41 protein-coding genes and 2 pseudogenes (1 of these 43 running past the window's edge) are annotated in these 57,671 nt (G+C 60.8%); 23 read left to right on the top strand and 20 right to left on the bottom strand.

All coding sequences use genetic code 11. From position 1 onward, the window contains the following. On the top strand, positions 1-108 hold the 3' portion of the coding sequence (locus tag EI969_RS19780; protein ID WP_160389279.1) for a DUF721 domain-containing protein. It extends 348 nt beyond the left edge of the window; only the last 108 of its 456 coding nucleotides appear in the window; its start codon lies off the left edge, out of view; it ends in the stop codon at positions 106-108. A gap of 121 nt (positions 109-229) precedes the next feature. On the opposite strand, the gene EI969_RS19775 is transcribed toward EI969_RS19780, so the two are convergent. Next, the gene (locus EI969_RS19775; protein ID WP_160389278.1) at positions 230-1,708 is read right to left on the bottom strand and encodes a helicase HerA-like domain-containing protein; all 1,479 of its coding nucleotides are present in this window, start codon (positions 1,706-1,708) and stop codon (positions 230-232) included. 190 nt (positions 1,709-1,898) lie between these two features. Here EI969_RS19775 and EI969_RS19770 point away from each other — a divergent pair, with 190 nt between their 5' ends. The 4 genes from EI969_RS19770 (at position 1,899) to EI969_RS19755 (ending at position 6,872) form a co-directional block, all read left to right on the top strand. Then, the gene (locus tag EI969_RS19770) at positions 1,899-3,788 is read left to right on the top strand and encodes a methyl-accepting chemotaxis protein (protein WP_160389277.1); all 1,890 of its coding nucleotides are present in this window, start codon (positions 1,899-1,901) and stop codon (positions 3,786-3,788) included. A 210-nt stretch (positions 3,789-3,998) separates the two neighbouring features. Next, entirely contained in the window at positions 3,999-5,111 is a 1,113-nt protein-coding gene (locus EI969_RS19765; RefSeq protein ID WP_160389276.1) for a glycosyltransferase family 1 protein, read from the top strand. Further along, positions 5,104-5,880, top strand: coding sequence for a DUF2334 domain-containing protein (locus tag EI969_RS19760; protein ID WP_160389275.1), 777 nt, complete (start codon positions 5,104-5,106; stop codon positions 5,878-5,880). Before EI969_RS19765 ends, EI969_RS19760 begins: the two co-directional genes overlap by 8 nt. Continuing rightward, the gene (locus EI969_RS19755; RefSeq protein ID WP_160389274.1) at positions 5,877-6,872 is read left to right on the top strand and encodes a lysylphosphatidylglycerol synthase transmembrane domain-containing protein; all 996 of its coding nucleotides are present in this window, start codon (positions 5,877-5,879) and stop codon (positions 6,870-6,872) included. The genes EI969_RS19760 and EI969_RS19755 overlap by 4 nt, the downstream gene beginning before the upstream one ends. On the opposite strand, the gene EI969_RS30285 is transcribed toward EI969_RS19755, so the two are convergent. Both EI969_RS30285 and purU read right to left on the bottom strand, forming a co-directional pair. Next, positions 6,859-7,035, bottom strand: a complete 177-nt coding sequence (locus EI969_RS30285; protein WP_178120747.1) for a hypothetical protein — start codon at positions 7,033-7,035, stop codon at positions 6,859-6,861. The genes EI969_RS19755 and EI969_RS30285 overlap by 14 nt on opposite strands. Before the next feature lie 85 nt (positions 7,036-7,120). After that, complete coding sequence (purU, locus tag EI969_RS19750; RefSeq protein ID WP_150718748.1) at positions 7,121-7,969, bottom strand: formyltetrahydrofolate deformylase; 849 nt, start codon at positions 7,967-7,969, stop codon at positions 7,121-7,123. 323 nt (positions 7,970-8,292) lie between these two features. Here purU and mvaT point away from each other — a divergent pair, with 323 nt between their 5' ends. After that, positions 8,293-8,670: a histone-like nucleoid-structuring protein MvaT gene (gene mvaT / locus EI969_RS19745; RefSeq protein ID WP_007945872.1), complete on the top strand. Its 378-nt coding sequence runs from the start codon at positions 8,293-8,295 to the stop codon at positions 8,668-8,670. Positions 8,671-8,770: 100 nt separating this feature from the next. Here mvaT and sbcB read toward each other — a convergent pair whose 3' ends face one another. Then, the gene (gene sbcB, locus EI969_RS19740; RefSeq protein ID WP_160389273.1) at positions 8,771-10,201 is read right to left on the bottom strand and encodes an exodeoxyribonuclease I; all 1,431 of its coding nucleotides are present in this window, start codon (positions 10,199-10,201) and stop codon (positions 8,771-8,773) included. A 175-nt stretch (positions 10,202-10,376) separates the two neighbouring features. On the opposite strand from sbcB, the gene EI969_RS19735 reads away from it, so the two are divergent. Genes EI969_RS19735 through EI969_RS19710 form a run of 6 tightly spaced genes read left to right on the top strand, consistent with a single transcriptional unit; the run spans position 10,377 to position 17,078 of the window. Continuing rightward, positions 10,377-11,102 carry an RDD family protein gene (locus EI969_RS19735; RefSeq protein ID WP_160389272.1) on the top strand — a complete coding sequence of 242 codons (726 nt, stop codon included), beginning with the start codon at positions 10,377-10,379 and terminating at the stop codon, positions 11,100-11,102. After that, complete coding sequence (locus EI969_RS19730) at positions 11,099-12,076, top strand: stage II sporulation protein M (RefSeq protein ID WP_160389271.1); 978 nt, start codon at positions 11,099-11,101, stop codon at positions 12,074-12,076. Before EI969_RS19735 ends, EI969_RS19730 begins: the two co-directional genes overlap by 4 nt. Next, a complete protein-coding gene (locus tag EI969_RS19725; protein WP_160389270.1) occupies positions 12,063-13,592 on the top strand; it encodes a DUF4129 domain-containing protein in 1,530 nt (509 codons plus the stop codon). The genes EI969_RS19730 and EI969_RS19725 overlap by 14 nt, the downstream gene beginning before the upstream one ends. Then, positions 13,589-14,752: a DUF4350 domain-containing protein gene (locus tag EI969_RS19720; RefSeq protein WP_160389269.1), complete on the top strand. Its 1,164-nt coding sequence runs from the start codon at positions 13,589-13,591 to the stop codon at positions 14,750-14,752. The genes EI969_RS19725 and EI969_RS19720 overlap by 4 nt, the downstream gene beginning before the upstream one ends. Next, on the top strand, positions 14,749-15,750 hold the full coding sequence (locus EI969_RS19715) for a MoxR family ATPase (protein ID WP_160389268.1): 1,002 nt from the start codon (positions 14,749-14,751) through the stop codon (positions 15,748-15,750). The genes EI969_RS19720 and EI969_RS19715 overlap by 4 nt, the downstream gene beginning before the upstream one ends. Then, positions 15,747-17,078, top strand: a complete 1,332-nt coding sequence (locus EI969_RS19710) for a DUF58 domain-containing protein (RefSeq protein ID WP_160389267.1) — start codon at positions 15,747-15,749, stop codon at positions 17,076-17,078. Before EI969_RS19715 ends, EI969_RS19710 begins: the two co-directional genes overlap by 4 nt. A gap of 34 nt (positions 17,079-17,112) precedes the next feature. On the opposite strand, the gene EI969_RS19705 is transcribed toward EI969_RS19710, so the two are convergent. The 5 genes from EI969_RS19705 to EI969_RS19685 all read right to left on the bottom strand — a co-directional run bounded on the left by EI969_RS19705 (position 17,113) and on the right by EI969_RS19685 (position 29,492). Further along, positions 17,113-17,643, bottom strand: coding sequence for a hypothetical protein (locus tag EI969_RS19705; RefSeq protein WP_160389266.1), 531 nt, complete (start codon positions 17,641-17,643; stop codon positions 17,113-17,115). 96 nt (positions 17,644-17,739) lie between these two features. Continuing rightward, positions 17,740-22,362 (bottom strand): neuraminidase-like domain-containing protein, encoded by a 4,623-nt coding sequence (locus EI969_RS19700; RefSeq protein WP_160389265.1) that lies wholly within the window; start codon positions 22,360-22,362, stop codon positions 17,740-17,742. Positions 22,363-22,511: 149 nt separating this feature from the next. Beyond that, positions 22,512-27,671 (bottom strand): Tc toxin subunit A, encoded by a 5,160-nt coding sequence (locus EI969_RS19695; RefSeq protein ID WP_160389264.1) that lies wholly within the window; start codon positions 27,669-27,671, stop codon positions 22,512-22,514. A gap of 846 nt (positions 27,672-28,517) precedes the next feature. Next, positions 28,518-28,877, bottom strand: a complete 360-nt coding sequence (locus EI969_RS19690; RefSeq protein ID WP_160389263.1) for a PilZ domain-containing protein — start codon at positions 28,875-28,877, stop codon at positions 28,518-28,520. 231 nt (positions 28,878-29,108) lie between these two features. Then, on the bottom strand, positions 29,109-29,492 hold the full coding sequence (locus EI969_RS19685) for a tol-pal system YbgF family protein (RefSeq protein ID WP_160389262.1): 384 nt from the start codon (positions 29,490-29,492) through the stop codon (positions 29,109-29,111). Positions 29,493-29,665: 173 nt separating this feature from the next. Here EI969_RS19685 and pyk point away from each other — a divergent pair, with 173 nt between their 5' ends. Further along, positions 29,666-31,117: a pyruvate kinase gene (gene pyk / locus EI969_RS19680; RefSeq protein ID WP_150718762.1), complete on the top strand. Its 1,452-nt coding sequence runs from the start codon at positions 29,666-29,668 to the stop codon at positions 31,115-31,117. A 208-nt stretch (positions 31,118-31,325) separates the two neighbouring features. Here the strand turns inward: pyk and EI969_RS19675 are convergent, their stop codons facing one another. The 3 genes from EI969_RS19675 to EI969_RS19665 are packed head-to-tail and all read right to left on the bottom strand — an operon-like array spanning position 31,326 to position 34,139. Further along, positions 31,326-32,075, bottom strand: coding sequence for an enoyl-CoA hydratase-related protein (locus tag EI969_RS19675; protein ID WP_160389261.1), 750 nt, complete (start codon positions 32,073-32,075; stop codon positions 31,326-31,328). Positions 32,076-32,104: 29 nt separating this feature from the next. Further along, positions 32,105-33,040 carry an iron-sulfur-binding ferredoxin reductase gene (locus EI969_RS19670; RefSeq protein WP_160389260.1) on the bottom strand — a complete coding sequence of 312 codons (936 nt, stop codon included), beginning with the start codon at positions 33,038-33,040 and terminating at the stop codon, positions 32,105-32,107. After that, complete coding sequence (locus EI969_RS19665) at positions 33,033-34,139, bottom strand: GGDEF domain-containing protein (RefSeq protein ID WP_160389259.1); 1,107 nt, start codon at positions 34,137-34,139, stop codon at positions 33,033-33,035. The genes EI969_RS19670 and EI969_RS19665 overlap by 8 nt, the downstream gene beginning before the upstream one ends. A gap of 290 nt (positions 34,140-34,429) precedes the next feature. Here EI969_RS19665 and EI969_RS19660 point away from each other — a divergent pair, with 290 nt between their 5' ends. From EI969_RS19660 to EI969_RS19630, 8 genes and pseudogenes are all read left to right on the top strand, one after another. After that, the gene (locus EI969_RS19660; RefSeq protein ID WP_160389258.1) at positions 34,430-35,953 is read left to right on the top strand and encodes a fumarate hydratase; all 1,524 of its coding nucleotides are present in this window, start codon (positions 34,430-34,432) and stop codon (positions 35,951-35,953) included. Positions 35,954-36,161: 208 nt separating this feature from the next. Then, entirely contained in the window at positions 36,162-40,796 is a 4,635-nt protein-coding gene (locus tag EI969_RS19655) for a SpvB/TcaC N-terminal domain-containing protein (RefSeq protein ID WP_160389257.1), read from the top strand. A 152-nt stretch (positions 40,797-40,948) separates the two neighbouring features. Next, positions 40,949-42,715 (top strand): ATP-binding protein, encoded by a 1,767-nt coding sequence (locus EI969_RS19650; RefSeq protein ID WP_160389256.1) that lies wholly within the window; start codon positions 40,949-40,951, stop codon positions 42,713-42,715. Continuing rightward, positions 42,709-44,078, top strand: a pseudogene (locus EI969_RS19645) (sigma-54-dependent transcriptional regulator). Before EI969_RS19650 ends, EI969_RS19645 begins: the two are co-directional and overlap by 7 nt. A 265-nt stretch (positions 44,079-44,343) precedes the next feature. Continuing rightward, on the top strand, positions 44,344-45,663 hold the full coding sequence (locus tag EI969_RS19640; RefSeq protein WP_160389254.1) for an MFS transporter: 1,320 nt from the start codon (positions 44,344-44,346) through the stop codon (positions 45,661-45,663). A gap of 223 nt (positions 45,664-45,886) precedes the next feature. Beyond that, positions 45,887-46,078 (top strand): hypothetical protein, encoded by a 192-nt coding sequence (locus EI969_RS19635; protein ID WP_160389253.1) that lies wholly within the window; start codon positions 45,887-45,889, stop codon positions 46,076-46,078. A gap of 36 nt (positions 46,079-46,114) precedes the next feature. Then, positions 46,115-46,222: pseudogene (locus EI969_RS30630) on the top strand (outer membrane lipoprotein carrier protein LolA); the annotation flags it as partial. A 46-nt stretch (positions 46,223-46,268) separates the two neighbouring features. Next, a complete protein-coding gene (locus tag EI969_RS19630; protein ID WP_160389252.1) occupies positions 46,269-46,898 on the top strand; it encodes a flavin reductase family protein in 630 nt (209 codons plus the stop codon). On the opposite strand, the gene EI969_RS19625 is transcribed toward EI969_RS19630, so the two are convergent. Further along, positions 46,899-47,129, bottom strand: coding sequence for a hypothetical protein (locus tag EI969_RS19625; RefSeq protein ID WP_160389251.1), 231 nt, complete (start codon positions 47,127-47,129; stop codon positions 46,899-46,901). A 41-nt stretch (positions 47,130-47,170) separates the two neighbouring features. Beyond that, entirely contained in the window at positions 47,171-47,524 is a 354-nt protein-coding gene (locus tag EI969_RS19620; protein WP_160389250.1) for a putative quinol monooxygenase, read from the bottom strand. A gap of 339 nt (positions 47,525-47,863) precedes the next feature. Here EI969_RS19620 and EI969_RS19615 point away from each other — a divergent pair, with 339 nt between their 5' ends. Further along, a complete protein-coding gene (locus EI969_RS19615) occupies positions 47,864-48,793 on the top strand; it encodes an AraC family transcriptional regulator (RefSeq protein WP_160389249.1) in 930 nt (309 codons plus the stop codon). A gap of 132 nt (positions 48,794-48,925) precedes the next feature. Here EI969_RS19615 and EI969_RS19610 read toward each other — a convergent pair whose 3' ends face one another. The 6 genes from EI969_RS19610 to EI969_RS19585 all read right to left on the bottom strand — a co-directional run bounded on the left by EI969_RS19610 (position 48,926) and on the right by EI969_RS19585 (position 56,441). Continuing rightward, positions 48,926-49,981: an ABC transporter ATP-binding protein gene (locus tag EI969_RS19610; RefSeq protein ID WP_160389248.1), complete on the bottom strand. Its 1,056-nt coding sequence runs from the start codon at positions 49,979-49,981 to the stop codon at positions 48,926-48,928. Positions 49,982-49,999: 18 nt separating this feature from the next. Continuing rightward, the gene (locus EI969_RS19605) at positions 50,000-50,848 is read right to left on the bottom strand and encodes an ABC transporter permease (protein WP_150719244.1); all 849 of its coding nucleotides are present in this window, start codon (positions 50,846-50,848) and stop codon (positions 50,000-50,002) included. Then, positions 50,845-51,753: an ABC transporter permease gene (locus tag EI969_RS19600; RefSeq protein WP_160389247.1), complete on the bottom strand. Its 909-nt coding sequence runs from the start codon at positions 51,751-51,753 to the stop codon at positions 50,845-50,847. Before EI969_RS19600 ends, EI969_RS19605 begins: the two co-directional genes overlap by 4 nt. 191 nt (positions 51,754-51,944) lie before the next feature. Further along, positions 51,945-53,048: an extracellular solute-binding protein gene (locus tag EI969_RS19595; protein WP_160389246.1), complete on the bottom strand. Its 1,104-nt coding sequence runs from the start codon at positions 53,046-53,048 to the stop codon at positions 51,945-51,947. Between the two features lie 310 nt (positions 53,049-53,358). Beyond that, complete coding sequence (locus tag EI969_RS19590; RefSeq protein ID WP_160389245.1) at positions 53,359-54,807, bottom strand: aldehyde dehydrogenase family protein; 1,449 nt, start codon at positions 54,805-54,807, stop codon at positions 53,359-53,361. Next, a complete protein-coding gene (locus tag EI969_RS19585; protein ID WP_160389244.1) occupies positions 54,804-56,441 on the bottom strand; it encodes a 5-guanidino-2-oxopentanoate decarboxylase in 1,638 nt (545 codons plus the stop codon). The genes EI969_RS19590 and EI969_RS19585 overlap by 4 nt, the downstream gene beginning before the upstream one ends. A 159-nt stretch (positions 56,442-56,600) precedes the next feature. Here EI969_RS19585 and EI969_RS19580 point away from each other — a divergent pair, with 159 nt between their 5' ends. Further along, positions 56,601-57,482 (top strand): LysR substrate-binding domain-containing protein, encoded by an 882-nt coding sequence (locus tag EI969_RS19580; RefSeq protein ID WP_160389243.1) that lies wholly within the window; start codon positions 56,601-56,603, stop codon positions 57,480-57,482. Positions 57,483-57,671 lie beyond the last annotated feature (189 nt).

The raw sequence follows: 57,671 nt of genomic DNA, 5'->3' as shown, positions 1-57,671 counted from the left end.
TCGGACGACGCGGCCGCAACCATTCAGGCCACGGCCGACGGGATCAGCGACCCGAACCTGCGGGCGGCGCTGGAACGATTGGCCGCGCACGCCAAATCCAAAACCTGATAGGCGCCCCCCTGTGGGAGCGAGCCTGCTCGCGAAGTCGGCGTAACATTCAACAATGATGCTGCCTGACACACCGATTCGCGAGCAGGCTCGCTCCCACATTTACCTGTGTTCGCTCAAGCTAGCGGCGTTTTTTCCCACCCAGCAGCGAGCCCATCAAGCCGCGCACCAACTGCCGGCCAATCTGGTTCGCCGCCTGTTGCATCGCCGATTTCAGCGCCTTCCCTGCCGCAGTGCCGAGGAACTCTCCCGCCTGTTCGGTGAAGCTCGGTTCCTGCTTGCCCTGCTCCGCTTCGGGCTCGGGCGCCAGGCCCTTGCGTCCCATCAGCACCTCATAGGCCGATTCACGGTCAATCGGCTTGTCATAACGACCTTGCAACGGTGAACCGGCAATCAGCGCCGTGCGCTCGGCAGCGGTCAAAGGCCCGATCCGCGATTGCGGTGGCGCCACCAGCACACGCTGGACCATTTCCGGCGTGCCTTTTTCCTGCAGGGTGCCGACCAGCGCCTCGCCGATCCCGAGTTCGGTCAACACCGCCAACGCATCGAACGCCGGATTCGGCCGAAAACCTTCGGCCACCGCGCGCAGGGACTTCTGTTCCTTGGCGGTGAACGCACGCAAACCGTGCTGGACGCGCAGGCCCAACTGCGCCAGCACATCATCGGGCAGGTCACCCGGCGACTGGGTGACGAAATACACGCCCACGCCTTTGGAACGAATCAGCCTCACGACTTGCTCCAGACGGTCGCGCAATGCCTGCGGCGTGCCGTTGAACAGCAAGTGCGCCTCGTCGAAGAATAGCGCCAGCAAGGGTTTGTCGGCATCGCCACGCTCGGGCAACTGTTCGAACAACTCGGCCAGCAGCCACAGCAGGAACGTCGCGTAGACCTTCGGCGCTTCATGCACCAGGCGGCTGGCATCGAGCAAATGAATGCTCCCGCGACCATCGGCCGCAGGTTGGAGGATGTCTTCGAGTTGCAGCGCCGGCTCGCCGAACAAGGCTTCGGCGCCCTGTTGCTCCAGGATCGCCAGACGCCGCAGCAACGCCTGGCTGGAGCCGGTGGTCATCAATGCCGCATCGTCGCCCAGCAACTCAGGATTGTCCCGCAGGTGATTGAGTAACGCCTTCAGGTCCTTGAGATCGAGCAACAACAGGCCTTCGCGGTCCGCCACCTTGAACGCGGCGTACAGCGCCGACTGCTGGCTGTCGGTCAGTTCGAGCAGGCTGCCCAGCAGCAGCGGCCCCATTTCACTCAAGGTTGTGCGTAAAGGATGACCGGACTGACCCTGTATGTCCCACAGCGTCACCGGATAAGCCTGAGGCTTGTGGTTGAGCCACGGCATCCCGGCGATCCGTTCAGCGATCTTGCCCTGGGGGTTGCCGGCGGCGCCGAGGCCGCACAGGTCTCCCTTGATGTCAGCGGCGAACACCGCCACGCCGGCATCGCTGAAGGCTTCGGCCATTCGTTGCAAAGTGACGGTTTTACCGGTGCCGGTCGCGCCCGCGATCAATCCGTGGCGGTTCGCCAGGCGCATGGCCTGGGCAATCGGTTGCCCTTGGAGGTCGGCGCCGATAACGAGTTGCAGTGAATCAGGCATTTGGTCACCCATGATTAATCTTTGGTCCTACACGGCCGATAGAGATAACGACAAAGCAGTCAGACACGATCTGGTCGGAAATTTCCCTAAGGAGAGTCGGAAAATTCACTTTGCTTTCAACCTTGCCCGTAACGCGCCTCTTTATAAAAGCACGCGCTGGACATTAAGACCTTAGCGGACCCCCCAAGCCATGAACAAAAATCTGCGTTTCAGCCATAAAATCCTGCTTGCCGCCGCTCTCATTGTTATTGCCGCCTTCGCCTCATTCACGCTGTACAACGACTATCTACAGCGCAACGCCATCCGCGAAGACCTCGATAACTATCTCAACGAGATGGGCGACGTCACGGCCAACAACATCCAGACCTGGCTGACCGGGCGTATCCTGTTGATCGAGAACCTCTCGCAAAACATCGCCATCAACCCGGAACAAGCCAACGTCGCCAGCCTGCTCGAGCAGAAAACCCTGACGTCGACCTTCATGGCGACCTACCTGGGCGATGCCACCGGGCACTTCACCATTCGTCCCGACGCGAAGATGCCGGACGGTTTCGATCCGCGCGTTCGTCCCTGGTACAAAGGCGCCGAAAGCAGCAGCACGCCGACCCTGACCGAACCCTACATCGATGCGGCAACCGGCCAGTTGATCATCTCCATGGCCACGGCTTCGAAAAAGGCCGGACAGAGCGTCGGTGTGGTGGGCGGCGACCTGAGCCTGCAGACGTTGATCGAAACCCTCAGCGCCCGCGACTTCGATGGCATGGGCTACGCGTTTCTGGTCAGCGCCGACGGCAAGATCCTGGTTCACCCGGACAAGGCGCTGGTGATGAAGACCCTGAGCGAGGCGTATCCCAAAGATACCCCGCGCATCGGCAACGGCTTCAGCGAAGTGGACGTCGATGGCAAGACCCGCATCGTCAGCTTCACTGCGATCAAGGGCCTGCCTTCGGTCAACTGGTACATCGGTCTGTCGGTCGACAAGGAAAAAGCCTTCTCGATGCTCAGCGAATTCCGCACCTCTGCGGTCGTTGCGACCCTCATTGCCGTGGCCATCATCATCGCCCTGCTCGGCATGCTGATCCGCATCCTGATCCAGCCGTTGCACGTCATGACCCGCGCCATGGCCGACATCGCCGATGGCGAAGGCGACCTGACCAAGCGCCTGACCATCCAGAACAATGACGAGTTCGGCACCCTGGGCACCGCGTTCAACCGCTTCGTGGAGCGCGTTCACGGCTCGATCCGCGAAGTGTCCTCGGCCACCGGCCAGGTCAACGAAGTGGCATTGCGGGTAGTGGCCGCTTCCAACTCGTCGATGTACAACTCCGACCAACAAGCCTCGCGCACCAGCAGCGTCGCCGCGGCGATCAACCAGCTCGGCGCCGCCGCCCAGGAAATCGCCCGCAACGCCGCCCAGGCCTCAAGCCAGGCCAGCGATGCCCGCAGCCTGGCCGAAGACGGCCAGCAAGTGGTGGACCGCAGCATCGTGGCGATGAATCAACTGTCGAGCATGCTCAGCGCATCGAGCACCAACATCGAATCGCTGAACAGCAAAACGGTGAACATCGGGCAGATTCTCGAAGTGATCACCAGCATTTCCCAGCAGACCAACCTGCTGGCACTGAACGCTGCCATCGAAGCGGCACGTGCTGGCGAAGCCGGTCGTGGTTTTGCCGTAGTGGCGGACGAGGTACGCAACCTGGCTCACCGCACGCAAGAGTCGGCGCAACAGGTACAGACCATGATCGAGGAGCTGCAAGTCGGCGCCCGGGAATCGGTCAGCACCATGAGCGACAGTCAGCGCCACAGTCAGGACAGCGTGGAAATCGCCAACCTCGCGGGCGAACGCCTGAACAGCGTGACCCTGCGTATCGGTGAAATCGACGGCATGAACCAGTCGGTGGCCACCGCGACCGAAGAACAGACCGCCGTGGTGGAGTCGATCAACGTCGACATCACCGAGATCAACACGCTGAACCAGGAGGGCGTGGAAAACCTGCAATCGACCTTGCGCGCGTGCTCGGACCTTGAGCAGCAGGCGGCGCGGTTGAAGCAGTTGGTGGGTAGCTTCCGAATCTAAGGTGCTGCCACTGGCACAATCGCTAGCAGGCTAGCTCCCACAGGGAACTGTGAACGCCACAGATCAAATGTGGGAGCTAGCCTGCTAGCGATAGCGGCCTGCCAAACACTACAAAACCCTGCTGACATCCCCTCCCGTACAACCCCAACCGAACATCTATCCTTCATAAAGGTCAACCAAGGGAGTACCGGGACCGGAGGATCGTTCATCGTGCATATCGCTGACATCACCATGTTCTACGCCCCTGCCAGCGGTGGCGTACGCACTTATCTGGATGCAAAGCATCGTCGCCTGGGCATCAAGCCGGGCATTCGCCACAGTTTGCTGATCCCCGGATCATCTTTTAGCGAGCAGGATGGCATCTTTACCGTCCCGGCGCCTGCCCTGCCCTTCGGCAAGGGCTATCGCTTCCCGCTGCGCCTCGCCCCCTGGCGCAATGTCCTGCAGGATTTGCAACCCGACCTGATTGAAGTCGGCGACCCCTATCTCACCGCATGGGCGGCACTGGACGCGCGGCGCCAACTCGACGTGCCCGTCATCGGTTTCTATCACTCGGACCTGCCCCTGTTGGTCAGCAACCGCATGGGCAACTGGGTGACCACCAACGTCGAGGCCTATGTCAGCAAGCTCTACGGCAACTTCGACCGGGTCCTGGCGCCCAGTCGGGTCATGGCCGACAAACTCACCGGGCTGGGGGTCAGGAACGTGTTCGTGCAGCCGCTCGGTGTCGACCTGCACACCTTCAATCCCACTGCCAGGGATCCCGGTTTGCGCGCCGAATTGGGCCTGGATGACAACACCCGGTTGCTGATCTTCGCCGGGCGCGGCTCGAAGGAAAAAAACCTGCCGGTGCTGCTCGACTGCATGCAGCGCCTGGGTCGACGCTATCACCTGATTCTGGTGGGTTCGTCGATGCCCACGGCCGTGCCGTCCAACGTGACGGTGATCGACGAGTTCTGCCCCGCCGCGCAGGTGGCCCGCCTGATGGCCAGCGCCGATGCATTGCTGCACGCCGGCGATCAGGAAACCTTCGGCCTGGTCATTCTGGAGGCCATGGCCAGTGGCATCCCGGTTGTCGCCGTGGCGGCCGGGGCTTTCGAGGAAATCGTCGGCGAGGACTGCGGCCTGCTCTGCGCACCGAACAATCCCGCCGCGATGGCCGCCGCTGTTCGAGAATTGTTTGGCTCGGGCCACACAACGCTGGGCAAGCAGGCACGGTTGCATGTCGAACAGCATTACGCCTGGGACACGGTGGTCAACAGTTTGCTGCGCCACTATCACGCCGTGCTTGGCAGCCAATGGCCGCTGACCGCCAATGGTTGAGCCCATGAACAGACCCGCGTTGCTACTGGTACTGCACGACGTGGCGCCGCCGACCTGGGCCGATTACCAGCCGTTCGTCAAAGCCGTCGACGCCCTGGGTGTCGTGCCGATCACCTGGCTGGTGGTGCCGGACTTCCACAAGCACAACCCTCTGGACGCCGATCCGCAATTTTGCCGCCAGCTCGGCGCACGGGTCGCCCGGGGCGACGAACTGGCACTGCATGGTTACTTCCACTGCGACGATGAGCCTGTGACGGTCAATCCGCGAGACTGGTTCATGCGTCGGGTCTATACCCACGAAGGCGAGTTCTACCGTTTATCGCCAGAAGCCGCCCTCGCCCGCCTGCGTTCGGGCATCGAGATGTTCCACCGCCATGACTGGCCTCTGCAGGGGTTCGTCGCCCCTGCCTGGCTGATGAGCCAAGGCACCCGCCAGGCATTGCGCCAATTGCCGCTGAGTTACACCAGCGACTCACAGCATTTGTACCGGTTGCCGGACTTCACCGCGATCGAGGCACCGGGGCTGGTCTGGAGTGCCCGCAGTGCCTGGCGCCGGGGTGTCTCGAAACTCGTCAGCGACCGCCGTGAACAACGCTGGCAGCAGGCTCCGGTGATTCGCCTGGGCCTGCACCCGGTGGACATGCGTCATGAATTTTCGCGTCGATACTGGCTGCAAACCCTGGAACGCCTGCTCGCCAACGGACGTGTTCCATTGACCAAGGCCCGCTGGATGGCGCTGCAAAACGACCGACAGGATCGCGCCGCATGAGTCGCGGCCTGCTGTTGTTCGGCGGCCTGCTCGCGGCGGTGCTGGTTCCGTTGGTGTTGGGCGGCAGCGAGACCTGGTCCAGGCTGAGCGGTTTTCCGCTGCCGTGGCTGTTGATCATGTTCGGCATGATCCTGCTGTGCTGGGTGGTGAACACCCTGCGTCTACGCCTGTTGCTGGGTGATCAATCGCGCAAGATTGGCCGGCTCGGCAGCCTCGGCGTGGTGATGGCCGCCGAATTTGCCTACTGCGCCACGCCCGGCGGCAGCGGCGGGCCTCTGACGATCATGGCGTTGCTGGCGCGTCACGGTGTGCGCCCGGCCAGGGGCAGCGCAGTGTTTGCCATGGATCAGTTGAGCGACTTGCTGTTTTTCCTCTGCGCCCTGAGCGGGATCCTGATTTACGCCCTGTTCCAGCACCTGAGCCAGCGCATGGAATGGATGCTGACGGTCAGCGCCGTTTCGCTGTGCGGCGGCCTGATAAGTTGCGTGCTGGTGGCGCGCTATCACCGCTCATTGATTCGCCTGAGCGGCCGCTGGCTCGCCCGGGCCAATGTGCAGACCGCCACGCGAATGCGCTGGGCGCGCAAGCTCCTGCAGTTTCTGGCGGCGTTTACCGACACGCTGAAATTGCCCGTGCAAACCTTGATCAAGGTATTCGCCCTGACCTGCGTGCATTGGCTGTTGCGCTACAGCGTTCTCTATCTGGCATTGCGCGGGCTCGGCGCGGATTTGCAGTGGGCCTGGAGTTTTCTGATCCAGATGCTGGCGCTGAGCGCCGGGCAATTCAGCCTGCTGCCGGGCGGAGCCGGGGCAGCCGAACTGACGTCGGCGGCGCTGCTGGCGCCCATGGTCGGGAAATCCACGGCGGCCGCGGCGATTCTGATCTGGCGGGCGGTGACGTATTACTTCTACTTGCTGGTCGGTGGGCCGGTGTTTTTGCTGATGCTCGGCCGGCCGCTGCTGATGAAGCTGATGAAACTCAGACAGGCTTAGGTTTGTCTTCGGGCGCTTGCTGCAACTGTTCCCACAACTGCGCGGCATCAGGAAACTCCGTACCCGTTTCAGGCCCCATGTCATCCGGGTCGTAGCGACTCAAGCAGCCCTCGCCCAGTGTGCCGGGAGCCTTGGATGTAGCTTTGTCCAGTGGATCGGTCATGGTCGTTTCCTCGGTGCAGAACGGCGAAGGGCCTGAAGCGATTGAACGCCCAGGCCCTTCGAATTTCAACTGTGCCGACGGTCTGTCAGAAGACCACGGTTTTGTTGCCGTGCACCAGCACCCGGTCTTCCAGGTGATAGCGCAGGCCGCGGGCCAGCACCATCTTCTCGACATCACGGCCGAAACGCACCATGTCTTCGATGCTGTCGCTGTGGCTGACGCGCACCACGTCCTGCTCGATGATCGGGCCGGCGTCCAGCTCCTCGGTCACATAGTGGCAGGTCGCACCGATCAGCTTCACGCCGCGCAGGGAAGCCTGGTGATACGGCTTGGCACCCACGAAGGACGGCAAGAAGCTGTGGTGAATGTTGATCACCTTGTGCGCGTATTCACTGCACAGCTCGGGCGGCAGGATTTGCATGTAACGGGCAAGCACCACCACTTCGGCATCGTGCTGCTTGACCAGGCGCGAAACCTCGGCGAAAGCAGGTTGCTTGTCCTGCGGATTGACCGGGACGTGGTAGTACGGAATGCCGTGCCACTCCACCATGCTGCGCAAGTCATCATGGTTGGAGATCACGCAGGAGATTTCGCAGTCCAGTTCATCGCTGTGCCAGCGGTGCAGCAAGTCAGCCAGGCAGTGCGACTCGCGGCTGGCCATCAGCACGACACGCTTCTTTTGCTCGGTATCGGTGATGCGCCAGTCCATCGAGAACTCTTCGGCGATCGGCGCAAAGGCTTCGCGAAACGCTTCGAGACCAAATGGCAGGGAGTCGGCACGGATTTCGTGACGCATGAAGAACCAGCCACTGAGATTGTCCGAGTGATGGCTCGCTTCAGTGATCCAGCCGTTGTGTGATGCCAGAAAGTTACTGACTTTGGCAACGATGCCAACACGGTCCGGGCAAGAAATCACCAGACGAAAAGTGCGCATGAGGGGGAAACTCCAGAACTTCGCAAAGGCCGCCATTCTAGCGATTGCGCAGCAAAACTGCAGTATTGTTGACGTTTCGCCCTGCCGGAAGGTCGGTGCGGCGGGTCGGGCAACACCCTGGTTTGTTCGCAGGGGGCTCTAGCGGTGCCGCTCATTTGTTAATTTATGTATATCTGGCGGACAATAACTGCACTACCAAAGCGCACAAAGACACAGCAACTAAATTAAATAAAGTTGGCTTAAATGTTTACTTGATGAAACACCGTGACTATTATTGCGGCACTGTCACCCTGCCATCCAGCGAACAACATAAGGTAGTCCTCATGTCCTTGATCAACGAATATCGCGCCACCGAAGAAGCTATCAAAGAGCTGCAAGCCCGTTTGAAGAACCTGTCCCAAGACGACAAACTGCAAACCGAGCTGGAATTCGAAGGCAAACTGCGCACCCTGATGGGCGAATACTCCAAGTCCCTGCGTGACATCATCGCGCTGTTGGATCCAGAATCCAAATCCAAGGCGCCACGCGGCGGTGCAGTGAAAACTACCGGCACCAAGCGTGCTCGCAAAGTTAAACAATACAAAAACCCGCATAACGGCGAAGTCATCGAAACCAAAGGTGGCAACCACAAAACTCTGAAAGAGTGGAAAGCCAAGTGGGGCGGTGATGTGGTGGAAGGCTGGGCTACCCTGCTGGGCTAAGCCTCAGAGCTTGTCGCAGATGGATCCGTGACAAAAAAAGAACGCCAGCAAATGCTGGCGTTTTTTTATGCGTGGCGTTTAAGCCCCGGCATGTTCGGATTCAAAGACGAAAACGCTGACGCAGTCCCTGCACATAATCCTGCCACTCACTGAGCACCCCCTGCTGAAACGCAGTAGCACTAACGCTCAACTGCGCCGCGGCCTCTACAAAACTTTCCAGGGTATTGGGCGCCCCCCACTCGGGGTCTGACAGACGTTTCTGACAGAATATTCGCCAGCGTTCTTGTTCCTCGGAATTCAACGTATCGGGAAAGTTGCGTGCGCGATATCGAAACAACAATTCAGGCAAACGTTCGTCATCGAAAGGCCACTGCTCTTGTGCCAACTGCATCGGGTCAACGGTCCGGACTTGTTCACACAATCGCCGATCCCGATCACCGATGAATCCATCGTATAACTGTTGCTCGGGATCCTGGCTCTGGGAAAAGTCTTCGCGGGCATAAATCGCGAGGACTTTATCCTGCCAAACTTTGTGCGCGTCATTTAGCCGCAACACCCGCTGCTGATACAGCGCCATATCCAGACCCAGACGCTGCTGATCCTCCTGGCGAAGTACCGACAACGGTGCCACCACCGGGCACTTGTTGATGTGAATCAACTTCAATGGCACCGGCAGCTCACCTTCGACCAGCTCATCGCGACGGGTATACAGGCGCTGGCGCAAGGTTTCAGCATCCAGATCAAGCAGGCCCTGCGGATCGAGGTGCAAGTCACAGACAATCAGGGCGTTCTTGTTGCGCGGGTGCCACGCCAGCGGCAACACCACACCCACATAGCTGCGCGCGGCGGAAAAACGGCCGGACACATGCACCAGCGGTTGCAGCAGGCGTATCTGGTCCATGACTTTCTGCTTGCTGCGCAGTTGAAACAACCAGTCGTAGAGTTTTGGCTGTTTTTCCCGTATCAGGCGCGCCAGGGCGATCGTCGCGCGAACGTCCGACAGCGCTTCGTGGGCATTGCCATGATCGATGCCATTGGCGGCGGTCAGGCGTTCGAGCTTGAGTGTGACCCGACCCTCGTCATCCGTTGGCCAGACCAGGCCATCGGGGCGCAAGGCATAGGCGGCGCGCACCACATCGATCAGGTCCCAGCGGCTGTTGCCGCCCTGCCATTCCCGCGCATAAGGGTCGAAAAAGTTTCGGTACAGGCTGTAGCGGGTCATCTCGTCGTCGAAACGCAGGGTGTTATACCCCGCGCCACAGGTGCCCGGTGCCGCGAGCTGGGCATGCACCCGGGTCATGAAATCAGCCTCGCTCAAACCCTGCGCCTGCAGTTGCCCGGGGGTGATGCCCGTGATCGCACAGGCGGCAGGATGCGGCAGGATGTCGTCACTGGGCCGGCAGTAAAGATTGACCGGCTCGTCGATTTCATTGAGATCGAAGTCGGTGCGCAGGCCGGCCATTTGCAACGGACGGTCGCAACGGGGATTGATGCCAGTGGTTTCGTAGTCGTACCAGAAGATGGAGGTCACGGGCGATTCCTGAACTGAAGATCGGCAAAGTCTAGGCGTTCCTCTCCCGCCTCGGCCAGCAGTCTTGTCATTCCAGCGTGTTGCGGCAAAACACAGCGATGTCGTTTCCCCCCGCATAGGCTGCTAGCATCGGATGGACAGAGAATCCCGATCCAGGCCACACATCAGGTAGCCCATGCTCGAGACCACAGCACTGCCAGGGAATGCGCCGCTGTCACCGCCACTGGATACGCGCTATCAAGTCGAAACGCCGGAGGGCGTCGACCTGCCACTGCGCCCGGCCGGCTTGATGGTCCGTGCGCTGGCGTTTTCCATCGATCTGGGTTTGCGCGGCCTGGCCCTGGGGGTGCTGTTCATTGTGCTGGCGATGCTCGGCAAGCTGGGCGCGGGACTCGCGTCGATACTGCTGTTCGTGGCGAGTTGGTGGTACATGGTGCTGTTCGAGGTGCTGAACCAAGGCCGCTCGCCGGGCAAGCAATGGATGGGATTGCGGGTGGTGCACGACGATGGCACGCCGGTCGGCTGGTCTGCTTCGCTGTTGCGCAACCTGCTGCGCGTTGTCGACCTGCTGCCGTTCGGTTATTTCCTCGGCGCCATCAGTTGCCTGCAACACCCCCACTTCAAGCGCCTCGGCGATATCGCCGCCGGCACCCTGGTGATCTACCGCGAACAATCGCACACCCGTCCCGAACTCCCGCAAGCACAGCCCCGTCGTCCGCCCTTTGCCCTGACCCTCACCGAGCAACGGGCGATTCTCGGGTTTGCCGAGCGCCAGGCTGAACTCTCCCCGGCGCGGGCCGATGAACTGGCCGCGATACTCGCGCAACCCTTGCAAGTCCAGCCCGCGCAAGCGGTCACCGAACTCAACGGCATCGCCCGCGGCCTGTTGGGGCCGACATGAAGCAAAGTCTTTTTGAAAGCCGGCACAAGGCAGAATGGGAGCGTTTTTCCCATCTGCTCGATCAGTTGGAACGAGACGACAAAAACACCGACGCCGGCAATTTCCCGAAGGACTACCGACGCCTCTGCCAACACCTGGCACTGGCCCGGGAGCGTGGCTACAGCAGCTTTCTGATCGATGCCTTGCAGCAACAGGTGCTGCGCGGGCATCAACAGCTTTACCGTCACCGCAGCCGTTTGGGCGCCAACGTGCTGGCATTCATCCTGGCCGACTTCCCGCGGCTGGTGCGCGAACAGTGGCGTTTCGTCCTCGCCGCCAGCCTGATGTTCTTTGCCAGCCTGGGCGGTTTTGCGCTGCTGGTGTACCTGTACCCGGACCTGGTCTACAACCTGATCCCCGCCGAGCAGGTCAGTGAAATGCAAAGCATGTACGACCCCGTGGCCGGTCACCTCGGGCGCACGGTGGACCGAGCGGCCAGTGAGGACTGGGCGATGTTCGGCTACTACATCATGCACAACATCGGCATCGCCTTTCAGACCTTCGCCAGCGGTTTGCTGTTTGGTTTGGGCAGCGTGTTTTTCCTGATTTTCAACGGCCTGATGATCGGTGCGGTGGCCGGGCACCTGACCTACGTCGGCTACGGGCCGACCTTCTGGACATTCGTGATCGGCCATGGCGCCTTCGAACTCAGCGCCATCGCCCTGGCTGGCGCCGCCGGCCTGAAGCTGGGCTGGGCGTTGGTCGCCCCCGGGCGCCTGCCACGGGCCGAGGCCATGCGATTGGCAGCACGCAAGAGTGTGCTGTTGATCTGCGGGGTCATGCTGTTTCTGTTGATCGCTGCGTTTATCGAAGCCTACTGGTCATCCATGACGGGCCCGTCGCACCAGACCAAGTACCTGGTTGGCGCATCGCTCTGGTTACTGGTGGCGGTCTATCTCGTGTTCGCCGGACGTCGTCGCCATGCGCCTGAATGACGTCACGGTGGTGATTCGCCCGCGCTCGACCTGGGAGGCCATGGACCTCGGCGTGCTCCTGAGCCAGCGCCATCGACGCCTGTTGATGACCAGTTGGGCCATGGTCACCTTGCCCATTTTCGTGCTGCTCAGTTGGGGGCTTTGGGATTCCCCTTCCCTCGCCGTGTTTATTTTCTGGTGGCTGAAGCCGGCGTTCGAACGCCTGCCCTTGTACATCCTGTCCAAAGCCATGTTCGGTGAGACGCCCACACTAAAACAGGCCCTGCAGCAATGGCCACGACTGCTCAAACCGCAATTGCTGGCCAGCCTGACCTGGCGACGCCTGAGCCTGGAGCGCAGCTTCGTGATGCCAGTGGTGCAACTCGAAGGCCTCGACGGCGCGCAACGCCAGCAGCGCCTGCGGGTGCTGTTGCAGCGCGACGCCGGTGCCGCCCGCTGGCTGACGATCATCGGCGCGCACCTGGAAGGCGCGTTGTGGATCGGTTTGATGGTGCTGTTCTATCTGCTCCTGCCACAACAGGTCGCGCTCGACTGGAGCTGGCAGTCGCTGATCTCGGAAGCCACCCAGGACTGGCGCTGGCTGGAACACCTGACCAACGCCTTTTATGCACTGGTGCTGGTGGTCTGGGAACCGATCTATGTCGCCTGCGGTTTCAACCTCTACCTGAACCGGCGCACCGTGCTGGAGGCCTGGGATATCGAACTGGTGTTCCGCCGGTTGCGCCAACGCCTCACCGGCGCAGGCGCTGCCTTGCTGATCGCGGTGACATTGCTGATGCCGCCCACCCACGGCGTGTGGGCCGCCGAACCGGCCATGACACCCGACAGCCCACGCCTGCTGAACCAGCCCCTGAACAGCCAGGCCTCCAGGGACAGCATCAAGACGATCCTCGAACAACCACCGTTCAAGAACCGGGAAACGCTGACGCGCTATCGCTTCGGCGAAGACCAGCCGGACGTTGATGCCTCGCAAGACAGCAAGACACCGCAATGGTTGAAGGCGCTGTTGAAGCTGTTTGAGGGCTTGGCGAGCCTGATTGAAGCCGCGCTGTGGGGCATTGTCATCGCAAGCATCGGCCTGTTGATCTGGCACTATCGCGACGGGTTGCAGGCCTTTGTCGGCCGCCGCCCAACGCTTCGCGTCAAAGCCACCCGGCCTGTACCGCAGCAGGCATTCGGCCTGGACCTCAAGCCCGAGTCCCTGCCCACCGACATCGCCGCCAGCGCTGAAAACCTCTGGCAAACCGATCCACGCGAAGCCCTCGGCTTGCTCTATCGCGCCCTGCTCAGCCGCCTGTTGCACGACTTCGACATCGCACTCAAAGCCGCCGACACCGAAGGCCAGGTGCTGCGGCGCATCGAGCAACTGCAACAACCGGCGTTGCTGGCCTACAGCCAGAGCCTGACCGGGCACTGGCAAAACATGGCCTACGGTCACCGCCTGCCACCCGAACAGGTGCAACAGGAACTGTGTGATGGCTGGCGTGTGTTGTTTGACGCGGGAGCGGTTCGTTGAGTCGGCGCCGGGGGGCGTTTGCCATTGCGTTGATCGCCGTGCTGGTGGCTGCGCTGAGTGTTTATCTGTACCTCAAGGCAACGCCTTATCAGGCCGAAATCGACCACGGTCCCTCTCCAGAAGCCAGGGCCAACCCTTATCTGGCGGCGGAACTGTTCCTGCGTAAACAAGGCCTGAGCGTCGACCACGCCAACAGCCTCGACATCCTGCCCAGCCTCGACCCGCACCAACACAGCCTGCTGTTACTCGGGGACCGCTACAACATGACGCCACGGCAGATCGACCAGCTGATGAACTGGACCCGGGCCGGCGGGCGCCTGCTGTTCGTCGCCGAGTCGTTGTGGGATGAAAAACTCGGCCACAGCAATGACCTGCTGCTCGATCGGGTGCAACTGCGCCAGTCCCTGAGCAAAGACCTCAAGGCGCCGCCACCCAAAGTCGGCGAAGATCCCTACCCGCAATTGACCAGGCTTTATCTGAAAGACGAAGACGCCCCGGCCTATGCCGATTTCGATATCACGTTCCACCTCAAAGACCCGAAACACCTCGCCCGGGCCTGGGCCAACAGCGCCAGGGCCACGCACATGATGCAGCTCGATCACGTCCTCGGTTCGATCATCGTGGTCACCGACGCCGACTTGTGGAAAACCCCGGCCATCGACCGGTACGACAATGCCTGGCTGCTTTGGTACCTGACCGCCGACACCCGTGTGACACTGATCTTCAACACCGATCACGACAGCCTGCCGACCTTGCTGCTGCGTTACTTCCCCCAGGCACTGGTCGCATTGTTCGCCTTGATCGGCCTGGGTTTCTGGCACTTCGGCATGCGTCAGGGCCCATTGCTGGAACCGCCGTCGAAGGCGCGTCGGCAACTGCAGGAGCACCTGCGCGCCAGTGCCGGTTTCCTGTTGCGCCGCAACGGTCAGGCCGGCCTGCTGCAAGCCTTGCAGCAAGACATCCTGCGCCGTGTACGGCGTCGCCATCCCGGCTTTGAAGAACTCGACGTCTATGAACAATGGCGAGTACTTGCACGCCTGAGCGGCCAACCCGCAGGCGCTATCAGCCAGGCCATGATCCCGCGACCCAGGCAACGGCTTTCCAGCGTTGAATTCAGCCGTCTGGTCGCCCACCTGCAATCTTTGAGGAACGCCCTATGAGTGAACCACTCGAGCCCGACGCCCAGAGCCATACGGCTCAACAGCGCCAGCGTGCAAGCCAGCTGGCTCAGGCCGTATGCAAGGAATTGCAGAAAGCCGTGATTGGCCAGGACAGCGTGATCGACGACGTCCTGACCGCGCTGATCGCCGGCGGCCACGTATTGCTCGAAGGTGTGCCCGGGCTGGGCAAGACCCTGTTGGTACGCGCCCTCGCCCATTGCTTCGGCGGTGAGTTCGCGCGCATCCAGTTCACCCCGGACCTGATGCCCAGCGACGTCACCGGGCATGCCGTATATGACTTGCAAACCGAGCAATTCAAACTGCGCAAGGGGCCGTTGTTCACCAACCTGCTTCTGGCCGACGAGATCAACCGGGCCCCGGCGAAAACCCAGGCCGCGCTGCTCGAAGCCATGCAGGAACGGCAAGTCACCCTCGAAGGCCAGGCATTGCCGATTGCGCAACCGTTCATGGTGCTCGCCACGCAAAACCCGATCGAACAGGAAGGCACTTACCCGCTGCCGGAGGCCGAACTGGATCGCTTCATGCTCAAGGTGCGCATGGATTACCCCGACGCCGAGCAGGAGCTGAACATGGTGCGTCAGGTCAGCCGCTCGACCCGGGCCGACATGCTCGACGTTCAACCGATGCGTACGTTGTTACAGGCCAGGGATGTGCTGGCCCTGCAACGCATCGCCAGCGACCTGGCGCTGGACGATCAGGTGCTCGATTACGCCGTGCGCCTGGCCCGCTCCACGCGCAGCTGGCCTGGCCTGATCCTCGGCGCCGGCCCGCGTGCTTCCATCGCGCTGGTGCGTTGTGCCCGGGCTCGTGCGCTGTTGCGCGGCGGTGAGTTCGTGATCCCGGATGACATCAAGGGTTGTGCCCTGGCCGTGCTGCGCCATCGCGTGCGCATCGCACCGGAGCTGGATATCGAAGGGCTGGATGTCGATCAAGTGCTCCTGCAGATGCTCGACCAGGTTGCGGCGCCGCGCCTGTGAAGCCCTCGCGCCTGATGCTCGCCTGGCTGTTGATCCTGCTGGCTTGCGGCATTGTGTCGGGTACGTTGCGGGCGCTGGAGTTCGCGATTGCAGCCAGGTTCATGGCGATCAACTGGGGCTTGCTCCTGGCGCTGCTGGCCCTGGCCCTGCTGGATGCTGTTCGCGTAAAGCGCCTGCCGTCGCCCCGGCTGAAACGCCAGATACCCGGCAGCCTCGCGCTGGGTCGATGGAGCGAGGCGCAACTGACCCTCGAACACGACTTTACGCAACCGCTGAAGGTACAAGTCTTCGATCATGTGCCGGCGGGCCTGAGCTTCGAACACCTGCCCCTGACGGTCGAGCTGCAACCCGGCCGGCACAGCCTGGCCGGTTATCGCCTGCGCCCGCTCCAGCGCGGTCACTTCAGCTTTGAACGCTGCGAAATCAACCTGCCAAGTCCCTTGGGGCTCTGGACGCACAGACGCTTGCTCGACCTGCCCGACGCCACCCGCGTCTACCCCGATTTCGCCCGCCTCTATGAAGGGCAATTGCTGGCTGTGGACAACTGGCTCAGCCAGCTTGGCGTACGCCAGAAACAACGACGCGGCCTGGGCCTGGAATTCCATCAATTGCGCGAGTTTCGCGAGGGCGACAGCCTGCGCCAGATCGACTGGAAAGCCACCGCCCGCCAGCGCACGCCGATTGCCCGGGAGTACCAGGACGAACGCGATCAGCAGATCATCTTCATGCTCGACTGCGGCCGGCACATGCGCAGCCAGGATGATGAGCTGTCGCACTTCGATCACGCCCTCAACGCCTGTCTGTTGCTCAGCTACGTGGCGCTGCGCCAGGGCGACGCGGTGGGCCTGAGTACCTTTGCCAGCGAACAACCGCGCTACCTCGCGCCGGTCAAAGGCACCAGCCATCTCAACACCCTGCTCAACAGCGTCTATGACTTGAACAGCAGCCAACGCAGTGCCGACTATCAAGCCGCCGTCACGCAACTGCTGGCACGGCAAAAACGCCGGGCACTGGTGGTGCTGGTGACCAACCTGCGCGAAGAGAATGACGATGAGCTGCTCCCGGCCGTTAAACGCCTCAGCCGGCAGCATCAGGTGCTGGTCGCGAGCCTGCGCGAAGACGTGCTCGACACCCTGCGCCAGTCCCCGGTGCAGACCTTGCCCGAAGCACTGGCCTATTGCGGGACAGTGGACTATCTGAATGCACGCGCCGAACTCCATGAACGCCTGAACGCTCATGGCGTGCTGGTAATGGATGCGCTACCCGGCGAGTTGGGGGCAGCGTTGGTGACGCGGTATCTGGGCTGGAAACGCACCGGCATTGCCTAGGCATCTACCGGTACGCCTCTCGCGCTGCGATGGACTAAGGCTCATAACTCCGTTCGTCGAGCGTCACGGATTTCAACACCAGGGCGCCGAGATGCAATTGGACGTCGATGTCGGTAATGCGTAAACCACTCGATCCGCCCAAGGCGGACCCATGCAGTTCGATGTCTACATCCTGGTCAGCCGCCACAACCGTGAACTGATAAGGCTCAAAGGGATTCCACTCAGCCTGGGGGTGCTCGGGAATCTTGCCACTCAGATCAATCGGGTCCTCCACTCCGGTGCTGGTCCTGACGATCACCTTGGAGTTTGCGCCATCACCGTAATTCTCATATAGGAATCTCAGCCTGTAGCTCGCCTTGGTCAGTTGTGCGGCTGTAAGCGGGGCCGTGTCGAAAGTCTGTTTAACAGCCGCCTCCCCGTTCATCATCAGATAAAAACCATAAACCGGATCTGAAAATGTCCGCGCTAGCCCCTTCCCGTTAAAGTGCGACCAGTGTTCTTTCCAGCTTGAGGGAAACCTGCCATCCACAATAAGGTTGCGACCCCTGATTTCGTCTTCGTTCATGATTTGCGTCTCTCAATTAATTCATGACACCTGAACTGACATAACGTCGCTCAGGCATTTGCCCATCAACGTCTTCCTGACCAAGGCGAACTCGCCTCAATCACCCAACTTGTCCAATACCGCCTCGGTGTAAGCCGTGCCGCCGGCCTTGGCCAGATAACGCACGTGCACAATGATGTCCGTCAGGCTTTCGATCATGTCGCTCTGTTGCGCCGAAGCATGCCGGGGGAAATGCAATTGCCATCTCGATACAGCCCCCGTGCCTTCAAACGGCAGGTAGCGTTCATCACCGAACATCAACTGGTGCAGGCCGGCATCGTCCAGGCCGCTGCTGATGCCCACTTGCTGATGGCTGCGCAGGTTGAGCAGGATGTCGAACGGCGGCATCTGGTTGCCGTCCCCATACAGGTAGTCAAGCGAGCTCACATTGGCCTTGACCACCGTGGTACTGCCGGTTTGCATCAACATGGCGCGCACGTCCTGGTAAGGCCCCAGCACTACGGGCAAGGACAGGGCCACGCTGATGATCTGCCGGCAGTAGTGCCCCGGGTAATCGCTGTCGAACAACTTCTGGGACAACTCGAAATCGAGTTTCCCCTTGCGCAGGTCGTCCAGCACCTGGACCCAGGTTTTAGCCGGCGTGAATTGCCCTTTCTCGAACAGATCGCGCAGGGAAATGGTCTTGGTGAGTTCCAGTCGCCGCTCGTTGCGGTTGAGGAAGTCCCGTTCCAGACGCATCAGGTCGAGCAGCATCGACTCACCGGCGCTCAGGCCGTGACGGTTGTCCATCCAGACATTGGGGCGGATGACGCGCGTGTCGAAATCGCCCATTTCGTACTGCCAGCTGGCTTCGGCGCTCAGGCACAACCCGACCACGGCGTCATAGGCCTGGAAGTACAGCGTGGCCATCTGGCTCAACAACCAGCGATAGAGTTCGACGTTGGTGGCGCGGGTCTTGTAGAACGAATAAAGCTCCTGGGCCTGGTCGTTGGCTTTCAGGGTTTGCGCGAGGCTGGCCCTGGCGGCCTTGAGGGTGTGGTCGTGGGCTTCGAGTTGCTGCTCGATGACCTGCAACTCACTCTTGGCCTGGGCTTCGGCGAAGCTCCATTCCTCGCCTCGGCGCAGGTAAAAAGATGCTCGTTGGAAGGCTTCGCCTGTTGCATACGTGCCCGCACCCGTGATCGAAAAAACAGTACCCACTGCATTTACGGGTTCGCCACGATCTCCACCCTGAGTACCTCCCAACGCAGCAGGGCCAATAGCTGCAAAACCAGTTAAAGTTTGCTCTTTCATGCTCGCATTGATTAGCGATCCAGCCGTGAAGGGAACAACGGCTGCTGCGCCCGTTAGCTTGCCTGTCAAGCTGAGAGCGTCCCCGGTTATTTCCGGCAAAAGCAGCGGGTTTGCATTGAGTTCCCCATAATGTGTGGCCCGCTCCTGAATCATCTTTTGACTTTCTTTCAAAGCCGCTTCCGAGGCCTCGAGTTGCTTGATTGTCTCCTCCTGAATGGTCTTGGCATGCCCGCCCAAAGCAATCACATGACTTTGCTGCAACTCCTCCAGCTGTCCACGATCGCGCAACTCCATCAACTGACGGACTTCACGCCCAAAGCCGATGAGCGTCTGCACCGCATTCTGCGCGGTAGCCAGCATGGTGCGGAATCGATAGTGCGGAATGTTCAGCCAGCCACCAGCACTGCGCGCAGCCCCCGAAGAACCGCCCGCCTGGGCGCGCAGCAGATCCAGCGGATTGGTCGGTGGGGCATACAGCGCCAGCGACATCGGCTTGCCATCGATGGTCAGGTTATGCCGCATGTTCCACAGGCATTCCTCGACGTACTTCCAGATGTCGAGCAACTGGTCGTTGGTGGGCGGGCGGAACTCCTCCAGTCCAAGGATTTCAAAATCGGGCGCTCCCTCTACCCGCGCCGGCAAATTGGCCACATTGACCTCCAGCGACCGGGCAAACGTGGTCAGTGACGAGGGTCCGGATAGCGACTTGGACTTGATAATCGTATCCGCGGATTTAGGCTTCCAATGGCTCATCGCCTTGGCCGTCGGCGCATTGCCCATCAGCGACAAGGCTCGCACGTATTGCAGCTTCGCCGCAGTGAGGCTATCCCGGGTCAAGCGCCGATAGAGTGAGTCGGCATGGGCGATGATGCAGCGCACATAGCTGACAAAAATGGTCTTGCGATAGTGAATGCGGTTGGAAAAGGCGATCGCATCAGGGTCGACCAGCCCCAGCGCTTCATAGCCGATATCCCCCTTTTCCAGCAGTGGCCGACACAGCCAGTAGCGATCGGCGGGATTGGCTGCCCCCGGCCGCGCCTCTCGAATGTGCGGGTTGAAGATGTATTGAAACCAGCGCTGCGACTCATGGTACTCGCGCGCCTCGCACAGGCGATGCGCGATCAGGAACGGCAGGTGGAAGAACAAATCCCAGTAGAAGGTGCCGTGGGCGCTGTTGAAATCAATCGGTGCCGTCGCAGGAGAGACGCCCGTTGGCTGAGGTTCAAGGGTGTGCTGCGTATTCCACGACAGCAGCTCGTCGATGGAAATGGCGGCTTTGGCCACCAGTTCAGGACCAAACAGAGAGTTGAGGCGTATCCACTTGAGCGTTGCCAGATTCAGCGGCTGAACATCGAGGAACTGTGCACCGCTTGCCTGCTTGCTGATCAGAGGAACGTTGCTCACATTGGGAGCTTGCTGGATCGTGATGTCATAGCGATCTCGACCGAACTTACCGTCTGGGTTCTCGCCCCATACAACACTCAGTTTTTTACCGATGGGGTTACCCGTCCAGCGATATTCGACCCATGGGGTTTGGAACCAGCCGTTTAATGTACTCTGTGACTCCCAGTGGCCTGGGTGGACGGTATTACCATCCATAACCTTAAGAGCCATTTCTGCCGTTTCATTATACCTCGATACAACAACTCTATTGTTAAAACTACCGAATGGGTAATACACCCCATTATTCAATGCTGAAAAGCCCGCCCCATCCGCTACAGAGGAGCGCATTCTTAACCACAGTGCCTCAGCTTGCTCATTTGAAATATCCAACGTCCTATCAATCACAATGTGATCACTATCCTCTGGAAAGTCATCCCTCGTAAATGACACGATCACAACGGGGCTACCACCTGCATCATCCAAGCATATTGTGAGCCCATCTATACGCGCCAGAAGCGTCCTAACCTCAACACTAACCTTAATACGCCTTGCACCTTCTTTTTTCACTTTAAAAACGCAACTTGCACCAAAGAAAGGAAAATCAGTAAAAACCTCTGGGACAATAGATAGTTCTTCCAACGAAAAAGCATTAAACGAAAAATCATAGACACCCTGCACTTGTAAAACATTAACCGACTCAAGCACATCCCCAACCAACTGTCGTTGACTGCCAAGATTTATATTCAACGAAATAAACTTGCTTATTTCCCCATCACGTGTCTGGTCAATTGCAGCAACGACAGAAGGAGGTAACCGCTCCTGACTCAAGACCGCGCGTTCAGTGGATAGAAGTTTGTGCTGCAACCCGTACTGATTGGCAAAACGCCCATTGGCCAGCACTTTAAGCGAGGCGATGTTGGGCGGCTGCGGTTCGAACAAGGCATTGCACGTGGCGAAAATCCACCCGAGCTCCTGCTCGTCCTCCGCTGCCGCCTGCGCCGTGGGCAAATCCGTAGTGGTGAAACACACCGCCAGCAGGTCATCGACATCCTGTTTAACGCCGGCGTAAGTCACCACCACCAAACGAGCCGACTCCACGGAGGCCTTGGCGAACTGCTTTTTCCCCAGGGTCGAGGGTGTCGACCAGATCCCGTTCACGGCAAGGTAAGAGAGCTTGACCTCGATCTGCCAGGTCCCTTCAATGACCACGTCGTTACCGTCATTGTCCTTTTCAGTGGTGTCCTGGGATTTGATCCCTTCGACCTGAACCACCATCAGGCGACCGGCAAAAAACACCGGGCGGATCGCCAGGACCGTCGGCGCGCCGGGAATACCGACGGGTTTCCATTCGGTCCACGCGGCCGGGTTGAGGAACTCGCTCGCGGTCGTTAATTCAACATGGGCCTTGCGCCAGAAATAACCAAAGGGTTGGACCCGTTGCCGGCCAATGAAGTAGTAATCGGCGTTCTTGAAACTGGTGCCCTTTTCAGTGCCGCTGCCGTCGGTACTGTTGATATACGCCGAGATCAGGTCGAGATTGCAGACTTCTTCGAACTGCTTCAGATGTTCATTAAGCGCAATTTGCACCGAGGCATCTTTCAGGCTGGCCTGTCCGAGGTTGTTTTCCAGCTCCTGGAACGATTCGGATTTTTTCAGGCGCAAGGTCGGGTTGATATAGTTTTCCGGATAATCCACCAGCATCTGATAACCGGCCCAATCACTGATACTGCAATAACGCTGATGCCAGGCTTGCAGTTCTTCCTTTGAAAACAGCTCGGTATGACCGGGTTCCATGCCGCCGTAAATCGCACCGATGTACTGTTGCGCCGCCGCGATAGCCTCTGCCAGGCGCGCTGTTTCCAGCTCCTGCCCGACCTGGCTGTCCATCAACAGGTAGCGATACAAGTCATCGTGCGAAGTCAGTTTCAACTTTTTATCTTCGGGGCGACCTTCGTCTTCTTCTACCGCTACTTGCCCCAGATAAAAGTCTGCCAAGGCCGCACATCGACTTTCTTCCAGCGCGCCAATAATTGATTTGTTCATTATTTTCTCCACTGCGTGGCCGAACGAAACTATCTCGGGGATAAAATTCGCCAAAAAGGTAAGACACACATCAGCAGGCACATCACTTCGACATGAGTGATAACCCACCTTTAAAAATCAAGCTTCAATAAAATGCATTGAACTATCGACTAACTTCTACTGACGACTTCCACGCGATAGTAAGGCGCAGCCAGCCAGTCTGATTTTTCTACACCGTCCACGAAAAACGCAGCATCCAACGTGTGCTTGCCTACTGTAAGATTTGGCTTGAATTGAACACGCCAGCGACCGTCCTTACCCACTATTCCTTGCGCGCAAGTCACAGTGCCCCCAGGTTCCACTACGATTCGGATCTCGACACCAGGCAGTCCAAGCCCTTCAACCCAGGACTCACTTCTGATTTTGACAAATCCAAACGGGTCAGGAGCGGGGTTCGTAATCTGCACCTTGGCAACAAAGTCCGTCACCGTTACCCGCACTTCCTCTGCCCACGCCTCGGTCGTATCGATATGCCGTTGCTTGACCGAAAACACATGCGGCCCCATCGACAGCGGTTCGGGAATTCGTACCGACCACTTACCGTCATCACTGATACTGGTACGCGCCAGTAGCGCACCATCTCGGCCTTCGAATACATAGATCTGTGCTGACGGGCTGCCGGTTCCGGTGAGTAAAGGCTGTACTTCTACGCTATTGCCAGCAACGGGGTACGACAACACCGGCGGCGGTGCATCCAGCCGCCCCGGCAACACCAGCCGCTGATCCAGTCGATTGCAATAGAAGGTCAGGTCGAAAGCACCGTTGCGCAGGTCCTTGCAATCGATGTCCCAGCTGAGTGTTTTATTCTCGCCAATGCTGACGTATGCCCCGGTAGGCGGGCTGAAGAGCATCCCCAGGCCTTTGGCCGAGAACTCGCCGCTCCAGGCCAGCATCGCCCGGGCATCCGTGAGGTCCACCGATGCGGGCAGGTCAATCTCAAACGTGTAGGCATGCCCGCGGATGAAGGCCAAAGGCGCCTGAGTGAAAACCTTGTTGGCGGTGGTATCGGTCAACTTGTAAGCCCACTCGATGGCCGGCACGACTTTGAGATCGAATTTCCGTGTGTAGGTCGGGGTGCCCTTGAGCACGGCGGTCACCTCATAATCGCCCGCCTCATCCGCTTCGAAAGGAAAGGTCGAACGCCCCAGTGCATCGCTGGAAATTTCGACAGTCGCCATCGAGCTACCCTCGATTTTTTGCACTGTCCACTCAATCGGGCAATTGGCAATCAGCCGCGACTGGTTGTTTGCCTCCTCCCGCACGGTGACCCACAACAAGGTCGGCGTACCAGAGTCGGCCACGGGGTACAGGTAGTCGGTGGACTCGCCGTGAATCACTGCGTCTTGCGCCACGTACAGGTCCAGCCGTTGCTCGCCCATCTCGACCTTCGCCCTGAACTTCTGGTCTCCGGCTGCTGGTGCGTCGACAGTGACCTGTGCAATACCCTCGACCGAAGTCGTACGCTCCCCGAGGCTTGTTTCCCCTTGGAAGAATTCGACTTTCACGTTCGGGAAAGGCTTTTTATCCAGCCCTACAACAAGACAATTGAGGACCAATGGTCGCCCGACAACAGCCATCGAGGCTGCCTCCAGGTGCTTGATGGAGGGCTTGTCGACAAACGTGATGTTGTTGATGACCAGTGAATCCTTGGTGCTGTAACTCGCCACCAGACTCGCTTTCTCCACGGGCTCCATGCTTCTGACCCTGGTGCGGGCAAAGCCCTGTTCATCGGTCATCACCACCAGCGGATCAGCAACCACACCTTTGCCGGCGAAGGTCACGGCACGGTCACGCCCTGGGTTGTTCCGCGAATCGACAAGCTGTACATACACAGGAAAAAACGCTTGTCCGCCGGCCAGGAACTCATCCCCGTCTGCAGGATCTTCAGTGGCGTCAAGGCCGAAGCCCAAAGTGAACTCTTCGCAATCGATCAGGATCTTCGGTGCATACACCGTTTGCGCCAGACCATAGGTACCCGTTACCTGCACGGCACCCATCCATGGCCCTTTCTCCGGTTTGAAACGGATCACCGCGCGGCCCTCATGATCGGTGACGGACACCGAATCCATCAGGCCCGGGCGATCACTGCGCCAGGTCACGGTGATGTTCGGCAGGACTTTGTTGGTCAGGTCGCGCAACGTCAGCTCAATCAGTGCGACCTGATTCGGCGCGTTGGCAATCAAGGTATCGTTGATGCACCGGATGTCGTGGGTCGCACTCTGGCCGATTTCACCGACCACCTGCGACTCACCCTGTACCGCCGATTCGGACAGGCACTCCACGACATGCTCGGCCGCACTGCGGCAGGCCGACTTGTCACTGTCCGGGGTCAACGCGCCCAAGCCGATAATGGCCTTGGCATCCAGCCCGCTGCTGGCGGCCAGCCCGCGGATGCGGATCACCGTGTCCAGCGTGACCAGATCCCGCACCACCGGCATCGATGGGTTGAGATAAAGGATGCACTCCAGCACCTCCCGTACCCCCCACTTCACCACTTCAGCCAATTTGCTTGCAGCCGAATCACGAATCAGGCGCAGATCTTCCGGGGTCAGATAGGTGGGTAACGCATTCACCAGCTCGAGGTAATGCAGCAGCTTTTCAGCAGGCTGGCCGGTGTAGGTCACCACTCGCTGGAACAAGGTCAGGTAATACAAGGACGTCAGGGAAAGTTCTTGCGGGTGCTTGAAGCCCAGCCACCGCCAGTTCTGTCGGGTGGTCAGGGCGACCAGCATCGCCGAGCTGAGTCCCAGTGTTTGCACGACGTCCGCACGTCGCACCAGATGCGCCAACAGGCTCAACACCTCATCACCGACATTGACCTTGTCTGCCCCTGAGGTCACCGCCTCCAGCGCTCGCGTGGTCTCAAGCAGCAATAGATAAACACCGCCGCTGTTGACCCATTTCAACAATGGCAGCACCAGGTCCTGGGCAAGGCTCAGGTACACCGACAAGCTTTCCTGTACCACCGCATTCTGGGCGTCCCTGGCCTGTAGCAGCAGCGCCAGAATCACCTCACTTGCGCGTGCGGCATCCGCTTGCGGCACCTCTGCCAAAGTCACCGCGGCTTCGATTTCCGCACGCGCCAGGCGCTCGTATTCTTGCGTATCGTCGGTGAGGCTCAACACCAGACCATCCGCATCAACGACCTCTTCGAGCAGTTCCAGCCATCCCGAAAAATTCTGATTGTTGTTGGCCGGCACACCCGCTGCCCGTAGCGCCTCTTCAGAGAGCCGTACCGGCTGCAGGCGCTTGTGCAATTCCTGTAACAAGGTTGTGTCCGCTTCGGTGGCCAAGGGTGGCGCAATCACGGGCGCTACGTGTTGTACCAACCAGGACACGCTCAATTCATTTTCCTGACACCATTGAACACAGGCTTGCACGGCATGCATCACACTCAACAGATCGCCGCTGCTGGCGGCACCGCTGACCCGCACGCGCGACTCGCCCAGCACCCGTTGCAGCAGTTCACTGCCGCCCTTGTCACTCAAGGCCTCGAGCAAAGCGGCCAATTCAATAGGGCTGATACGCAGAAAAGAAGCCAGCAATACGTGCCGATACAAGGAGGAAAGCACAGGCAAGCTGCACGTCAGCTCCTCTGTCAGGTTGTGACTCTTGGCCACAAACCGCGCCAGGTACCGCCAGGCTTCCTGGTTGAGGCCCAGGCTGCTGCAGATATGGTCGATCGTGCGCTTGTCGGCACGGGTCTGCGGGTCGATGGAAAAGGGGGCGTTATCCACCTGCAAAGGCGTGTCGAACAATGCCTGGGCATTGAAGATCCGGTCGAACTGCGAAGCCTCTTCTCCTCGCCCGTACGGCGAGATCTCGTCAATCAACGCCGCAAATTGCTCGGCAGAGCACTTGAACCGCAGGCGAAACTCCTGGAACAGGCCGATGACACGCAAGGTGTTGTTGGTGATCCTCAAGGGTTTTTCCGCAAAAGGCTGCCCCGACACTTTCGAGTCAATGAGGTCAGACCTTTGCTCTGCCCGGATCGCGGCGATCACCAGGCGATCGCATTGATCGGGGGGCAATTTCAACCAGCGGTTGAGCCGCAACATCCGGCTCATGCGCTCAAAACGGTTATTGGTACTGTTCTCAAATTCTCGCGTACCACTGGCCGGCGGTGTCAGGTCCATCGCTTCGTCAGTTCCATCGTTGATGAACACCGAGCCAAATACTTTGGGGGACGCTGCTGGCATTGAGTCCGGCGCAATGTTGTCCGTAAGACTGGGCAAACAATCTTCGATCGACAAAAAGGAGGTGAGCGTTTGTGCGTCGATGGAGGTCTGGGCACAGAAGTGCACCGAATCCTTCAATGCATCGCCGGTTGAGCCAAAATCTCTTTTATAAAAAGCCGTGAGATCGTTGGGGTCTGGGGCGGGTTCGATTTTGGTAAACAAAAAGTTTTCGAGTAAAATCCGCTGCCCCTGCGGCCCGATGTTGCAGGATTGGCGAAGCGCAATGTCCGACAGGTTTCCGTGAACGCCTGTCTGCTTGAAATAAGGCGCCGTCAGGTCAATGGCCCGCACGACTTCACCCAGCGACAGCTTGTTTTCCTCCAGTACCTGCTTCCATTGCTCGGCGTACCACTCGAACGGCATGCTGCGCAGTGGAAAGCGTGTTTCCAGCAAACGGTCATCGACCACTTTGTCGTCCGTATTTGCAGGGGCAGGGTTCTTCTTTATGAAATCTTTGATGATGCTTTCCAGCACCTCGTTGACCAGGGTCACCGTTGGCTTGATCTGGAACATGCTCACAGAATCGATAAGAAGATCGTCAAGGTCCGGCCGCCGCGTGTTCAGCGTGATGAGATCGTTTTTGCTCCCCGCGCGATTCTCCAGGTCCCGGGCCATGATGATCAGCCTCACAAAATAAGCCGCTGGCGAGATGCTTGAGTCCGGGCTTTGAGAGGGACTGGCTCCCTCCCAGTCAGGGTCGAACAAATCGTCAAACGTAGGCGCATCCGCCACTAGCGCCTGCACGCCGGTGCGATGCAGGGGGTTGGGCGGTGCCTGTGTCACCAGACGCTGTTCACGAAACTCTCGAGCGGTATACACCGCAAGGCTCTGAGCCCTGTCCATCAACAATTGCGCAGTGCGACTATGCAGCCCGAAAGTCTCGACCACTTGTTGACGCCCCAGTTTCAGCAGGTCGAAAACGGAGCCTCCCTTGGCGACAAAATGCTCGAAATTGCTTTGAACGGTAGGCTCATATGCGCCGGGCGTCAGCTCCAGAAGCTGCTTTAGAGGCGTGGTCGAGTCATTGCTCATCGTGGATCTCCTGCAAAACAAAAGAGTGGCGCCAGCTGCGGCACGAAAGGCAGTAAGTGATTGGCGATTGCCCTTTGGTGATTTTGTACGCTGACCACGACCTCGCCGACACCTGTCAGTATTGACAGTCCAGACGAACGGTAAATCTGGTCGATCAGCTCGGATTTGAATAGAGTGGTTTTATCGAAGAACCGGGTGCCGACCGGCGGGTTGCCGGGTTGCGGGAGACAGGGCTTGATATCAGGCTCTCACCCATGAGAATTCACAGGCCGGACCTCATTGCTTCGATTTTTGTTCGATATTGCTAGCCTACTCGGGCGGGGTTCTCACATAGAACCAGGCGGTGTCGAACCAGGGCGTAGAATCTCCGTCTGATGCATCCTCCAAGACCCAATAAAATCGATAATGCAAGGCATTCGGACCTGTAGGTAAAACCTGCGAAGTCGAATATCTGTAATTGGGCGTCGGTTGTAGAGTTTCTGGCCCATGGGGCTTGAAATGAAGCTGTACATAAGCTTTGCCGTCAAAGGCACCATGTCCGTTGACCGGAACGGGCGATGAATAGCTTCCACCCTGCCTGGGCGAATCCGGTAGCCATTCCGCCTGCGGAGTAACCGGATCGCTCGAATGGTTTGTAGTTACATTTGACTCGGCAGTAGTTGCCATTAAAACGCTCCTATTCGGCTACAGCGTCCGGGACTGGGCGGCTGTGAATCCTATTTAGCGTTCGAAAGCAAAACCTGGCTACTGTCAGAAATTACAGGTAGCACGTAACACGGCCAGATTCAGGGTGCCATTCGTCTATTTGCGGCTGCGGATTGCTCACGAATCTTAGAGAGCATTTATTCACGCCGAAGCCGGCAACGACTGAAAACTGAAGTACTGCTTCAACGCCCTCACCAATTGCCCATACTCCGGCGGTGCCCGTTGCAGGCTGAAACCGGCGTCGTAATGGTGGGGAGTCGCGTCTTCGTGGCACCACAGGCAACAGGCCTGCAGATCGATGATCCGCTGGCCGCCTTCGGTCGCGGGAATTTTCAGGCGCAGGTCGAATTCGGCGCCGATCAACATCGGCAGCTGGCTGATCAGCATCAGCCCGTCTTCAGAGACATTGCCCAGGTAGCCGATGGGTTTGCCGGTGATGCCGTTGAACACTTTCAGGAAGTACGGCAGCTGATGCCGCTCGATTCGGCGGTCGGTGAACATGTGCGTTTTCGCTATGCCAGGCTCTTAAGCAGAGCCGCACTACTGCTTCGGAACGGGTGCGCATTGAGACGTGGCCCGCTCTCCCCGGTCCCGGTGCGCCAACGTTAGCAGCGCATGATCTTGCTTGTGCCGGTCACAGGTGTTGCCCCGATAGAGGCGAGGCTCTAAAACCGGGTTCTTCAACTATAGCTCAGCACCGCCGGTGGGCCAGCGACCGCATGCCAACCGTCATCAGAACTGCGTCGGTTTTACCGCTGCCGCGCTGCGCAACGGGTAGTGGCCCAGGCTCTGCAAGGTTTCCAGGCGGGCACGGGCGCGATAGGCGTATTCGCTTTGCGGATACGCGGCGATGATGAACTGATAGGTCTGGGCCGCGTCAATGAACATCTTCTGCCGCTCCAGGCACTGGCCGCGCATCATCGACACTTCCGGCCACACGTATGGCCGCGCGCGGCTGTCGCGTTCGACCTTGGACAATTCGAGCATCACCTGCTCGCAATTGCCCCGGTCATAGGCGCTGTAGGCGTTATTCAAATGGTGGTTCATCGCCCAACGGGTACAACCGGTGACGCTGAGGGCGCTGATGGCAAGGGCGGCAATGAGAACGAAACGCATGGGAAAATCTCCTGTCTTGAACGCTGTATCGACCCACGGTCGGAAATCTTCAGGCTGCCGGGACGCAAAGTTGCAGGGTTCAATAAAGAAAGAAATAAGTAGTGCAAACGAACAATGACTACAACATCGGAGCATAGTAGCCTCACTCAGCGCTTGAACTCAGGAGTCTTTGCATGTCCGTCCGTCGTACCAAAATCGTCGCCACCCTTGGCCCGGCCAGTAACTCGCCGGAAGTTCTCGAACAGCTGATCCTGGCTGGCCTTGACGTCGCCCGCCTGAACTTCTCCCACGGCACCCCCGACGAGCACAAGGCTCGCGCGAAGCTGGTGCGTGACCTGGCTGCCAAGCACGGTCGCTTCGTCGCCCTGCTGGGTGACCTGCAAGGCCCGAAAATCCGTATCGCCAAATTCGCCAACAAGAAGATCGAGCTGAAGATCGGTGATCAATTCACCTTCTCCACCAGCCATCCTCTGACCGAAGGCAACCAGCAAGTGGTCGGCATCGACTACCCGGACCTGGTCAAGGACTGCGGCGTGGGCGACGAACTGCTGCTCGACGACGGTCGCGTGGTGATGCGCGTCGATACCGCCACGGCCACCGAACTGCACTGCACCGTGACCATCGGCGGTCCGCTGTCGGACCACAAAGGCATCAACCGTCGCGGTGGCGGCCTGACCGCTCCGGCCCTGACTGAAAAAGACAAGGCCGACATCAAGCTCGCTGCGGAAATGGAAGTCGACTACCTCGCGGTGTCCTTCCCGCGTGACGCCGCCGACATGGAATACGCCCGTCAACTGCGCGACGAAGCCGGCGGCACCGCCTGGCTGGTGGCGAAGATCGAACGCGCCGAAGCCGTGGCCGACGACGAAACCCTCGACGGCCTGATCAAGGCCTCCGACGCGGTGATGGTTGCCCGTGGTGACCTCGGTGTGGAAATCGGCGACGCCGAGCTGGTGGGCATCCAGAAGAAAATCATTCTGCACGCACGCCGCCACAACAAGGCCGTGATCGTCGCGACCCAGATGATGGAGTCGATGATCCAGAACCCGATGCCGACCCGCGCCGAAGTGTCCGACGTAGCCAACGCCGTGCTCGACTACACCGACGCCGTGATGCTCTCGGCCGAAAGTGCTGCTGGTTTGTACCCGCTGGAAGCCGTTCAGGCCATGGCGCGTATCTGCGTCGGCGCCGAAAAGCACCCGACCAGCAAGACCTCCAGCCACCGCATCGGCAAAGAGTTCGAGCGCTGCGACGAGAGCATCGCGCTGGCGACCATGTACACCGCCAACCACTTCCCGGGCGTGAAGGCGATCATCGCGTTGACCGAAAGCGGCTACACCCCGCTGATCATGTCGCGCATCCGTTCCTCGGTGCCGATCTACGCATTCACCCCACACCGCGAAGCCCAGGCTCGCGCGGCAATGTTCCGTGGCGTGTACACCATCCCGTTCGACCCGGCTTCGCTGGCACCGAACGAAGTCAGCCAGAAGGCGATCGACGAGCTGGTCAAGCGCGGCGTCGTTGAGAAAGGCGACTGGGTCATCCTGACCAAGGGCGACAGCTACCACACCACCGGCGGCACCAACGGCATGAAGATCCTGCACGTTGGCGATGCGATGGTCTGAGAGACCGCTTGCTGAAAAACCAAAGCCCCGCCATGTGAATGGCGGGGCTTTTTGTTTTCTGATCCAACCGGTGTGTTGTCTGATCGGGCCTCATCGCGGGCAAGCCCGCTCCCACACTCGCCCGGGTTGTTCACAAATCATGCGACCAACGCAAAACCCTGTGGGAGCGGGCTTGCCCGCGATGAGGCCGGTACAGTCAGCGAAAGATTCAATGCCGTTTGATGAACCCCGTCAACGCCGCCAGCGCCTCCGGCGATCTCAGCCGCTGGGTAAACAACGCCCCCTCCTCTTCAATCACCTTGCGCAACAACTCTCGATCCGGCGCCTTCATCAATTGCTTGCTGATCCGAACCGCTTCCGGTGGCAGCGACTCGAAGCGCAGCGCCATCTCCCGCGCCCTGGCCAAGGCTTCTTCGCCACTGCCCAGCGCTTCGGACGCAATGCCCCACGCCGCAGCCTGTTCACCATTGAAACCCTCACCGAGCAGCAACAACTCCGCCGCTTTCGCCTGCCCGAGCAAGCGCGGCAGGATCAGGCTGGAGCCGAACTCCGGACACAGGCCAAGGTTGACGAACGGCATGCGCAAGCGCGCATCGCGGCTGACGTAGACCAGGTCGCAATGCAGCAACATCGTTGTGCCAATCCCCACCGCCGCACCGGCCACGGCGGCGATTACCGGTTTGCGGCATTCGAGCAGATTGAGCATGAACCGGAACACCGGGCTGTCGAGGCCGGTCGGCGGTTGCTGGATGAAATCGGCGATGTCGTTGCCGGCGGTAAAGCATTCGGCGGAACCGCTGATCAGCACGGCATTGATTTCGGGGTCGCTGTCGGCCTGTTTCAACGCCTCGGCCAGGTGGCTGTACATGGCGCGGGTCAGGGCGTTTTTCTTGTCCGGGCGATTCAGGCGCAGGGTCAACAGGCCGCGTTCGCGTTCAACTTGGATGGCATCGGTCATGGCAGGTCTCGCGTCTGAAAAGTCAGCGCTCAACCACGGGGCAGGAACACATCGGCCAGCAGTTGATTGCGCGGCAATCCCGCCAGGTACAGGCGCCGGGCAAAGGCGTCGACACTGTCGGGGGCTCCGCAGAGTAAGGCCAGGGTTTGCCGCGAAACAAGGCGCAGTTGCGCCAAAGCCGCTGGCAACTCGGCCGGGGTCCACAGTTCGACGCTCAGGTTCGGACGGCTGGCGACCATGGCCTGCAGGGGTTTGTCCAAATAGTGTTCATCGGCATCATGGGCCAGGTGAATGACGCGGATCGCGCCCTGGTGATCCTGGCGCAGCGCTTCGCGCAATACGCCAAACAATGGCCCCAGCCCGGAGCCGGCGGCCATCAACCACAACGGCCGGGCGTGCCAGTCCGGATCGTAATGCAAGGCGCCGCCGCGCAGTTCTCCGAGGCGGATCGGATCGCCGATGCGCAATTGCCGGGCGGCATCGCTGAATTCCCCGGGCTTGCGGCAATCGAGATGAAACTCCAGAAAACGGTCTTCCTGCGGCAGGCTGGCGAGTGAATACGGCCGCGCCACGCTGCCCGCCCACAACACCAGGTGCTGACCAGCGCTGTAGCGCAAGGGTCGCTGGGGGATTACGCGTAGACGCAGGACCGTGGCACTCAACCAATCGACGGCAGCGACTTCGGCCGGACGGCCATCGGTTTGCGGGTCGAAGGCGTGCACCTGCAAATCCTCGACCACCTGGCACTGGCACGCCAGGCGCCAGCCTTGCTCACGCTGCTGCGCGCTCAAGGCATCCGGGCGACTGTCACTCGGCAGCCCCCGCACACACTGCACCAGGCACGCATGGCAACTGCCGGCGCGGCAGCTGTAAGGCACCGGCACGCCGTTCTGATTCAGCGCGTCGAGCAGATTGCTGCCCGCCGCCACCGACCAGTGGCGCTCGCCGACCCGCAGTTCAGGCATCGACGATCTCCCACGCCGCCGCGCAGCGGTTGCGGCCGTCACGCTTGGCGCGATAGAGCGCCTGATCCGCCCGATGCAGGGCGTCATCGAGGTCGTCGCCGCGCGCCAGCAAGGTCATGCCGGCAGACAGGCTGAGGTTGCGCACATTCAGACCGATCAACTCGACATCAGTAAACGCGATGCGCAGCCGTTCGCAGCACGAGGTCAAACTGTCGGCATCGCAGTCGGGCAACAACACCACGAACTCTTCACCGCCGTAGCGGGCCAGAACGTCACCGTCGCGCAGGCAGGCGGTGGCGACGCCGGCAAAGGCTTGCAGGACCTGATCGCCCGCGGCATGACCGTGCAGGTCGTTGATGCGTTTGAAATGGTCGAGATCGATCAGCGCCAGGCCGTGCACGACATCGGCGTCCATGGCGTTCAATTCGCGCGACGCCAGGCGCAGGAAGTGCCGGCGATTGAACAGACCGGTGAGCTCGTCGGTGGCCACCAGGTCTTCGAGCTGGCGCATCATCCCGCGCAACGTGTCCTGGTGCGCCTGCAAGGCAAAACGCCGCTGGCGCATACGCTGCCGCGAGGCCTGGACGTAACGTGCATACAACACCAGCCACACCAGCACGATGAACAGCACACAGACCTGCAACACCGCCATGGCCGGGTCGGGCAACCGGAAGTGGTAGCCCTCCCACAGCGTGATCGCACTGAAACTGAATAACACCAGCAGCGCGCAACGCACAAAGGACCGGCGGGACAGGTGAAACAGGCCGAACAGCAGGATCAGCACGTAAAACACCAGGAACGCGCCCCGGGCTTCGTCCAGGTGGGCGATCAGCCAGGTTTGCCAGCCCAGCCCCAGCAACACTTGTGCCTCGGTCAGGCTGGGGTCGGCGAAACGCAGATTGCAGCCGCTGTAGAACACGGCAAACAGGATGACCTGACTGGTCACTACCAAGGCGCTGCCGATGGCGACACTGGACAGCGGCGCATCGTAGTGACCGGTAAAAAACGCCAGCCACAACAACAGCAATGCCAGGGCATAGGTGCCGGCCGCGAGGGCGAAACGTTTGAGCAACAGGCGCTGGATGGCGTTATGGGTCAATCGTTGACTCACCAGATGAAAGGAGACTGACAGAGCGTCCTACTCTACAGACCGCATGTCACTTTAGTGGCGTGGCCGATAAATGACCATTCAATTTTCGGGATGGCCTTATGCGACCAACGATTGACTGCCGGCGCGTGTGCCGGCCCGGAAGGCGCGGTATACTGCCGCGCCTTTTTAGCGTCGCGCCAGCTTGCCCGGCGTGCCTTGAAAGGTGCTTGCAACCGACCGATGCACCCAAGCTGCAAGCACCTTATTGAATGTTCCCGTCTTTTAGAGGAGCGCGACTCATGACCGTGATCAAGCAAGACGACCTGATTCAGAGCGTTGCCGACGCCCTGCAGTTCATTTCCTATTACCACCCCGTGGATTTCATCCAGGCGATGCACGAAGCCTACCTGCGCGAAGAATCGCCAGCGGCCCGTGACTCGATGGCACAGATCCTGATCAACTCGCGCATGTGCGCCACCGGCCACCGCCCGATCTGCCAGGACACCGGCATCGTCACCGTGTTTGTCCGCGTGGGCATGGACGTGCGCTGGGATGGCGCCACCATGGGCCTGGACGACATGATCAACGAAGGCGTTCGTCGCGCCTACAACCTGCCGGAAAACGTCCTGCGTGCTTCGATCCTCGCCGACCCGGCGGGCGCTCGCAAGAACACCAAGGACAACACCCCGGCCGTGATCCACTACTCCATCGTTCCGGGTAACACCGTGGAAGTGGACGTGGCGGCCAAGGGCGGCGGTTCCGAGAACAAGTCGAAAATGGCCATGCTCAACCCGTCCGACTCGATCGTCGACTGGGTTCTGAAGACCGTTCCGACCATGGGCGCCGGCTGGTGCCCACCGGGCATGCTCGGCATCGGCATCGGCGGCACCGCCGAGAAAGCCGCGGTCATGGCCAAGGAAGTGTTGATGGAGTCCATCGACATTCACGAGCTCAAGGCTCGCGGCCCACAGAACCGCATCGAAGAAATGCGCCTGGAGCTGTTCGAGAAGGTCAACCAGCTGGGCATCGGCGCCCAGGGCCTGGGTGGCCTGACCACCGTGCTCGACGTGAAGATCATGGACTACCCGACCCACGCCGCGTCCCTGCCGGTGTGCATGATCCCGAACTGCGCCGCCACCCGTCACGCGCACTTCGTGCTCGACGGTTCCGGCCCGGCTTCGCTGGAAGCGCCACCGCTGGACGCCTACCCGGAAATCGTCTGGGAAGCCGGCCCGTCGGCCCGTCGCGTCAACCTCGACACCCTGACCCCGGAAGACGTGCAAAGCTGGAAGCCGGGCGAAACCGTCCTGCTCAACGGCAAGATGCTCACCGGCCGCGACGCTGCGCACAAGCGCATGGTCGAGATGCTGAACAAGGGCGAAACCCTGCCGGTGGACCTCAAGGGTCGCTTCATCTACTACGTCGGCCCGGTCGATCCGGTCGGTGACGAAGTGGTCGGCCCGGCCGGTCCTACCACCGCCACGCGGATGGACAAGTTCACCCGCCAGATCCTCGAGCAGACCGGTTTGCTGGGCATGATCGGCAAATCCGAGCGTGGCCCGACCGCGATCGAAGCGATCAAGGACAACAAGGCCGTGTACCTGATGGCCGTCGGCGGCGCCGCTTACCTGGTCGCCCAGGCGATCAAGAAGTCCAAGGTGCTGGCGTTTGCCGAACTGGGCATGGAAGCGATCTACGAGTTCGAGGTCAAGGACATGCCGGTCACCGTTGCGGTCGACAGCAAGGGCGAGTCCGTACACATCACCGGTCCTGCCATCTGGCAGAAAAAGATCAGTGAAAGCCTGGCGGTGGAAGTGCAGTAAACGCTGACAGGGCTCCATGAGAACCGGTCTGCCAGCAACGGCAGACCGGTTTTTTTACGCCTGATAAAAAGTGATCGAAGGCTCGAACCTGCGCATCTTTTGATCTGAAAACACCGGGGTGACCTGTCAGATCTGACAGGTTACAGCCATCAGTGTCGCTGATAGCTTGAATGCACTCGATGCACTCTCTGTCACGGCGGACACTTCCATGGCAACTGAACAGCAAGGCACCATTGAAATCAACGCCCCCGCCCTCCCCAAGGGCGGAGGTGCCATCCAGAGCATCGGCAAGGGCTCGGGTGGTGTCGGTAGCAAAGGAACCGCATCACAGGAACTGCCGCTGCCAATCAGCAAGGCACCCAATCGTGGGCTGGTTCCGCCCCTGAGCCTGGGTTACAGCAGCGACGTCGGCAACAGTCCGTTCGGCATCGGCTGGCACCTGACCACCAATGCCATCACCCTGCGCACCGTCAAGGGTGTGCCGAAGTATGACGGCAACGATCAGGTGGTCGGCCCCGGTGGTGATGTGTGGATGCCCGAGAAGAATGACGATGGCAAAGTCATTTCAAAATCGGTATCCGAATACAACGGCGTTCAGTTAGGTGCTCACCAGATCGTGCGCTACTGGCCGCGGGTCGAAGGCGCTTTCGATTTGATCGAACACTGGACCAAAGAGGGTGATGCCGACAATCCAGCGGGCTTCTGGCTGATCCACGGTGCGGACGGCAGCTTGCACTGCTACGGCAAAACCGAAGCGTCACGCCGGGCCGATCCGATCGAAAAGTCCCACGTCGGTGTTTGGCTGATCGATGAAAGCCTGAACCTGCGCGGTGAACATGTGGTGTACCTGTACCAGGCGGAAGTCGAAGCGCCGACCGCCCCGCAGTTCCGCGACTTCCGCAGCCAGCGTTACCTGCGTCGGGTTCTGTACGGTAATGCCCAGGCCAACGCCAACCTGTATGCATGGAAAGCCGATGGCTGGAAAGACGCGACCTGGCATTTCCACCTGCTGTTTGACTACGGCGAACGCAGTGCCGACCTGACGCAAGTGCCGGTTTACGACTTGCCCGGCATAGAACGTGGCGAGTGGGGCGCACCGCGCAAGGACCCCTTCTGGAACTACGCCTACGGGTTCGAACTGGGCTCCCGGCGCCTGTGTCGCCAGGTCCTGATGTTTCACCAGTTCACCGAAGAACTGGGTAACGACCCGGTGCTGGTCCAGCGCCTGCTGCTCGAACATCGCCCGAGCGCGCTGGGTTACAACCATCTGACCGCCGCGCACATCCAGGCCTATGACAACCAGGGGCAGATGGAAAGTCGCCCGCCCATGGAGTTTTTCTACAACCCGTTTGAACTTGACCCCACGCGCGAAGGTTACAGCGAGTTCCCCGAGATGCCGGGGCTCAATGACGGTCAGCGCTATCAACTGGTGGACTTGTATGGCGAGGGCATGCCCGGCGTGCTGTTCAGCAGCGACAAGGCCTGGTACTACCGAGAACCGCTGCGCGCCGACAGTGGTGGCAACGACGTGAGTTATGGCGACTGGGAGTTATTGCCCGGTATTCCCGTGGCCGATAGCAGCAAGCCCATTCGCCAGTCCCTCAGCGACCTGACTGGCGACGGCAAGCTCGACTGGGTAATCGCCCGCCCCGGCCTGTCCGGCTTTTTCACCCTGAATCCCGACCGAAGCTGGTCGAACTTCGTGGCCTACCTGGCGTGTCCCAATGAGTTTTTTCATCCCATGGCGCAATTGGCGGACCTGGTGGGTGACGGCCTGACCGACCTGGCCTTGATCGGCCCGCGTAGCGTGCGCCTGTATTCAAGCCGTCGCGCCGTCGGGTTCAGCCATGGGGCCAACGTCCCTCATGACGACGACTCGCTGCCCCTGTTGAGCAGTACCCAGACCGAACTGGTGGCATTCAGCGATCCGCTGGGCAGCGCGACACAACACTTGATCCGCATCCGCCACAACGAAGTCAAAGTCTGGCCGAATCTGGGCCATGGAAAATTCGGCAAGGGTTTCATCCTTTGCCAGCTGGATTTCAAGTATGCAGAGTTCGATTCGTCGCGGGTGCGGCTGGCGGACCTGGACGGCTCGGGCGCGGTAGACCTCATCTACCTGGAGTCCGACGGTTTCCGGGTATACATGAATCATGGCGGCAAAGGCTTCGAAAAGGACCATGTGAAAATGCCATGGCCGCAAGGCGTCCGCTACGATCGCTTCTGCCAAGTGAGCATCGCAGACGTGCAGGGGCTGGGTTGTTCCAGCCTGATTCTGACCGTCCCCCACATGAAACCCCAGCACTGGCGCTATGACTTCGTCAGCGCCAAACCCTATCTGGTGAGTGCCAGCCACAACAACATGGGCGCCGTGACGGGTGTGAATTACCGCAGTTCGGCCCAGGAATGGCTGGACGAAAAAGCCGATCTGATCGCGGCCGGCAAAGCCCCGGTTTGTCATCTGCCATTTGCCATGCACCTGGTCAGCCAGCAGACTCAACTCGATGAAATCACCGGCAATCGACTGACCCAGTGCTTCACCTATCGCGAGGGTTTTTACGACAGTTACGAGCGCGAGTTCAGGGGGTTCGGCCTGCTGCTGCAGACCGATACCGAAGCTTCGGCGGCTGAACGCTCAAGCCTGGGTTTCACCGCGCCGATCCTGAGCAAAACCTGGTTTCACACCGGCCGCGCCATCGACATGCGCGACGACGGTTACTACGCCGGCGACGCAAAGGCAGTGCCACTGCGCCCGACGCTTGTGCACGAGTACCACCTCAACGACGCAGCGGGTCGTGTGATCGATCCCGACGAAGACCTCGCCCGCGAAATAGCTCGTACCCTCAGCGGCTCGGTGTTGCGCGCGGAGGTGTTTGCCGCCGACGACGATCCCGAAACGGCCGTGCCCTACTCCGTGCAGGAAAACCGCGCGCTCATTCGCCAGTTGCGCCCCAAGGGCAAACATCATCCCTATGCCGTGCTGCAATCATTGGCGCTGGAAAGCATCGCTTACCAATACGAGCCGCAGGTGGCCGACGACCCATTGGTCCAGCACACACTCAACCTGCAGTGGGACAAGTTCGGCAGCCTCACCCACGGTTTTGTCGTGCACTACGCCCGGCGCAAGACCGACAAGGACAGCCCGCCCTTCGCCGTCGAAACGCCTGGCGACGAAAGCGATGAAGACTACGAAAACAGATGGTGGCTGGACGCCCATGACGAAGCACAACAATGCTGGTACCTGACCGAAGCCAAGGCCGAGTACCGCCATCTGGAAGACCCTGACGGTTGGCGTCTGGGCCTCCCCTATCGTCAGCGCGGCAATGCACTGGTGCTGGAAAAGGACGAACTCAAGCCTGCCGACATCCACCACGAAAACTTCCTTGAACGGGCCGTCGACGGCGGAGCCTGGGCAACCAGCGCGGTGCTGACCGGTTTGTCGCTGCAGCGCTATCAGGATCCGGCCACAGGCCAATTGCTGGAACCGGACAAACTGATACCCACCGCCCTGCCCGACTACGCGGAAACCGCCGAGCTGGACGCCACCGCCCTGAGCGCCTACGACAAGCTCAAGGACGAAAATGGCAACATGCCGTTCAATCTCAAGAAAAAGCTCGAATCCCCTGAAGTCGGTTACCACATCATGGATCTGTTCTTGCCCGACGCTCCTGCTGGTGAACCCGAAGACCCGACCGATGCCAAGAGCTACCTGTGGTCCGTGCGCAAAAGCTTCCCCACGTACCATGGCCTGGACAGCTTTTTTAACGTCGAGAAATTCCAGCAGACCAAGAGCCATGGCATCACCACGGTCGCCTATGACAAGCACTGGTGCCTGAGCACCGCCGTAACCCTGCCGGATGGCTGCACGACACGGATTCTCGATGTCGACTACCGATCGTTCCTGCCCGCAGGCATCATCGACCCCAATCAGAACACCCAGGAGGCGCGCTACAACGCGTTCGGCGAAGCGCTGGTGACCAGCTTCCACGGCACGGAACTGGGTGTCGAGGTCGGTTTCGACCCGCTCAGCGGCTACCAGCCACCGGAGGACCGCACGCCAGCGGGCGCTATTGCCGACAAGCACAAAGCCATCGGCAACTACGCCACCGCCACGTTCTCTGCGCCCTTCAGCTGGATGGGGAAAATTCCCCCGAGCGATCCTTCTCAATGGCTGCATTGGGCCCGCAACGAAGGTTTTGTATTGCCCGACGGCCATATCTGTAGCCGGGCTCGTGTGCATCTCGAGGGCTTGCAAAACCCTTCCGCCGACGAGCAGCGGCTTCAGCGCCACATCGAAAATGCTCATCGCGAACCCGTACATGTCGTCACCTTGCAGGCCGACCGCTATCCCGGCGATCCGGAGCTGCAAATCCGCGCGGCCATCGCCTGCTGGGACGGTTTCGGCCGTTCCCTGCAAACCAAGCAAGAGGTCGAACCAGGCCTGGCGTGGTGGGTGGACGAAAAAGGCGAACTGACACCCGACAAATACGGCCGCCCCAAGGAGGCAGAAGCAGCCCGGCGCTGGCGGGTCAGCGAGCGGGTCGAATACAACAACAAAGGCGAGAAAGTGCGGATCTATCGCCCGTACTTTGCCAGCGCCTACCGCTACATCAACGACGCCTCGATTCGCGAGACGGGCTACCACGACCAGCAGTTCTACGACGCCGCCGGCCGGCCGACACACACCGTGCTGGCGAAAAAAATGTTGCAGGGCGACCCGCCGCAAGAGAAACCGTTGCGCCGCGAACAACGCTATCGCACCTGGTACACCATTGCCTTTGATGAGAACGACTTGTTTGATCCGCCGCACGCAAAACGGCAGACGAACTGGACAATCCATTGAACGCCTGACAAGTCGTTGAGCAATGGGATGGCCGAGGTTGTCAAACACAGCCTTGGCTGATGCGGGGCGGCGGATCTCCTGCAACCCTTGTCTCTCCAAGCGGGTGCACCATGCTATCGTGCCCGCCCGACTTTCTACCTGTTTGTGCCAGCATGCTGCCGATTTCCCGTAACGTGCGTTTGTCGCTATACATCCTGCTGATCATCGCTGGCGCAGGCATCGCCGCCACCCTGGCCATGCGCCACGCCGTACGCCAATCCATGGTCGAAGACGCGGCCCGCGCCAATCAGCAACTGGCGCTGTACGCCACGTCCCTGCATACCCTGATCGAACGTTACCGCGCCCTGCCCGCCGTGCTGGCGCTGGACCCGGAGTTGCGCTCGGCGCTCAAGGGAGCGGTGAGCCCCGAGCAGCAGGATGCGCTGAACCGCAAACTGGAAAAGATCAACGGCGCGGCCGAATCCTCGACCCTGGAACTGCTCGACCGCACCGGCCTCGCCGTGGCGGCGAGCAACTGGCGATTGCCCAGCAGTTATGTCGGCCACAACTACGGTTTCCGTCCCTATTTCAACCAGACCCGCACCCAGGGCACCGGGCGTTTTTACGCGGTGGGCGTAACCAGTGGAATCCCCGGCTACTTCCTCTCCAGCGCGGTCACCGATGACGACGGCCAGTTTCTCGGCGCCATGGTGGTGAAACTGGAATTCCCCGAACTGGAACGTGAGTGGCGTCAGGGCAACGACACGCTTTTGGTCAGCGATGCCCGCGGGATCATCTTCATCGCCAACCAGCCGGGCTGGCGCTATCGCCTGCTCAAGCCGCTGAGCGACAGCGATCACGCCGAACTCAAGAGCACCCGCCAGTACGATAAGCAGCCGCTGACGCCGCTCGGGTTTCAATCGTTGCGGCGCTTCGACGACAACAGTGATCTGGCTCGGGTCGATGGCCCCGACGGCAAGGCGGATTACCTGTGGGAATCCCTGCCGTTGACTACTGAAGGCTGGACCTTGCACCTGCTGCGTCGACCGCAAGTCGCTTTCGAAGACAGCCGCAACGCAGCGCTTGCCGCGGCCGGGCTGTGGCTGACCCTGGTGTTCCTGTTGCTGTTTCTCAACCAGCGCTGGCGCCTGGCCAAACTGCGCCAGCGCAGTCGCGAAGAACTCGAACAGCTTGTAGAAGAGCGAACCCGCGACCTGCGCACCGCCCAGGAGGGCCTGGTGCAATCGGCCAAGCTCGCGGCGCTGGGGCAGATGTCCGCCGCCCTCGCCCATGAGATCAACCAGCCGCTCACCGCCCAGCGCATGCAGCTGGCGACCTTGCGCCTGCTGCTCGACCACGGTCGTGTCGACGACGCCTACAAGGCGCTCAAACCGGTGGACGAAATGCTCACGCGCATGGCCGCCCTCACCGGTCACCTGAAAACCTTCGCGCGCAAAAGCCCCAGCGGTTTGCGCGAACGCCTGGACCTGGCGGCGGTGGTGGACCAGTCGCTGCAACTGCTCGACACCAGGTTGCGTGACGAACAGGTCAGCACCGTGCTGCACCTGACCCGTCCGGCCTGGGTGCGCGGCGATGCGATACGCCTGGAGCAGGTGCTGATCAATCTGCTGCGCAACGCCCTCGACGCGATGCAGGACAAACCCTGCAAACGCCTGGAAATCCGCCTCGAAGCCGACGAACAATTGTGGCGCCTGAGCGTGATCGACAACGGTGGCGGTATCGCCGAAGAGAACCTGCCCAAGGTCTTCGATCCGTTCTTCACCACCAAACCGGTGGGCGATGGCCTGGGGATCGGTCTGGCCGTATCGTTTGCCATCGTTCACGAGTCTGGCGGGCGCCTGAGCGCCGACAATCATGACAAAGGTGCCGTGTTTACCATGACCTTGCCCATCGACCTGGAGGTGCATGCACCATGCTGAACTCAGTGATGGTGGTCGATGACGAAAGCAGCATTCGCAGTGCCGTCGAGCAATGGTTGACCCTGTCGGGTTTCGAGGTGCAGCTGTTCAGCCGCGCCGATGAGTGCCTGGCGCAGTTGCCCAGGCACTTTGCCGGGGTGATTCTCAGCGACGTGCGCATGCCCGGCATGACCGGCCTGGAACTGCTGGCCGAAGTACAACGCCGGGATGCCGATTTGCCGGTGATCCTGTTGACCGGCCACGGCGATGTACCGATGGCCGTCGAGGCCATGCGCGACGGCGCCTACGATTTCCTCGAAAAACCCTTCAGCCCGGAAACCCTGCTCGGCAGCCTGCGCCGCGCCCTCGACAAGCGCCGGCTGGTGCTGGAAAACCGCGCCCTGCACGAGCAGGCGGACAACCGCGCCAAGCTGGATGCGACGCTGCTCGGCGTGTCCCGGGGTTTACAGACTCTGCGCCGGCAGGTGCTCGATCTTGCAACCCTGCCGGTCAACGTACTGATTCGCGGGGAAACCGGTAGCGGCAAGGAGCTGGTCGCGCGTTGCCTGCACGACTTCGGGCCGCGGGCCGACAAGCCGTTTGTCGCGCTCAACTGCGCGGCCATCCCCGAACAACTGTTCGAGGCCGAGCTGTTCGGGCACGAGAGCGGCGCGTTCACCGGGGCGTCCGGCAAGCGCATCGGCAAACTCGAGTACGCCGACGGCGGCACGCTGTTTCTCGATGAAATCGAAAGCATGCCGCTGGCCCAGCAGGTGAAGCTGCTACGGGTGCTGCAGGAACAAAAGCTTGAGCGACTGGGCTCGAACCAGAGCATCCGCGTGGATCTGCGCATCATTGCCGCGACCAAACCGGACCTGCTCGACGAAGCGCGGGCCGGGCGTTTTCGCGAAGACCTGGCCTATCGCTTGAACGTTGCTGAGTTGCGCCTGCCGCCCTTGCGCGAACGCCGTGAAGACATTCCGCTGCTGTTCGAATCCTTTGCGCATAACGCCGCCGAACGGCTGGGGCGTAAATTTCCACCATTGAGCGGCGCGCAGTTGAGCCACCTGCTGAGCCATGACTGGCCGGGCAACGTACGCGAACTGGCGAACGTCGCCGAGCGCCAGGTACTGGGGCTGGGTGAACCGGAGCCCTTGGGCATCGACCCCGGCCAGTCACTGGCGGCGCAGCAGGAAGCGTTCGAGGCGCAGTGCCTGCGTGCGGCATTGACCCGGCACAAGGGCGACGTGAAAGCGGTGCTAGAAGAACTGCAACTGCCACGCCGGACCTTCAATGAAAAGATGCAGCGGCATGGGTTGAGCAGAGAGATGTTCCTGTAGCGTCTGAACCGGCCTCTTCGCGGGCAAGCCCGCTCCCACAGTAATCCAGGCGTTCATAAATTTTATGGATACCCCATAAACCTGTGGGAGCGGGCTTGCCCGCGAAGGGGCCAGCATAGGCAATACAAACACCCCTGCCGATAAGCAAATTTCCGCTCACCGCCCGCCAAAAATAAGCGGATTTCCGCTCACCGAAACACCCTCACCCCTCTAAACCGGCCCTCTCCCCGTTGGCACAGCTCCTGCTATAGCCCAGTCAGGCTGCGTTTCATCGCGCTCCACAAAAACAATTAAATGAAGGATCCTTCAATGGATAACTCCAACTCCCTGCCGCTTGGGTCGGCTGCCGTGCCGGCCAAGGAAAGAACCACTTCCAGTCGGATCAAATCGATCTTCAGCGGTTCCGTCGGCAACATGGTCGAGTGGTACGACTGGTACGTCTACGCCGCCTTCTCCCTGTACTTCGCCAAGACCTTCTTCCCCAAGGGCGACACAACCGCCCAACTGCTCAACACCGCCGCGATCTTCGCCGTGGGCTTCCTGATGCGTCCGATCGGTGGCTGGCTGATGGGCCTGTATGCCGACAAGGTCGGGCGCAAAAAGGCCCTGATGGCCTCGGTGTACCTGATGTGCTTCGGCTCGCTGCTGATCGCCCTGAGCCCGGGTTATGAAGTCATCGGCATCGGTGCGCCGATCCTGCTGGTGTTCGCACGCTTGCTGCAAGGCCTGTCGGTGGGCGGCGAATACGGCACCTCCGCCACTTATCTCAGCGAGATGGCCACCAAGGAGCGTCGCGGCTTCTACTCCAGCTTCCAGTATGTGACGTTGATTTCCGGTCAGCTCATCGCCCTGGCGGTGTTGATTGTCCTGCAGAACTTCCTGACCACCGAGGAGCTGTACGCCTGGGGCTGGCGCATTCCGTTCGCCATCGGCGCGCTGTGTGCCGTGGTCGCGCTGTACCTGCGTCGCGGCATGGAAGAGACCGAGTCGTTCACCAAGAAGGAAAAAGCCAAGGAAAGCGCGATGCGCACCTTGATGCGTCACCCCAAGGAACTGCTGACCGTGGTCGGCCTGACCATGGGCGGTACCCTGGCGTTCTACACCTACACCACCTACATGCAGAAATACCTGGTGAACACCGTCGGCATGAGCATTTCCGACTCCACCACCATTTCCGCCGCCACGCTGTTCCTGTTCATGTGCCTGCAACCGATCGTCGGCGGGCTGTCGGATAAAATCGGTCGCCGGCCGATCCTGATCGCCTTCGGCGTTCTCGGGACGCTGTTCACCGTGCCGATCCTCACCACCCTGCACACCATCACGACCTGGTGGGGCGCGTTCTTCCTGATCATGGCGGCGCTGATCATCGTCAGCGGCTACACCTCGATCAACGCCGTGGTCAAAGCCGAACTGTTCCCCACCGAAATCCGCGCCCTGGGCGTAGGCCTGCCGTACGCGCTGACCGTCTCGATCTTCGGCGGCACCGCCGAATACATCGCGCTGTGGTTCAAGAGCATCGGCATGGAAACCGGTTACTACTGGTACGTGACCGCGTGCATTGCCGTGTCGTTGCTGGTGTACGTCACCATGAAAGACACCCGCAAGCATTCGCGGATCGTCACTGACTGATCGCCACCGACGCTCACTGCAACGGTGAGCGCCAAGGCCCTTCGCGATTGAATTCGCGAAGGGCGCCATTCGTCTCCCCCTCCAGCAAGATAATCATCGGTTAATGCACCGGCAGCAGCCTTTTGCTGAGTGCATCCAGATCGACAGGACGCACGTATATCCGTTACGGGCCTCGAAGGAGTCCCTGAACGTACCCATCGCGCACGTACCTGGAGTACCTGTCATGAAAATCCGATTGATCCTTGCCCTGACTCTCTCCGTGCTGGCTGCCAATGCCTTTGCGGCCGACGGCTACGACAAAACCGGTTCGGCCTCGTTCGGTTCCGGCGCCAGTGCCGCCATCGAACACAGCCAGTCCGGCACCTATGCCTCTGACGGTTTTGATAAAACCGGTAGCGCTGAAGCTATCGGCTGATCTGGAAGGTAACCTGTAGGAGCGAGCTCGCTCGCGATGGTCGTCAACGATAACGTTGGTTGGCAGGTGCCCCGCAGCGCTCTCAGGTTTTTCGCGAGCAAGCTCGCTCCTACAGTGATCGTCATCCGACTGGAAATCCGCGGCGCGTGCTTGCACCATGCACGTCTCCCCGCAAGCTCTGGAAATTTCCATGCCCGACGACATCCACTTCTACGAACCCGCCAACGGCCACGGCCTGCCCCACGATCCGTTCAACGCCATCGTCGGCCCGCGCCCCATCGGCTGGATCTCTTCGCAGGATGCCGAAGGCCGCTTGAACCTGGCGCCCTACAGCTTTTTCAATGCCTTCAACTACATTCCGCCGATCATCGGGTTTTCCAGTGTCGGGCGCAAAGACAGCCTGAACAACATCGAGCAAACCGGCGAATTCGCCTGGAACCTGGCCACCCGGCCGCTGGCCGAGCAGATGAACCAGAGCTGCGCCATGGTCGGGCCCGAGGTCAACGAGTTCGAACTGGCCGGCCTGACCACCGTTGCCTCCAGGGTCATTCAGGTGCCACGGGTGGCACAAAGCCCGGTGTCCTTCGAGTGCAAGGTCACGCAGATCATTCAGTTGCAGCGGGCGGACGGCAATGTGGTGCCCAGCTGGCTGATCCTCGGCGAAGTGGTCGCCGTGCATATCGCCAAATGGCTGTTGAAGGACGGGGTATACGACACCGCCGCGGCAGAACCGATTCTGCGCGGCGGCGGGCCGGCGGATTACTTCCAGCTGGGGCCTGAGGCCTTGTTCAAGATGTACCGCCCAGGGGCGAAGAAGTGATTACCAGAGCAGGTCGGCGTCTTCCTTGACGTCCTTGAGGTGGGTCAGCTCCTTGGCCGCTGCCAGATCGGCGTCATGGGCGGTCTTGAAGACCTGGCCTTCCAGCACTTTGTGAAAACGCGGGGCGCCGGCGCCGCCCAGCGCTTTGACGGCGATAGCGGCGTGGTAACCGCCCTCGCCCGGTACTACAGCGGATACAGCTTCGAAGTGATCAAAGGCTTTACGTGCCATGTCGCGAGTCCTGGCTGGTTGAGAATGCCGTCATTAAACCCTCAACCGGCCAGTTTGTGTACCGCCGCACCTGACTGACCGAGGGCCTGCGCCGCCGACACCTCCTTGAAGGTGTGGAAGTCCAGGCTGTCGACAACCAGTTCCTGGACCAACTCGGCAAAAACCTCCATCGCCGGGGTGCTGAAGTACGCGGTCATGGCTTGTTGATTGCTCCAGAAACCGGACACCAGCCACAACTGCGGATCGCATTGCGAATGCTGCAAGGCAAAGCTCAGGCAGCCTGGCGCTGCGCGGGACGGGTCGATCAGGGCGCTCAGACGCACACCGAGTTCCGCCGAGCGCCCGGCGCGCGCTCGGACGAAGGCCATATGACTGACGGGGATTTGCTTGGACATGTTCAACCCTCCCGGGGAGTCGCGTGGCAGCCGGGGGACGGGCTGCGACAGGATCAAAGGTTAAGGGTCGCGACGCCTGCCTCGTTAGTCGATTCCTGCCGGCGCGTTGCACAATCCTGCGAAACTCTGTGGAAGGCCTGTAACAAGCTGTAAAACCCTGTCACGGTTCTGCCCTACGAGTTTCAAGCAAGTTCTTGCGGCACAAGGCTCTAGTGTTAACACCGCCGGTCGTCTCCGGGCAGAATCAGGCAAGCATCCGGCAGGATGTGTCTACCGCTCTCACTTGCACAAACATATGCTCTGCTCCATTCCCTCCATGCCTAGCCGAGGATGCCGCGCATGTCGTCGTTCGATCACTTTCAAGCCCCGCTGGACACCGACATGGAAAAGCAGCGCGCGGAACTGGCGGCGATCATCCGCCGCAACACCACCGAAGATGGCAGTTATGCCACGGCCATCGGCTCGCTGTTCATGTCTCGCCACAGCCAGTCCCACGAGTTCGCTCCGGTGCTCGCGCAACCGGCGCTGTGCATCATGGCCCAGGGGCGCAAAGAGGTTCAGCTGGCCAACGAGCACTTCAACTACGACCCGTTGAACTACCTGGTGGTCTCGGTCTCGATGCCGCTGAGTGGACGGGTGGTGGACGTCTCGGCCGAGGAGCCGATCCTGGCCTTGCGCCTGGACATCGACCCGACGGAAATCACCGCGCTGATCGCCGATGCCGGCCCCCTCGGCGTGCCCACCCGGCAGACCGGGCGCGGGCTGTATGTCGAAAAACTCGACACCGCGATGCTCGATGCCGTGCTGCGCCTGGCGCGTTTGCTGGACACCCCGAAAGACATCGCCATGCTCGCGCCGCTGATCCGCCGGGAGATTCTCTATCGCCTGTTGCGCAGCAAGCAGGGGCATCGGCTGTACGAAATCGCCATCGCCAACAGTCAGAGCCATCGCATCAGCCAGGCGATCAAATGGCTCAACGGCAATTTTGAACAGCCGTTGCGCATCGATGATCTGGCCAGGGAAGTGAATTTGAGCGTGTCGACCCTGCATCACCGCTTCAAGGCGATGACGGCGATGAGCCCGTTGCAGTATCAGAAGCAGTTGCGCCTGCAGGAAGCGCGGCGGTTGATGCTGGCCGAAGGGCTGGAGGCTTCGGCGGCGGGGTATCGGGTCGGGTATGAAAGCCCTTCGCAGTTCAGCCGGGAGTACAGCCGGTTGTTCGGGGCACCGCCGTTGCGGGATTTGGCGCGGTTGCGCTTGTCGGTCTGATCCGCAGGTTGTGGTGTTGCCGATGGCGCTATCGCTGGCAAGCCAGCTCCTCCAGTGATCTGTGGCGTTCACAGAACCTGTGGGAGCTGGCTTGCCAGCGATGAGGCCAGAGAGGCCAACATCAAATCCGGATCAAGCTCCCAAAACTCGGCACGCCTGCGCCGGCAAGGTCACCGACACCGGATGCCCGACGCTCAGGCCAAAACTCTGGCACGGCGTGCTCAGCGCGGTAAACGACACCCCGGAACACTCCACCGTGGTCTCGATGGTCGCGCCGATATCACGCACGAACGTCACCTTGCCCAGCAAGCGGTTGCCCGCCGTCGCCTGGGGCGCCGACAGCTGCAGGTCTTCCGGGCGGATCAGCATCTTCACTTTCTCACCGACCACAATGCTGCTGCAGATCGGCACTTGCAGCGCATCGCCGCCTGGCAGGCTGACCTTGCCGTCGCCCAGCGCCGTGGCCGGGAAGATGTTGCCCGAGCCGATGAAATCCGCGACGAACTCGTTGGCCGGGTGCCGGTAGATCTCGATCGGCGTGCCGACCTGCTGCACTTTGTGCTCACCCAATACGACGACGATATCGGCCATGGTCATGGCCTCGCGCTGGTCGTGGGTGACCATGATGGTGGTGATGTTCAGGCGTTGTTGCAGTTGGCGGATTTCCACCTGCATCGACTCGCGCAGCTTGGCGTCCAGCGCCGACAGCGGTTCGTCGAGCAGGAGGATTTTCGGGTGATTGGCAATCGCCCGGGCAATCGCCACGCGCTGGCGCTGACCGCCGGAGAGCTTGGCCACCGGGCGGTTGATCATCGGCTGCAGCTGGATCAGTTCCAGCAGTTCCACCACCCGCGCCTGCTGATCAGCCTTGCTGACCCCGCGCAGTTTCAGCGGATAGGCGATGTTCTCGCCCACGGTCATGTGCGGGAACAGCGCCAGGGACTGGAACACCATGCCGAAGTTGCGCAGGTGCGCCGGGGTGTGGCCGATGTCTTCGCCATCCAGGCGGATCTCGCCGCCGCTCAGGGTTTCAAGGCCGGCAATCATGCGCAGCAGCGTGGTCTTGCCGCAGCCCGACGGGCCGAGGAAACACACCAGTTTGCCCTCGGGCAAATGCAGGTTCACATCCTTTACCGCGCAGGCCGAGCCGTAATGTTTCTCGACGTTTTCCAGAATCAGACCAGACATAAGAAGCACCTCAAGAAATCAGAACGAAACGCCACCTTCACCGACCAGCTTCTCCAGCGCCCAGATCAGGACGAAGTCGATCAGCACGATCAGCACGGCAAACGAAAATACGGTTGGGTCGAGCGAAGACACGGTGCGGCTGTACATCCAGATCGGCACGGTCATCACATCGATGGTGTAGAGGAAGTAAGTCACGGTGAATTCGTTGAACGAGACGATGAACGCCAGCAGCATGCCCGCCAGGATCCCCGACTTCATCAACGGCACCACCACGTCGACAATCGCCCGCATCGGCGAAGCGCCGAGCATCTGCGCAGCCTCTTCGACTTCAGTGCCGATGGAGAGCATCGCCGCCGTGCAGTTCTTCACCACGAAGGGCAGCGCCAGGATCACGTGGGCAATCACCAGGCGCGAGGTGGTCATGTGGAACGGCAGGCTGTCGAACACCAGCAGCAATGCCAGGCCCAATACCACCATCGGGAACACCAGCGGCAACGACATCAGTTGCAGCGCCACGGCCTTGCCGCGGAACTCGCAACGGGTCAGGGCGTAGGCCGCCGGCACCGCGATGATCGTGGCGAAAACCATGGTCAGGCACGACACCATCAGGCTGGTGGTCATGGCCTGGCCGAGGCTCAGCACGTCGCTGGAATCCGGCGAGACGAAGGTGTTCCACGCGGCCTTGTACCATTGCAGGCTGTAGCTGCTCGGCGGGAAGTCGAGGTTCGACGCGCCGCTGAACGACATCACGATCATGGTCAGGATCGGCAACACCGCCAGCAGCAGGATGAAGCCCGAGAGGATACCGGCAAACTTGCCGGTTTCGCCAGGCAACAGCCCATAACGCTTCTTGGTCAGGGTGCTCATTGGGAAGCCTCCAGCATGCGCCGGCGACGGCCGGTGATGTATTCGGACAGGGTCATGATCGCCAGCGTAGTGACAATCAGCACCACACCGGCAGCGGATGCGGCGGGCCAGTTCATCAGCGGGGCGATCTGGTCATGCACCATCACCGCCAGCATCGGCACGCGCCGGCCACCGAGCAGCAACGGCACCACGAAACTGCTGGCGTTGTAGGCGAACACCAGGGTCGCACCGGTAATGATCCCCGGCAGACTCATCGGCAGCACCACCTGGCGGAACACCTGAAAGCGACTGGCGCCGAGGGTCGCCGCAGCTTCTTCGTAGCTGCGGGCGACGCCGCGCATGGCGCTGGCGATCGGCAACACGGCCAGCGGGAAAGCGGTCTGCACCAGGCCCATCAACACGCCGTTCTGGTTGTACAACAGCATGATCGGCCGCTTGATCAGGCCCAGGCCCATCAGGGTCTGGTTGAGCATGCCGCCGGGGCCGAGGATCACCAGCCAGCCGTAGCTTTGCAGCAGCAGGTTGACCAGCAACGGCAGCAGCACCGCCGCCAGGAAGATCCGTCGCACGAACGGCGAGGTCAGGCGCGACATGGTGTAGGCCACCGGGATCGCCAGGATCACGGCGATCACCGCGCTGATCAGCGCCAGGCGCAAGGTCAGCATCAGCGACTTGAGGTAATAGGGTTCCAGCAACTGGGCGTAGCTGGCCAGGCTGAACCCGGACCATTCCGCGCCCTTGGTGCCCACGCTCATGCGCAGGACCAGGAGGCTCGCGGCGATCAGCACGCCGAGAAACAGCATCGACGGCGAGAGGAAAAGCCAGGCGCGCGCCGTGGGTGAAACACCCCGGGCAACGCGCACGGGGGCGGCACTCACCGGATGGGTAAGAGGTTGGTGTTCCATAGCAAAGGTCTCGTCAATGGAAAGCAGCTGACGAACACAATCCTCAAAGTCACCACCAACCCTGTGGGAGCGGGCTTGCCCGCGATAGCGATCTGTCAGCCACATCATTGTCGACAGGAAGGCCGTCATCGCGGGCAAGCCCGCTCCCACAGTGTTTTGCGGTGTTCTAAAGAGTTGCGTACGTCACTCGATCAGGAAGAAAAAATTTCCGTGTAACGACGAATCCATTGGTCATGCACGCTGGCCAGGAAGGCGTTGTCGTGCATGATCGCCTTCTCGGCGATCTGCTCCGGCGTGAGGATGTACGGGCTCTTGCGCGCTTCGGCGGAGATGATCGCCTTGGCGTTGACCGGGCCGTTGTAGATGTCTTCAGCCATCTTGCCCTGCACCAGCGGGTCCAGGGAGTGGTTGATGAAGGCATAGGCCATGTCGGTATCGCCCGGACGGTTCTTCGGCATCACCGACAGCATCAGGTCGGTGTAGAAACCTTCCTTCATGCCGAACGTGGCGCCCAGGCCGTAGGCCGGATCGCGGATCTGTTTCGGGAAGAAGGCGGGTGCGTACAGGCCGCCCATGTCCAGGGAACCGGTGCGGAACAGCTCGGCGATCTGGTTCGGGTTTTCCCCCAGGGTCACCACACGATCCTTCAGCTCGGCGAGCTTCTTGAAGCCAGGTTCGATGTTGTGTTCGTCACCACCGGCCAGTTTGGCGGCGATGATGATCAGGTCCATGGCCTCGGTCCAGTTCGGCGGCGGCAGGAAGATGTTCGGCGCTGCGTCGGCATCCCACAGGGAGGCGTAGCTGGTCGGGGCTTCTTTCTGGGTGCGGGTGCTGTAGACCAGGCTGTTGCACCACAGCAGGTAACCGATACCGTGGCCATTGGCGCCGGTGCGGTATTTTTCCGGTACATCGACCAGGTTGGGAATGCGGTTGAGGTCGGGCTTTTCCAGCAGGTCGGCCGCGGCCAGACCTTCGGCGCCGACGCCTGCCAGGGTGATGATGTCGTATTGCGGACGATCACCGCCGGCCTTGAGCTTGGCGACCATTTCCGAGGTGCTGCCGGTGCGGTCGGCGATGACCTTGCAGCCGTACTTGTCCTCGAAAGTCGCGGCGATGTTGCGCAGTGCAGCCAGGCCGGTGTCATCGGACCAGGTCAGCAAACGCAGGGTCTTGCCGGCAAACCGTGTATCGCTGGCATTGGCCTTGATGAACGGCATGCTCATCGCCGCTGCTGCCACCGAGGCTACGCCCACGGTCTTGATGAATTGACGTCTGTTCAGATCATGCTCGCCCATTACGGACTCCCTTTGTTTTTGTAGGTATGAGGCAGGTCGAAACTGTTGTATCCGCGCATCCGGATCAGCGTTATCCCCCTTTGTTCCGGGGGCTTGGTTGAACCAGTGAGTTCATCCTGAGGTCGTGTAAAACCCCTGACTATCGATAAAAACTCATTGAAGCCATGACATCAGCGCATGCCTCCTGTAGGAGCGAGCCTGCTCGCGAAAGGTGCATGAACGACGCGGGCTATCTGACTCCCCGCGTCATCGTTCACGTCCATCGTCGGAGCGCCGCCCGGAGCCGGCTCGCTCCTACAGGAGAGAGGTGTCAGACGGCCCGGATCACGTGTTTGATTTCCTGGAAAGCCTGCAAGCCCCACGGCCCCAGTTCGCGGCCGATGCTGCTCTGCTTGTAGCCGCCCCACGCGGTCTGCGGGAAGATCACCTGCGGCGCGTTGATCCACACCAGCCCCGCCTGCAAGGCGTTGGCGACGCGGTCGGCGGTCTGTGCGTTGCGCGTGACCACACTGGCGACCAGGCCAAACTGACTGTCGTTGGCCAGGGCAATCGCTTCGGCTTCAGAGGCGAAACTGCGCACGCAGATCACCGGCCCGAAAATCTCCTCACACCACAGCGCACTGTCGAGGGGCACTTCGGTGAATACCGTCGGCTGCATAAAATATCCGCGCGGCAAGTCGGCGGGACGATTGCCACCGCACACCAGCCTGGCGCCGGCGCTCAAACCGCGATCGATGTGACCCAGCACGCGCTGGTATTGCGCCTGATTGACCAGGGCGCCCATTTCCACATCCGGGTCGAACGGGTCGGCCACGCGAATCGCTTCGGCACGGGCCTTCACCCGGGTGAGGAACTCATCGGCCAGCTCATCGGCGACCAGCACCCGGCTGGTGGCGGAACACATCTGACCGGCGTTGAAGAAACCACCGCCGCACGCCACCTCCACCGCCAGGTCGAGATCGGCATCGGCCAGCACCAGCAACGACGACTTGCCGCCCAGTTCCAGGCTCACGCCTTTGACGGTTTCCGCCGCGCGTTGCATGACCTGTACGCCAACCGCGTTGCTGCCGGTGAAGGAAATTTTGGCGATACGCGGGTCAGCCGACAGCGGCGCGCCAACGGCCAGGCCGGTGCCGCACACCAGGTTGAACACACCCGCAGGCAACCCGGTCTGGGCGATGATCGCCGCCAGTTCCAGCTCCGGCAGCGGCGTCACTTCCGAAGGCTTGAGCACCACGCAGCAACCGGCGGCCAGGGCCGGTGCAAGCTTCCACGCGGTGGTGACCATCGGGAAGTTCCACGGCACGATCAGGCCGACCACACCGCACGGCTCACGGCGCAGGCGCGCACTGAAGTCGTCGGTCGGCAGCTCGATGGCGCTGTCCTGCTTCGCGTCCAGGCCTTCGGCCAGACCGGCGTAGTACTCGAACGTGGCGATCACGTCATCGACGTCGATCGCGGCTTCGAACTGCGGCTTGCCGTTGTTGCTCGACTGCAGGTGCATCAGTTTTTCACGGTTGGCCTGCACGCCTTCGGCGATTTTGCGCAGGATTACAGCGCGCTCGGCACCGGTGGTTTTCGACCAGTCGGCGAACGCCTGGGTCGCCGCGCTCACCGCTTGATCAACAGCGCGCTCGTCGCCGCCATTGACCGTGGTCAACAGGGCTTCGGTCGCCGGGTTGATCACCCGCAGGTGTTCGTTGCCGGCCGACCATTGGCCGTTGATGTACAGGCCATCCAGGGTAGTCGGGAAGGTCATTTCGACACCGCCTGCATCCACTCGGCCTGATCGATTTCAATCAGGGTCGGGCCCTGGCGATCGTTGGCCACGCGCAATGCGCCGCGCAGTTGCTCGACATTGCTGACGGCTTCGGCCGCGCAACCCAATGCCTTGGCCACACCGATGAAGTCCGGGGTGTAGATGTCCACGCCGACCGGCTCGATGGCGCGGTTGACCATGTATTTCTTGATCTCTTCGTAGCCCTGGTTATTCCACAGCAGCACGATCACCGGGGTGCGCGCTTCAACGGCGCTGGCCAGTTCCGGCAAAGTGAATTGCAGGCCGCCGTCACCGATCAGGCACACCACTGGCGGGCGCTGACCGTTTTCAGTGCTGCCGCCGAGCCAGGCGCCAATCGCCGCCGGCAAGGCGTAACCGAGGGTGCCGTAACCGGTGGACGAGTTGAACCAGCGACGCGGGCGCTCCGGGTTGAACGTCAGGTTGCCGGTGTACACCGGCTGGGTCGAATCGCCGACGAACACAGCGTCCGGCAGTTCGTGCAGCACGGTTTCCAGGAAACGGGTCTGCGCCAGGGTCGGAGCGTCCCAGGTGGCGGCCAGGTCTTCACGCAGACGAGCGGCGCGTACCTGGCCCCAATCGTTGCGGCGCTCGGCCAGGGCTTTGTGCGACAAGGCGCTGAGCAAGGCCTGGGCGGCGTTGCGCGAGTCGGCCACCAACGCGACATGCGGTGGGTAGTTGCGCACGGTCTGGTCCGGGTCGATGTCGACGCGCAGCAGTTGGCCCGGAATCTCGAAGCCCCCGGCGAAGGTCACGTCGTAGTCGGTCTCGGCCAGTTCGGTACCGATGGCCAGGATCACATCGGCCTCGGCGACCAGCGCACGGGTGGCGACCAGGCTTTGGGTCGAACCGATCAGCAGCGGGTGACCGGAGGCAAGCATGCCCTTGGCATTGATGGTCAGCGCAACCGGCGCATCCAGCAGTTCGGCCAGCTGAGTCAGCTCGACCGCGGCGTCGATGGCACCGCCACCGGCGAGAATCAGCGGACGCTTGGCGCCGGCCAGCAGGTCGGTCATGCGCGACACGGCACTCGGCGAGGCACCGGCGCGGTCGATGTTGACCGGCAGGCTGCTGAGCAGGTCGTCGGCGTCTTCGACCAATACGTCCAATGGAATTTCGATGTGCACCGGACGCGGACGGCCGGCCTGGAACAGCGCAAAGGCGCGGGCCAGCACGCCCGGCAATTGCGCCGCCGACATCAGGGTGTGGGAGAACGCAGCCACACCGGCACACAGCGCGCCCTGGTTCGGCAGCTCATGCAGCTTGCCGCGACCGCCGCCCAACTGGCTGCGCGATTGCACGCTGGAGATCACCAGCATCGGGATCGAATCGGCGTAGGCCTGGCCCATGGCCGTGGTGATGTTGGTCATGCCAGGGCCGGTGATGATGAAGCACACACCCGGCTTGCCGCTGGTGCGGGCATAGCCGTCGGCCATGAAGCCGGCGCCCTGTTCATGGCGCGGCGTGACGTGGTTGATGCTCGAACGGGCCAACCCGCGATACAGCTCCACGGTATGCACGCCCGGAATGCCGAACACCTGCTCGACACCGTAGTTTTCGAGTAACTTGACCAATACTTCGCCGCACGTCGCCATGTCTTTGCCCTTCTTGTTCGTTTGAGACGCCGGGCATGCGCTGTGTTTATGATGGATTGGCAGGCCCGGGAATGGCCTCATTGGAACGGGCGACAGGTAGCCGCAACAATGGATAAAAAGTCATACTAGCCATGTCCTTACGTCATACCTTGGATCCCAATGAAACGACTGCCTCCCCTGCCGGCGCTGCACACATTCCTGATTACCGCGCAGTGCTGCAATTTCACACGGGCCGCCGAGCAACTGCACATCACCCAGGGCGCGGTCAGCCGGCAGATTGCCGGGCTGGAAGATCATCTGGGTTATGAGCTGTTCATTCGCCTGGCCCGGGGCCTGGACCTGACAGCCGAAGGACGGGAGTGGCTGCCACGGGTGCAGCAGATTTTCGGCCTGATCGACGAGGCGGTGGAGCAGATCGGCGAGAAGCGCGAAACCCTGCAGCTCAAGGCCCCGACCTGCGTCATGCGCTGGTTGCTGCCGCGCCTGTTGCAATGGCAAAGGGAACGCCCGGATGTACCGGTGGAACTGACCACCACGGTCAAGCACGGTGTGGATTTTCATCTCGAGCAGTTCGATGCGGCGGTGATGTACGGCGCACCGCCGGACAATTCATTGATGTCGCAAAAACTCTTCGACGAGCAACTCACGCCGGTGTGTTCCAGGCCGATGCTCGAAGGCCCCACGCCCCTGCAGGCGCCTGCCGATCTGCAACAACACCTGCTGCTGCACCCGACCCGCGACGAGCGGGACTGGAAAGCCTGGTTGAAGGCCGCTGACGTGAATTTGACCAATGTCGGCAAGGGCCAGCATTTCGAAACACTGGACCTGGCGATGTCGATGGCGTCCCAGGGCACGGGCGTGGCGATTGGCGACTGGTCGTTGATCGGCGATGACCTGGATGCCGGGCGGCTGGTCATGCCCTTTGATTTGAAGGTGCAAACAGGGCTGGCGTATTACCTGGTTTTCCCCGGAAAACCCGGGCCTTCGCCGAAGTTGCGTGAGTTGATGGGGTGGTTGGTGGAGCAAGCGCAGAGCCGCTGAAAAGCCCTTGTAGGAGCCGGCTTGCTGGCGAATCAGGCGATGCGGTGTGTCGGGCATGCCGTCATCGCTGGCAAGCCAGCTCCTATGTATGGACTCGCCCCCACTGTCTACCCGCTTTTGAAAAACCGCTGCCCCGTTGCATCTATGTATTAGGCCTATTCGTGGAAGCCGTCTTCGGCTTCTGGCCAA

It is taken from the genome of Pseudomonas sp. PB101 (genome assembly GCF_009764265.1).
In the GTDB taxonomy this organism is placed as follows: domain Bacteria; phylum Pseudomonadota; class Gammaproteobacteria; order Pseudomonadales; family Pseudomonadaceae; genus Aquipseudomonas.
Note: the sequence above shows the minus strand (reverse complement) of the source record. Positions and strands in the feature narration are given on the sequence as shown.

What these genes read in the sequence shown, in the direction of transcription:
- EI969_RS19775 (WP_160389278.1), bottom strand. Translation starts at nt 1,708, where the DNA reads ATGCCTGATTCACTGCAACTCGTTATCGGCGCCGACCTCCAAGGGCAA.
- EI969_RS19770 (WP_160389277.1), top strand. Translation starts at nt 1,899, where the DNA reads ATGAACAAAAATCTGCGTTTCAGCCATAAAATCCTGCTTGCCGCCGCT.
- EI969_RS19760 (WP_160389275.1), top strand. Translation starts at nt 5,104, where the DNA reads ATGGTTGAGCCCATGAACAGACCCGCGTTGCTACTGGTACTGCACGAC.
- EI969_RS19755 (WP_160389274.1), top strand. Translation starts at nt 5,877, where the DNA reads ATGAGTCGCGGCCTGCTGTTGTTCGGCGGCCTGCTCGCGGCGGTGCTG.
- EI969_RS30285 (WP_178120747.1), bottom strand. Translation starts at nt 7,035, where the DNA reads ATGACCGATCCACTGGACAAAGCTACATCCAAGGCTCCCGGCACACTG.
- purU (WP_150718748.1), bottom strand. Translation starts at nt 7,969, where the DNA reads ATGCGCACTTTTCGTCTGGTGATTTCTTGCCCGGACCGTGTTGGCATC.
- mvaT (WP_007945872.1), top strand. Translation starts at nt 8,293, where the DNA reads ATGTCCTTGATCAACGAATATCGCGCCACCGAAGAAGCTATCAAAGAG.
- EI969_RS19735 (WP_160389272.1), top strand. Translation starts at nt 10,377, where the DNA reads ATGCTCGAGACCACAGCACTGCCAGGGAATGCGCCGCTGTCACCGCCA.
- EI969_RS19730 (WP_160389271.1), top strand. Translation starts at nt 11,099, where the DNA reads ATGAAGCAAAGTCTTTTTGAAAGCCGGCACAAGGCAGAATGGGAGCGT.
- EI969_RS19725 (WP_160389270.1), top strand. Translation starts at nt 12,063, where the DNA reads ATGCGCCTGAATGACGTCACGGTGGTGATTCGCCCGCGCTCGACCTGG.
- EI969_RS19715 (WP_160389268.1), top strand. Translation starts at nt 14,749, where the DNA reads ATGAGTGAACCACTCGAGCCCGACGCCCAGAGCCATACGGCTCAACAG.
- EI969_RS19705 (WP_160389266.1), bottom strand. Translation starts at nt 17,643, where the DNA reads ATGAACGAAGACGAAATCAGGGGTCGCAACCTTATTGTGGATGGCAGG.
- EI969_RS19700 (WP_160389265.1), bottom strand. Translation starts at nt 22,362, where the DNA reads ATGAACAAATCAATTATTGGCGCGCTGGAAGAAAGTCGATGTGCGGCC.
- EI969_RS19695 (WP_160389264.1), bottom strand. Translation starts at nt 27,671, where the DNA reads ATGAGCAATGACTCGACCACGCCTCTAAAGCAGCTTCTGGAGCTGACG.
- EI969_RS19690 (WP_160389263.1), bottom strand. Translation starts at nt 28,877, where the DNA reads ATGTTCACCGACCGCCGAATCGAGCGGCATCAGCTGCCGTACTTCCTG.
- EI969_RS19685 (WP_160389262.1), bottom strand. Translation starts at nt 29,492, where the DNA reads ATGCGTTTCGTTCTCATTGCCGCCCTTGCCATCAGCGCCCTCAGCGTC.
- pyk (WP_150718762.1), top strand. Translation starts at nt 29,666, where the DNA reads ATGTCCGTCCGTCGTACCAAAATCGTCGCCACCCTTGGCCCGGCCAGT.
- EI969_RS19675 (WP_160389261.1), bottom strand. Translation starts at nt 32,075, where the DNA reads ATGACCGATGCCATCCAAGTTGAACGCGAACGCGGCCTGTTGACCCTG.
- EI969_RS19670 (WP_160389260.1), bottom strand. Translation starts at nt 33,040, where the DNA reads ATGCCTGAACTGCGGGTCGGCGAGCGCCACTGGTCGGTGGCGGCGGGC.
- EI969_RS19660 (WP_160389258.1), top strand. Translation starts at nt 34,430, where the DNA reads ATGACCGTGATCAAGCAAGACGACCTGATTCAGAGCGTTGCCGACGCC.
- EI969_RS19655 (WP_160389257.1), top strand. Translation starts at nt 36,162, where the DNA reads ATGGCAACTGAACAGCAAGGCACCATTGAAATCAACGCCCCCGCCCTC.
- EI969_RS19650 (WP_160389256.1), top strand. Translation starts at nt 40,949, where the DNA reads ATGCTGCCGATTTCCCGTAACGTGCGTTTGTCGCTATACATCCTGCTG.
- EI969_RS19640 (WP_160389254.1), top strand. Translation starts at nt 44,344, where the DNA reads ATGGATAACTCCAACTCCCTGCCGCTTGGGTCGGCTGCCGTGCCGGCC.
- EI969_RS19635 (WP_160389253.1), top strand. Translation starts at nt 45,887, where the DNA reads ATGAAAATCCGATTGATCCTTGCCCTGACTCTCTCCGTGCTGGCTGCC.
- EI969_RS19630 (WP_160389252.1), top strand. Translation starts at nt 46,269, where the DNA reads ATGCCCGACGACATCCACTTCTACGAACCCGCCAACGGCCACGGCCTG.
- EI969_RS19625 (WP_160389251.1), bottom strand. Translation starts at nt 47,129, where the DNA reads ATGGCACGTAAAGCCTTTGATCACTTCGAAGCTGTATCCGCTGTAGTA.
- EI969_RS19620 (WP_160389250.1), bottom strand. Translation starts at nt 47,524, where the DNA reads ATGTCCAAGCAAATCCCCGTCAGTCATATGGCCTTCGTCCGAGCGCGC.
- EI969_RS19615 (WP_160389249.1), top strand. Translation starts at nt 47,864, where the DNA reads ATGTCGTCGTTCGATCACTTTCAAGCCCCGCTGGACACCGACATGGAA.
- EI969_RS19610 (WP_160389248.1), bottom strand. Translation starts at nt 49,981, where the DNA reads ATGTCTGGTCTGATTCTGGAAAACGTCGAGAAACATTACGGCTCGGCC.
- EI969_RS19605 (WP_150719244.1), bottom strand. Translation starts at nt 50,848, where the DNA reads ATGAGCACCCTGACCAAGAAGCGTTATGGGCTGTTGCCTGGCGAAACC.
- EI969_RS19600 (WP_160389247.1), bottom strand. Translation starts at nt 51,753, where the DNA reads ATGGAACACCAACCTCTTACCCATCCGGTGAGTGCCGCCCCCGTGCGC.
- EI969_RS19595 (WP_160389246.1), bottom strand. Translation starts at nt 53,048, where the DNA reads ATGGGCGAGCATGATCTGAACAGACGTCAATTCATCAAGACCGTGGGC.
- EI969_RS19590 (WP_160389245.1), bottom strand. Translation starts at nt 54,807, where the DNA reads ATGACCTTCCCGACTACCCTGGATGGCCTGTACATCAACGGCCAATGG.
- EI969_RS19585 (WP_160389244.1), bottom strand. Translation starts at nt 56,441, where the DNA reads ATGGCGACGTGCGGCGAAGTATTGGTCAAGTTACTCGAAAACTACGGT.
- EI969_RS19580 (WP_160389243.1), top strand. Translation starts at nt 56,601, where the DNA reads ATGAAACGACTGCCTCCCCTGCCGGCGCTGCACACATTCCTGATTACC.